The 56816-nt window shown below is 72.8% G+C and carries 50 protein-coding genes, 2 tRNA genes and 4 pseudogenes (1 of these 56 running past the window's edge); 36 read left to right on the top strand and 20 right to left on the bottom strand.

Features of this window, described 5'->3' with window-relative positions:
• Positions 1–128 carry the beginning of a helix-turn-helix domain-containing protein gene (locus ACN28G_RS03675; protein ID WP_421478417.1) on the bottom strand. 754 nt of this gene lie to the left of the window's left edge, so the window shows 128 of its 882 coding nt (coding positions 1–128); it begins with the start codon at positions 126–128; its stop codon lies beyond the left edge, outside the window.
• A 288-nt stretch (positions 129–416) separates the two neighbouring features.
• Between ACN28G_RS03675 and ACN28G_RS03680 the strand changes: the two genes are divergently transcribed.
• The 6 genes and pseudogenes from ACN28G_RS03680 to ACN28G_RS03705 form a co-directional block, all read left to right on the top strand.
• The gene (locus ACN28G_RS03680) at positions 417–743 is read left to right on the top strand and encodes a DivIVA domain-containing protein (RefSeq protein ID WP_421480854.1); all 327 of its coding nucleotides are present in this window, start codon (positions 417–419) and stop codon (positions 741–743) included.
• Positions 740–991, top strand: a complete 252-nt coding sequence (locus ACN28G_RS03685) for a hypothetical protein (protein WP_091435433.1) — start codon at positions 740–742, stop codon at positions 989–991. The genes ACN28G_RS03680 and ACN28G_RS03685 overlap by 4 nt, the downstream gene beginning before the upstream one ends.
• Positions 937–3177, top strand: a complete 2241-nt coding sequence (locus tag ACN28G_RS03690) for a hypothetical protein (protein WP_421478418.1) — start codon at positions 937–939, stop codon at positions 3175–3177. Before ACN28G_RS03685 ends, ACN28G_RS03690 begins: the two co-directional genes overlap by 55 nt.
• Positions 3178–3196: 19 nt before the next feature.
• Positions 3197–4111: a DNA-processing protein DprA gene (locus tag ACN28G_RS03695; RefSeq protein WP_421478419.1), complete on the top strand. Its 915-nt coding sequence runs from the start codon at positions 3197–3199 to the stop codon at positions 4109–4111.
• Positions 4112–4554: 443 nt separating this feature from the next.
• On the top strand, positions 4555–4842 hold the full coding sequence (locus ACN28G_RS03700; RefSeq protein ID WP_421478420.1) for a hypothetical protein: 288 nt from the start codon (positions 4555–4557) through the stop codon (positions 4840–4842).
• A gap of 173 nt (positions 4843–5015) precedes the next feature.
• A pseudogene (locus ACN28G_RS03705) lies at positions 5016–5231 on the top strand (pyridoxal phosphate-dependent aminotransferase); the annotation flags it as partial.
• 8 nt (positions 5232–5239) lie between these two features.
• Here the strand turns inward: ACN28G_RS03705 and ACN28G_RS03710 are convergent.
• From ACN28G_RS03710 to ilvD, 3 genes are all read right to left on the bottom strand, one after another.
• Complete coding sequence (locus tag ACN28G_RS03710; protein ID WP_421478421.1) at positions 5240–6790, bottom strand: ABC transporter substrate-binding protein; 1551 nt, start codon at positions 6788–6790, stop codon at positions 5240–5242.
• Positions 6787–8889, bottom strand: a complete 2103-nt coding sequence (locus tag ACN28G_RS03715) for a hypothetical protein (protein ID WP_421478422.1) — start codon at positions 8887–8889, stop codon at positions 6787–6789. The genes ACN28G_RS03710 and ACN28G_RS03715 overlap by 4 nt, the downstream gene beginning before the upstream one ends.
• A gap of 437 nt (positions 8890–9326) precedes the next feature.
• Positions 9327–11174, bottom strand: a complete 1848-nt coding sequence (gene ilvD / locus ACN28G_RS03720; RefSeq protein WP_091435438.1) for a dihydroxy-acid dehydratase — start codon at positions 11172–11174, stop codon at positions 9327–9329.
• Positions 11175–11284: 110 nt separating this feature from the next.
• Between ilvD and ACN28G_RS03725 the strand changes: the two genes are divergently transcribed.
• The 5 genes from ACN28G_RS03725 to serA all read left to right on the top strand — a co-directional run bounded on the left by ACN28G_RS03725 (position 11285) and on the right by serA (position 19266).
• Positions 11285–13645, top strand: coding sequence for a putative bifunctional diguanylate cyclase/phosphodiesterase (locus ACN28G_RS03725; protein ID WP_421478423.1), 2361 nt, complete (start codon positions 11285–11287; stop codon positions 13643–13645).
• Positions 13646–13827: 182 nt separating this feature from the next.
• Entirely contained in the window at positions 13828–15714 is a 1887-nt protein-coding gene (locus ACN28G_RS03730; RefSeq protein ID WP_091435439.1) for an acetolactate synthase large subunit, read from the top strand.
• A 61-nt stretch (positions 15715–15775) separates the two neighbouring features.
• On the top strand, positions 15776–16291 hold the full coding sequence (ilvN, locus tag ACN28G_RS03735) for an acetolactate synthase small subunit (protein WP_091435440.1): 516 nt from the start codon (positions 15776–15778) through the stop codon (positions 16289–16291).
• A 64-nt stretch (positions 16292–16355) separates the two neighbouring features.
• Entirely contained in the window at positions 16356–17369 is a 1014-nt protein-coding gene (gene ilvC / locus ACN28G_RS03740; RefSeq protein ID WP_091435441.1) for a ketol-acid reductoisomerase, read from the top strand.
• Between the two features lie 298 nt (positions 17370–17667).
• Positions 17668–19266, top strand: coding sequence for a phosphoglycerate dehydrogenase (serA, locus tag ACN28G_RS03745; RefSeq protein WP_091435442.1), 1599 nt, complete (start codon positions 17668–17670; stop codon positions 19264–19266).
• Positions 19267–19345: 79 nt separating this feature from the next.
• On the opposite strand, the gene ACN28G_RS03750 is transcribed toward serA, so the two are convergent.
• Positions 19346–19702, bottom strand: a complete 357-nt coding sequence (locus ACN28G_RS03750) for a hypothetical protein (RefSeq protein ID WP_175440469.1) — start codon at positions 19700–19702, stop codon at positions 19346–19348.
• 298 nt (positions 19703–20000) lie between these two features.
• Positions 20001–20846 (bottom strand): FAD:protein FMN transferase, encoded by an 846-nt coding sequence (locus tag ACN28G_RS03755; protein WP_091435444.1) that lies wholly within the window; start codon positions 20844–20846, stop codon positions 20001–20003.
• A 176-nt stretch (positions 20847–21022) separates the two neighbouring features.
• Between ACN28G_RS03755 and ACN28G_RS03760 the strand changes: the two genes are divergently transcribed.
• Together ACN28G_RS03760 and ACN28G_RS03765 are read left to right on the top strand one after the other, a co-directional pair.
• Complete coding sequence (locus ACN28G_RS03760; protein ID WP_421478424.1) at positions 21023–22054, top strand: 3-isopropylmalate dehydrogenase; 1032 nt, start codon at positions 21023–21025, stop codon at positions 22052–22054.
• Between the two features lie 244 nt (positions 22055–22298).
• Entirely contained in the window at positions 22299–23396 is a 1098-nt protein-coding gene (locus ACN28G_RS03765) for a branched-chain amino acid aminotransferase (protein ID WP_091435446.1), read from the top strand.
• Positions 23397–23513: 117 nt separating this feature from the next.
• On the opposite strand, the gene ACN28G_RS03770 is transcribed toward ACN28G_RS03765, so the two are convergent.
• Both ACN28G_RS03770 and ACN28G_RS03775 read right to left on the bottom strand, forming a co-directional pair.
• Entirely contained in the window at positions 23514–24212 is a 699-nt protein-coding gene (locus tag ACN28G_RS03770; protein WP_091446099.1) for a tyrosine-protein phosphatase, read from the bottom strand.
• A 124-nt stretch (positions 24213–24336) separates the two neighbouring features.
• The gene (locus ACN28G_RS03775) at positions 24337–24759 is read right to left on the bottom strand and encodes a PRC-barrel domain containing protein (RefSeq protein ID WP_421480855.1); all 423 of its coding nucleotides are present in this window, start codon (positions 24757–24759) and stop codon (positions 24337–24339) included.
• A 545-nt stretch (positions 24760–25304) separates the two neighbouring features.
• On the opposite strand from ACN28G_RS03775, the gene cimA reads away from it, so the two are divergent.
• Positions 25305–26888, top strand: coding sequence for a citramalate synthase (gene cimA / locus ACN28G_RS03780; RefSeq protein ID WP_421478425.1), 1584 nt, complete (start codon positions 25305–25307; stop codon positions 26886–26888).
• 94 nt (positions 26889–26982) lie between these two features.
• Here the strand turns inward: cimA and ACN28G_RS03785 are convergent, their stop codons facing one another.
• Complete coding sequence (locus ACN28G_RS03785) at positions 26983–27942, bottom strand: endonuclease/exonuclease/phosphatase family protein (RefSeq protein ID WP_421478426.1); 960 nt, start codon at positions 27940–27942, stop codon at positions 26983–26985.
• A gap of 427 nt (positions 27943–28369) precedes the next feature.
• Here ACN28G_RS03785 and ACN28G_RS03790 point away from each other — a divergent pair, with 427 nt between their 5' ends.
• From ACN28G_RS03790 to arfB, 7 genes and pseudogenes are all read left to right on the top strand, one after another.
• Positions 28370–28903 carry a hypothetical protein gene (locus ACN28G_RS03790; RefSeq protein ID WP_091435449.1) on the top strand — a complete coding sequence of 178 codons (534 nt, stop codon included), beginning with the start codon at positions 28370–28372 and terminating at the stop codon, positions 28901–28903.
• Positions 28904–29140: 237 nt separating this feature from the next.
• Entirely contained in the window at positions 29141–30229 is a 1089-nt protein-coding gene (locus tag ACN28G_RS03795) for an AAA family ATPase (RefSeq protein ID WP_091435450.1), read from the top strand.
• Between the two features lie 53 nt (positions 30230–30282).
• Positions 30283–30798: pseudogene (locus tag ACN28G_RS03800) on the top strand (DUF58 domain-containing protein); the annotation flags it as partial.
• A gap of 105 nt (positions 30799–30903) precedes the next feature.
• Positions 30904–31350, top strand: a pseudogene (locus ACN28G_RS03805) (DUF58 domain-containing protein); the annotation flags it as partial.
• Positions 31347–32306 (top strand): VWA domain-containing protein, encoded by a 960-nt coding sequence (locus ACN28G_RS03810; RefSeq protein ID WP_091435451.1) that lies wholly within the window; start codon positions 31347–31349, stop codon positions 32304–32306. The pseudogene ACN28G_RS03805 and the gene ACN28G_RS03810, both read left to right, overlap by 4 nt.
• A gap of 59 nt (positions 32307–32365) precedes the next feature.
• A complete protein-coding gene (locus ACN28G_RS03815; protein WP_091435452.1) occupies positions 32366–33226 on the top strand; it encodes a S1C family serine protease in 861 nt (286 codons plus the stop codon).
• 124 nt (positions 33227–33350) lie between these two features.
• Positions 33351–33776 carry an alternative ribosome rescue aminoacyl-tRNA hydrolase ArfB gene (gene arfB / locus ACN28G_RS03820; protein ID WP_091435453.1) on the top strand — a complete coding sequence of 142 codons (426 nt, stop codon included), beginning with the start codon at positions 33351–33353 and terminating at the stop codon, positions 33774–33776.
• Between the two features lie 87 nt (positions 33777–33863).
• Here arfB and ACN28G_RS03825 read toward each other — a convergent pair whose 3' ends face one another.
• Positions 33864–34739, bottom strand: coding sequence for a 3-methyladenine DNA glycosylase (locus ACN28G_RS03825; RefSeq protein ID WP_421478427.1), 876 nt, complete (start codon positions 34737–34739; stop codon positions 33864–33866).
• A gap of 66 nt (positions 34740–34805) precedes the next feature.
• Positions 34806–36314 (bottom strand): hypothetical protein, encoded by a 1509-nt coding sequence (locus ACN28G_RS03830; protein ID WP_421478428.1) that lies wholly within the window; start codon positions 36312–36314, stop codon positions 34806–34808.
• A gap of 129 nt (positions 36315–36443) precedes the next feature.
• On the opposite strand from ACN28G_RS03830, the gene ACN28G_RS03835 reads away from it, so the two are divergent.
• The 3 genes from ACN28G_RS03835 to ACN28G_RS03845 all read left to right on the top strand — a co-directional run bounded on the left by ACN28G_RS03835 (position 36444) and on the right by ACN28G_RS03845 (position 37632).
• Positions 36444–37244, top strand: coding sequence for a fumarylacetoacetate hydrolase family protein (locus tag ACN28G_RS03835; RefSeq protein ID WP_091435456.1), 801 nt, complete (start codon positions 36444–36446; stop codon positions 37242–37244).
• 108 nt (positions 37245–37352) lie between these two features.
• Positions 37353–37424, top strand: a tRNA-Gln gene (locus tag ACN28G_RS03840).
• A 135-nt stretch (positions 37425–37559) separates the two neighbouring features.
• A tRNA-Glu gene (locus tag ACN28G_RS03845) sits at positions 37560–37632 on the top strand.
• 236 nt (positions 37633–37868) lie between these two features.
• On the opposite strand, the gene ACN28G_RS03850 is transcribed toward ACN28G_RS03845, so the two are convergent.
• A complete protein-coding gene (locus ACN28G_RS03850; RefSeq protein ID WP_091435457.1) occupies positions 37869–38555 on the bottom strand; it encodes an IclR family transcriptional regulator in 687 nt (228 codons plus the stop codon).
• A 49-nt stretch (positions 38556–38604) separates the two neighbouring features.
• Here ACN28G_RS03850 and leuC point away from each other — a divergent pair, with 49 nt between their 5' ends.
• From leuC to ACN28G_RS03865, 3 genes are all read left to right on the top strand, one after another.
• Complete coding sequence (gene leuC / locus ACN28G_RS03855; protein ID WP_091435458.1) at positions 38605–40047, top strand: 3-isopropylmalate dehydratase large subunit; 1443 nt, start codon at positions 38605–38607, stop codon at positions 40045–40047.
• Positions 40048–40062: 15 nt separating this feature from the next.
• Positions 40063–40650: a 3-isopropylmalate dehydratase small subunit gene (gene leuD / locus ACN28G_RS03860; protein ID WP_091435459.1), complete on the top strand. Its 588-nt coding sequence runs from the start codon at positions 40063–40065 to the stop codon at positions 40648–40650.
• A gap of 172 nt (positions 40651–40822) precedes the next feature.
• Positions 40823–41497 carry an HU family DNA-binding protein gene (locus ACN28G_RS03865; RefSeq protein ID WP_421478429.1) on the top strand — a complete coding sequence of 225 codons (675 nt, stop codon included), beginning with the start codon at positions 40823–40825 and terminating at the stop codon, positions 41495–41497.
• 64 nt (positions 41498–41561) lie between these two features.
• On the opposite strand, the gene ACN28G_RS03870 is transcribed toward ACN28G_RS03865, so the two are convergent.
• From ACN28G_RS03870 to cofC, 4 genes and pseudogenes are all read right to left on the bottom strand, one after another.
• Positions 41562–42446: an NUDIX hydrolase gene (locus ACN28G_RS03870; RefSeq protein ID WP_421478430.1), complete on the bottom strand. Its 885-nt coding sequence runs from the start codon at positions 42444–42446 to the stop codon at positions 41562–41564.
• Positions 42434–43987, bottom strand: coding sequence for a CYTH and CHAD domain-containing protein (locus tag ACN28G_RS03875; RefSeq protein WP_091446108.1), 1554 nt, complete (start codon positions 43985–43987; stop codon positions 42434–42436). The genes ACN28G_RS03870 and ACN28G_RS03875 overlap by 13 nt, the downstream gene beginning before the upstream one ends.
• A 30-nt stretch (positions 43988–44017) precedes the next feature.
• Positions 44018–46213, bottom strand: a complete 2196-nt coding sequence (locus tag ACN28G_RS03880) for an RNA degradosome polyphosphate kinase (RefSeq protein WP_229688090.1) — start codon at positions 46211–46213, stop codon at positions 44018–44020.
• A gap of 568 nt (positions 46214–46781) precedes the next feature.
• Positions 46782–47417 (bottom strand): annotated as a pseudogene (gene cofC / locus ACN28G_RS03885) (2-phospho-L-lactate guanylyltransferase); the annotation flags it as partial.
• Positions 47418–47540: 123 nt separating this feature from the next.
• Between cofC and ACN28G_RS03890 the strand changes: the two are divergent.
• Genes ACN28G_RS03890 through ACN28G_RS03905 form a run of 4 tightly spaced genes read left to right on the top strand, consistent with a single transcriptional unit; the run spans position 47541 to position 51204 of the window.
• A complete protein-coding gene (locus ACN28G_RS03890) occupies positions 47541–48272 on the top strand; it encodes a lysophospholipid acyltransferase family protein (RefSeq protein WP_421478431.1) in 732 nt (243 codons plus the stop codon).
• Positions 48269–49276 (top strand): NAD(P)H-dependent glycerol-3-phosphate dehydrogenase, encoded by a 1008-nt coding sequence (locus ACN28G_RS03895; RefSeq protein ID WP_091435464.1) that lies wholly within the window; start codon positions 48269–48271, stop codon positions 49274–49276. Before ACN28G_RS03890 ends, ACN28G_RS03895 begins: the two co-directional genes overlap by 4 nt.
• A 6-nt stretch (positions 49277–49282) precedes the next feature.
• Positions 49283–50431: a cystathionine gamma-lyase gene (locus ACN28G_RS03900; RefSeq protein WP_091435465.1), complete on the top strand. Its 1149-nt coding sequence runs from the start codon at positions 49283–49285 to the stop codon at positions 50429–50431.
• Entirely contained in the window at positions 50428–51204 is a 777-nt protein-coding gene (locus tag ACN28G_RS03905) for a putative protein N(5)-glutamine methyltransferase (protein ID WP_373868285.1), read from the top strand. The genes ACN28G_RS03900 and ACN28G_RS03905 overlap by 4 nt, the downstream gene beginning before the upstream one ends.
• A gap of 66 nt (positions 51205–51270) precedes the next feature.
• Here the strand turns inward: ACN28G_RS03905 and ACN28G_RS03910 are convergent, their stop codons facing one another.
• Together ACN28G_RS03910 and ACN28G_RS03915 are read right to left on the bottom strand one after the other, a co-directional pair.
• Positions 51271–51477, bottom strand: a complete 207-nt coding sequence (locus ACN28G_RS03910) for a DUF397 domain-containing protein (protein WP_091435467.1) — start codon at positions 51475–51477, stop codon at positions 51271–51273.
• Positions 51474–52325 carry a helix-turn-helix domain-containing protein gene (locus tag ACN28G_RS03915; RefSeq protein ID WP_091435468.1) on the bottom strand — a complete coding sequence of 284 codons (852 nt, stop codon included), beginning with the start codon at positions 52323–52325 and terminating at the stop codon, positions 51474–51476. The genes ACN28G_RS03910 and ACN28G_RS03915 overlap by 4 nt, the downstream gene beginning before the upstream one ends.
• A 226-nt stretch (positions 52326–52551) precedes the next feature.
• Here ACN28G_RS03915 and ACN28G_RS03920 point away from each other — a divergent pair, with 226 nt between their 5' ends.
• The 3 genes from ACN28G_RS03920 (at position 52552) to ACN28G_RS03930 (ending at position 54335) form a co-directional block, all read left to right on the top strand.
• On the top strand, positions 52552–52761 hold the full coding sequence (locus ACN28G_RS03920) for a hypothetical protein (RefSeq protein ID WP_139135622.1): 210 nt from the start codon (positions 52552–52554) through the stop codon (positions 52759–52761).
• Between the two features lie 30 nt (positions 52762–52791).
• Positions 52792–53052, top strand: a complete 261-nt coding sequence (locus tag ACN28G_RS03925; RefSeq protein ID WP_091435469.1) for a hypothetical protein — start codon at positions 52792–52794, stop codon at positions 53050–53052.
• A gap of 176 nt (positions 53053–53228) precedes the next feature.
• Positions 53229–54335, top strand: a complete 1107-nt coding sequence (locus tag ACN28G_RS03930; protein ID WP_091435470.1) for a D-alanine--D-alanine ligase family protein — start codon at positions 53229–53231, stop codon at positions 54333–54335.
• A gap of 141 nt (positions 54336–54476) precedes the next feature.
• On the opposite strand, the gene ACN28G_RS03935 is transcribed toward ACN28G_RS03930, so the two are convergent.
• Entirely contained in the window at positions 54477–55040 is a 564-nt protein-coding gene (locus ACN28G_RS03935) for a DUF3515 domain-containing protein (RefSeq protein ID WP_091435471.1), read from the bottom strand.
• Complete coding sequence (locus ACN28G_RS03940; RefSeq protein WP_091435472.1) at positions 55041–55274, bottom strand: Lrp/AsnC ligand binding domain-containing protein; 234 nt, start codon at positions 55272–55274, stop codon at positions 55041–55043. It abuts the gene before it with no gap.
• Between the two features lie 117 nt (positions 55275–55391).
• On the opposite strand from ACN28G_RS03940, the gene ACN28G_RS03945 reads away from it, so the two are divergent.
• A complete protein-coding gene (locus tag ACN28G_RS03945) occupies positions 55392–56330 on the top strand; it encodes a thiamine-phosphate kinase (protein WP_421478432.1) in 939 nt (312 codons plus the stop codon).
• 18 nt (positions 56331–56348) lie between these two features.
• Positions 56349–56816: a GNAT family N-acetyltransferase gene (locus tag ACN28G_RS03950; RefSeq protein WP_091435474.1), complete on the top strand. Its 468-nt coding sequence runs from the start codon at positions 56349–56351 to the stop codon at positions 56814–56816.

Genomic DNA, 56816 nt, shown 5'->3' on the forward strand with positions numbered 1-56816 from the left:
ACCTTCTGCCGGCTGCACTCCAGCGCGTCGGCCGCCCCGTCCAGGGTCACCCCGGCCTCGGTGCGCAACTGCCGCAGCGCCCGGCCGAGCTGCCGTCGCGGCACCGTCGAGCCCATATCCTCCACCAACGATCACGCCTCCTTCCAAATTTTTAACATCCGGAACAGCTCCTCCGGAATGCCTAACCGTTATCCAGAAATAAGTCAAGAATCGGCACCAAAAATCGTTGCGCCAATGGTGGTCGGGCCGCAGGATGGCTCTAGCGCGGCAGTCTGGGACCTCCCCGGTCCCGGCCGTCGCACCCTTCTCTCGTCGTCCTGACCAGCGGTTCAGGCATCTCCTTACTGATCCTGAAAGGGGTTGGTGGCCTCGTGCGCCCATTTCTTAGGCGGGCAGTGGAAGTTGGCTTCGGTGCAATTTCTGCTCTCTGGGAATCCCACGAGAAATGCGTCCGGCACCGCCACGTAAGGTCAGGTCAGGAAAGACCGTGCGGCACGCCGTACCGGAGTGTTGCGGGTGGGCGGTTGCGGCCCTGGCAGGTGCGCGACCGGCTGTTCACCCCGCGTGGCCGGCACGGGGTGGACGCCGCCGAGGTACGCGCCTTCCTCGACCGGGTGGCCGACGACCTGGCCGCCTGCTACGCCGAGGTGGCCGCCACCCACGAGCGGGCCGACCGGATCCGCGACGCGCTGCGCGAGTGGCAGAGCGAGCAGGCCCGCCGCGCGTTGGCGAGCATCCGGTGAGCGAACGGTTCGTGGCGCACCTGCCGTTCACCGCCGCCGACCTGCCGGCCGCGCGGCAGTTCGCCGGGAGCCTGGCCCGGTCGGTGAACTTCTGGTCCGAGGTGGACGCGGGGGAGACCACGGTCTCCCTGGAGGACGAGCAGTGCGTACATCATCGGGTCTTCTGTGACCTGCCGCTCGGCGGTGGCCGGCGGTGCGCGCGGCGCGTCCAGCACGGCGGGCCCTGCTCGGCGCGGCCGTCGTGGTGAGCGACCGGGCCACCGTCGTGGTCTGCGCGGAGTGCGACGGCAGCGCCGTCCGCGTCGATCCCTGCCGCTGCACCCGCTACGGCGACCGCTTCCTCGCCGCCGACGAGCCGCCGCGAGCCGCCGACGACCCGCCGCGAGCCGCCGACGAGCCGCCTCGAAACACCGACGAGCCGTCGCGAGCCGCCGATGAGCCGGCCCGCGCCAGCGCTCAAGCCGCGTACCGGGATTGTGTGGTGTGTCGGGGGATCGGGCAGGTCGCCGGGGCGTGCCAGCACTGCCGGCGGACCGGGCGGCGGCGGGCCGAGCTGGTGCTGACCGTGGCCAACCTGGACACCGGCGCGGTCGCCTCGCACCGGCTGCGGCCCGGCGGGCTGGCACCCCGACCGGACCGCGCGGCCGGGTGGGTGGTCGACCTGCCCGCCCGGGTACGCGAGCTGGCCGCCACCGTCGGGGTCGCGGTCACCGGCGACGGGCCCGCGCCGGTGGTGCTGCCCCAGCAGTGGCGGCCCGACCTGCCGGCCGAGCAGCGGTACGTCCTGGAGGCGCAGGCCCTCGTCGCCCGCGACCGGGTGCCGTGGTGGGTGCTGACCGGCCGGTCGGACGCCCCGCCCCCGGTCGACCCGGCGGCCCGGCTCGCCGAGCTGTGCGCCGTCGCCAACCTGCTCCTGCTCGACCTGGTGATCGAGGTACGCCGGCAGGCTGGCTGGTCCACCTGGGACATCCGGTACGAGGTGCCCGGCTCACCGGTCGGTACCGGGCTGACCGGGCGCAGCGCCGACGGGCTGCCGGACGCCCTGGCCCGCACCGACGTGCGCCGGGCCCTGGACGGGCTCGCCGCCCGGGGGCGCACCGCGCCGGCGTACCTGCTCCGACCCGAACTGCCCGCCCAGCGTGGCCCGCTGCGCCCGGTCCCCGTCGACCTCGACGAACTGGAACGGCGCCTGCGGGACCCGGCCATCGGCGGCCCGGCCGCGGGCGGCTCGGCCCTTGGCGGCTCGGCCATCGGCGGCTCGGCTGCCGGTGGCGAGCTGCCTGGCGCGCAGGCGATCTGGCGGGACCACCGCTGGTGGCACACGAGTCTGTGCCCGGACGCGCCGGTCGAGGAGCTGACCGAGGACCCGACCGGGCAGGTGATCCGGCGTACCCGGGTGCCGCTACGCCGGGACACGCCGCCGCCCCCACCGGCCTGGCAGGGCGAACCGGTGCCGTGGCGGCCCTGCCCGGACTGCGTACCCGGCACCCGGCTCTGCGCCTGCCTCTGCACCCTCGGCGGACGCCCCGCCGCCCCGGACTGCGCCGCCTGCGCCGGAGCCGGCCGGGCCCCGTCGGTGCTGAGCTGCCACACCTGCGGCGGCACCCACCGGCTGTATCGGACCCTGACCGTCACCCTCACCGACCTGCGGCACCGGGTCATCCACCTGGCCTGGCACGCCGGCACCCCGGAGCCGGCCCCGCTGGTCGCCACCCAACCCGGCGGCCGGCCGGTGGTCCAGCTTCCCGAGCGGTACCGGCTCGCCGCCTGGGCCAGCATCCTCGGCGTACGCCCGGACGACCTGACCGAGGCCGACGGCGGCTTCGAACTCACCCAGGACCTGCGCGACGGGTACGTCACCCTGCCCTCGTCGGTCGCCGACCCGGTCACCGAACACCTCGACGCGGCCGGCCCGGGGCTGCCCGCCGGACGGCTGATCGTGGCCGCCGTCCACCCCACCGTCCCGCCGGTCGCCGAGCTGATCCGGCACGCCGTCGGCCTCGACCTGGCGTGCGTGATCCAGGTCTGGGACCTGCGCGCCAACGCCGGTGACCCGCTGCGGATCCGCGGGCGGCGCTGGTCGGTGGAGCTGCTGCCGACCCCGGTCCGGCCGACCGTCGACGACGTGCCGTACCACCCGAGCGTCGAGGCGGCCGTCGCCTACTGCCTGGAGTACCTCGACACCGCCTACGACCGGGCCGTACCCGTCGACCCGGAACAGCCGCTGCCGGCCCCGGCCTCGGCGGCCCGCCCGCTGCCCGCCGACCCGGTGCCCGCCCTGGAACGCCTCGCCGCCGGCCACCCCGGGCAGGTGCTCACGGTCGCCTTCACCCGCGCCGGCTGCGTCGTGCACCACCACGACGACGACCAGGTACGCCCCCTCGCCCACGCCCCCGACCTGCCCACCCTCCTCACCACCCTCCGGCTGCCCTGAGCTGGGTACGATCAGGGCCATGAACCGGGCAACGGCGGAACGGGCGGCGCTGGTCGCGCTACTGCGACAGTCCGATCTGAGCTGGTCCGACGCCGCCCACGACGTTCAGGAGGCCGGCAGCGCGCTCGGCGTGCTCGGCCGGGTCGTGGGCCGGGCGGACACGCTCTTCCCCGACACCCGGTCCGTCGACGCGCTGGTCGAAGCGGCCGCCGGTGACCTTGCGGCCTGGGAGGCCGGAGGGATCACCGTGCGGGCCTTCTTCGACGACGACCATCCCACCCAGCTTCGCGACGTCCGGGAGATGCCGCCGCTGCTCTTTACCCGAGGAGACCTGCGGCCCGATCTTCGCGCCATCGCCGTGGTCGGCAGCCGCGAGGCCAGCGACCGGGGCCTGGAGATCGCCGGATCGGTGGCGACCTCGCTGGCCCGCCGGGACGTGACGGTGGTCAGCGGCCTGGCCAAGGGCATCGACACAGCCGCCCACGAGGCCGCACTCGCCGCTGGTGGACGTACCGTCGCGGTGATCGGCACCGGTATCCGTCGGCACTACCCGGCCACCAACCGCGCCCTCCAGGAACACATCGCCGAGGTGGGACTGGTGATCAGCCAGTTCTGGCCGGACGCGGCCCCGACCCGGCAGAGCTTCCCGATGCGCAACGCTGTGATGAGCGGTTACGCAGCCGCCACCGTAGTCATCGAGGCCGGTGAACGCAGTGGAGCCCGGGTCCAGGCCCGGTTGGCCCTTCAACACGGCCGTCCGGTGGTGCTGACCGGCCAGGTGATGAGGCACGACTGGGCACGCTCCTTCGCCGACCGGCCCGGGGTCCACGTCGCACGAGGCACGGCGGAGCTGGTGGAAGCGGTCGATGCGATCCTCGACCGGGTCCCGGCCGCCGCCGAACTGGAGGGCTTCCCTGAGTTCGCCAGCCTCTGACCCGTGGTCCAGGATCCAGGCTTACGTCGAGACCCAACGAAACTTCCTGCGCAATCCGATGCCCGCTGAGCAGTGGATCTGCCCGGTCTGTCGGGGTGTGCGTACCTCCGGTTTCGACCTCTGCTATCCCTGTCAGGAGCAGCACACGGACGCCGGGGGCCTGCTGGCCGATGTAGTCCTGCCGATCTCGTACTCACCGCGGTTCGGCCAGCATCACCACCACCTGCGTTCGTACAAGTCCTCCCCGGCGCCTGCTCAGGCGAAGTGGAATCTCCTGGCGTTGCTGTTGCTCTTCCTGCGAGAACACCTCGACAGTGTGGCCGGGAGGCTCGGCGGCATTGCCCACGCACCTCGTCGCTGTGCCCAGCACGCGGGGGAGGCCCGGCCTGCATCCGCTCCAGGAACTGGTCGGAGGGCGTCTTCGACTGCCCTGGCTCGTCGCCGTGCCCAATCGCTACGGGCCCGACGCTCGGCACTTCCAGCGCGACTGGTTCACCGTGCGGCTTCCCGATCGCAGCGGGAAGGTCCGGCCGCTGGTGCTCGATGACACGTGGACCACCGGATCCCGAGCACAGTCGCTCGCACACTCGCTGAAAAGAGCTGGAGCCAGCTCGGTGGAGGTCGTTGTGCTCGGACGGCATGTCAATCCTGATCACGCGGCATCCCGGCCATTGCTGAAGGCGATCGAGGAACCGGTGTTCGACTTTTCGATCTGCGCTGTCGAGCGGTAGGAGCGGACCTGCATGAACGGTGTGCCCCATGGATTCCCGGACGGCGGGAATCCGCTCGGTCAGCTCTCCCTGGACCAGCTCCGGCCACGGACCAGCTTCAAGTGGCGGGAGTACCCCGAGGACGTACTGCCGCTCTTCGTGGCGGAGATGGACGTACCACTGGCCGAGCCGGTCGCGCGGGCGAGGCGACCTACCTCGCCTGGCTGGACTGCCGTGAGCTGGGCCTCGGCGACGACCCGGCCGCCGCCTTCCTCGACCGTGGCCGGGTGGCGCTCAACCCCGGCCCGACCTTCGGCACCGGCGGTGCCGGCCATGTGCGGCTGAACCTCGCCACCGCCCCCGAGATCCTCACCGAGGCGGTACGCCGGATGGCCGCCGCCGTCGGCTGAGCGTCGGCTCAGTCCTCGCCGGTGACGTACGGCCGGGTGGTGGGGGTGGTGGTGGCCGGGATCTCGATGATCGGCACCCACTTGCCCACCGGGTCGGCCAGCCGGTCGGCGGTGAAGCTGAGCGTGCCGCCGGCGCCCGGCACCTCACTGCCGTTGTTGAGGTTGAGCAGTTGACCGCGGACGTTGCCGGCCCGCGGCACCTCGTCCGGGGGTATCTGCCGGGCCACCAGGCGGATCGCCTTGACCGCGGTGGCCATCGCGTCGTGGTGGGTGAGCAGGTACCCGTCGGTCAGCGCGCCCGGTTCGCCGAACTGCTCGCTGCGGAAGGCGGTCAGGAACGGCGGCAGGCCGTCCGGCACCGGGCCGGGTGGCTGACCGACCGAGGTGAACCAGGACGGGTGGACGGAGGCGGAGTTGACGATGGTGATCCGAGCCTCGGTCAGGGTCGGTGCCAGGCCCGCCAGGTCGGCCAGGCCGGTCGCGCCCACCATGATCGAGATGGGGTCCCGGCAGCGGCGACCGGCCAGGGACCGGACGAAGTCGTCCAGGTCCAGCGCGCGGCCGGCGTACAGGATGAGGTTGGGTCGGGGGGTGATGCAGACGCTGTCCCGGATGGTGGCGAAGAGCTGGGTGCGGTTCCTGGTGTCGGCCGCGCCGAAGAACGACTTGGCGTCGACGGTCAGATAGTCGTCGAGCTGCGTCTCGTAGGCCCGGCGCAGGTCCTGGACGTAGAGGTCCGGCTCGGAGTCGTCGTAGACCAGCATGCCGGCCCGCAGGTCCGGGTGTTCGTCGAGGTAGCGGCTCAGGGCGCGTACGTAGTCGGTGTCGCTCGGTGAGGCGCGGACGAAACCCTTGATGTCGCGGAACTCGTCGGTGGTGGCGATCCCGGCGACCATCGGCAGGTCGCTGTCGGAGTCGGAGAGGTGCCGGGCGGCGTCCCGGGTGGCGACGATGCTGGTGCCCATGCCGACGACGGCGACCAGCGGGGTCTCGTCGTCGGCCATCGCCTCCAGCTTCCGGACCACCGGCAGCCACTGCGCCTGCCGGCTGCCCGGGTTGGCCAGCACGAGCTGGATCAGCGGGGACCGGTCGTCGAGGTCCGGCGAGTGGTTGGCCCGCCGCTGCGCCAGGTAGGCGCCCTGGACCGCGTGCCGGACCTGGGCGGCCGTCATGAAGCTCTCCGTCGTGGCGGTCATCGGGGAGAGCAGGGCAACCCGGACGTACCGGTGCTCGTCCGGGTCGGCCCGCCACTGCTCGTGGACCCAGTCGTTCTCCCGGTCGATGGCCTGCTGGACCGAGCGTAGATCGGCGCTGAAGGTCCAGGCGGCGGCGTCGGTGAGCACCCCGACGCACTCACCGTCCACCCTGCTCAGACCGGACCGCAGGTCGCCGCAGGCGGTGACGACCCGGTGCGTCACCAGCACCCCGGCGGCGACCACCGCGACCACCGTCGCCAGCACGGCGGCCGTGCGTAGCACCGTGCATGTCCGGGGCACCCGGGGAGCAAGATAGTTCACCGGTACGTCGGCCACCGGGCTGACGCCGGATCGGCTGTTCACCGCCATAGGTCCGCCAACGCCTTGTGTCGGGTCGCCTCGGCGACCAGCAGGGATCGGTCGTCGGGGAACTGCAGGGCCACCGCCCGGAAGTCCCGCTTGATGTCGTCGTGCAGGTCGGCCCGGTGCCGGCCGGTGAACGGGTCGGCGGCCAACCACAAACCGGCCAGCAGCCGGGTCACCCGACCGAGCCGGCTGTCCGGCTCCGCCCCGGTCGCCCGCGCCAGCCGGTACGCCTCGTCGGCCGGCGGCACCGAGTGCGGCAGGTTCGTCGGGGCCTGCGCCACCGCCCGGAGCGTGGCCAACCAGTCCGCCGCCGGCTCGGTGCTGGTCCGCTCGGCGAGCTGCGCCGCCACCTGGCCGAGCCTGCCCAGGGCCAGCGCATGGTACAGCTCACCCACCCGGTCACCCTGCTCGGCGCACTGGGTCCTGAGCCGGCCGTGTACCTTCGCCCAACCGTGCTGGGCCTGCGGACGCCGGGCGGCCAGCCGGCGCAGCAGCAGCCGGCGCAGCGGCGGTGGGCCGATGTCGGCGTACCGGGTGTCGGCGGGGTGTACGTCGGCGTGCCGGCTGTCGGCGTGCCGGGCGTTGCCGGACCGGCCGTCGGCGTGCCGGGCGTCGGCGTGCCGGACGTTGCCGGGTCGGGCGTTGGTGGGCCGAACATTGGCGTCGCCGTCGGCGTCGTCCGGCCAGAGCTGGGCGAGCAGGGCGCTCAGCTTCCCGGTGTACCCGTCGGGGGTCAGCAGGCCACTACCAACCGCCAGCGTCATGGCCTGTTCGACGGTGCGTGCGGCGGCACAGGTGGTGAGGGTCTCCACGTCGTCGTCGGGGAACGGGTCGCCGTCGTCGAGCCCGAGCAGGTGCCGGCTGATCCGTTCCTCGATGGTGCACTGCACCCGGTCGGTGTCGTCAGGTGGCGGTGGCTCCCGGCGGGCCAGCACCACCCCCAGCTCGTTGCCGCCGGCCGGCCAGGAGGACACCTCGGCGGCACTCGCCAGCAGCAGGCTGACCGCCGCCGGATTGCCCTGGGCGAACTGCTGGACCTGCAACGGCAGCCGACGGTCCAGGCTCGGGTGCGCCGTGCTGACCTGCTGCACCACGTCGGTGTCGGTGAGCCGGGGCAGTGCGTACCGCGCCCACCGGGGCCACTGCCGGGTGCCCGGTCCCGGGCGGCGCAGCAGCAGCGGCTCGTCGGACTCCAGGATGCGCTGCTCGGCGGTGCCGAAATGCTCGCCGAAGGGTTCCCGGGCGGTGGCCACCACGGCCAGCGGGTCACTCTCCCCGGCGGCACGCAGCCGGACCAGCTCGGTCAGGAAGTGCCGGCCGAGACGGGTGTCGGCGTTGTCGAGCAGCACCACGCAGCGCGGCAACCAGGTCCGGCGCCGACGGCGACCGAGACCGGCGACCAGATCGGCGCGGAACGCCGCCCAGAGCAGCTCGTCGCGCTGGCGGGCATTGTTGCCCAGGTTGGGGCGGCGGTGCCACTGGTTCAGCTCGATCAACGTCTCGACCGCCGGGCGACGGTGACTGCCCTGCGTGCCGTACCACTTCTGGGCCCGACCCAACACGAACGGGCTGCTCCACCGCCACGAGGCGAGTCGACTGACTAGGGTGGCGAGGATCCGGGGGACCAGGCTCAGCGGGGCCTGGACGCTGGCGGGCAACCCGGCCGGCAGGTTGCCGGCGCCGTCGCGCAGCGTGGTCACCAGGTTGTCGATGCCCCGGTGGGTACGCAGCAGGGCATTGATCTGCCGGCGGGCCCGCTCTCGGTCGTGCAGGTCCAGGCTGGCGTTCTCCATCACCAGCTTGCCGACGGCCAGCCGGGGGAAGCGCAGGGTGCCGTAGAGCGGGCAGGGTCGGCCGAGGTGGAAGGCGAGCGCATACAACACCTCGGGGGTGCCGGTGCGGCCCGTGGCGGCCAGGTCGACATGCGCGTAGGGCACCCGTCCGTCGAGCAGCCCGGTCAGCGCGGTGAGCAGCGCCGACTTGCCGCCACCCCGGTCGGCCTCGAAGACCAGCACCGGCGGTGCCGGACCGTCGGCCGGACAGGACATCACCTCGCGTACCAGTCCGACGGCGTGCCGCCGGCCGAATATGGTCACGACCCCTCCCCCCGAAGGCCGCCATGGTTGGTGCCACCATGCTCGGTCCACCCGGGGCGGACGTGCAGTCACCTGACGGACACCCGAGCTGACCGTTATCGGACCCGGCCCGGCCCGGGGGCAGCCCTCTGGATCTCGGAAGGAAAGTGCCCCACCGGAGGCCGTTTCCCTCCAAGTCACCCTCTCTGTTGCAGACGCCTCGCAGGCGTCAAGCTCGGTTCCCCCACCACCCCACCCCACCACCCGCCCCCGCCGAAGCGGACCCCGATGTGAATCTTGGACACTTACCGTTCTATTTGGACGGTAAGTGTCCAAGATCTACACCCCGGTCGGGTACGGAGAGAGCAAGGCGCCTCAGCCGCGGAGGAGGGCCGTACAAGGTGTGAGAAGGGGCCCCTTCTCGACGCCAGGCGTTAAGAGGGGGCCCTTCCTTACACCTATTCGGGGACGTGGCGGTAGGCGCCGTCGCTGGCGGAGGTGGCCATCGAGGCGTACGCGCGCAGTGCCGCCGAGACCGGGCGGACCCGGTCGACCGGGGTGTACGGGCGGTCGCGCTTCTCCTGGGCGATGCGGCGGGCCTCCAGCACGTCGGCGGGGACGTTCAGCTCGATCGAGCGGGCCGGGATGTCGATGACGATCTCGTCGCCCGGCTCGACCAGGGCGATCAGTCCACCGGAGGCGGCCTCGGGGGAGGCGTGTCCGATGGAGAGTCCGGAGGTGCCGCCGGAGAACCGGCCGTCGGTGAGCAGCGCGCAGGAGCGGCCCAGACCCCGTCCCTTGAGGAACGAGGTGGGGTAGAGCATCTCCTGCATGCCGGGGCCGCCCTTGGGGCCCTCGTACCGGATCACCACGACGTCGCCGGCGACGATCTCCTTGGCCAGGATGGCGGTGACCGCGTCGTCCTGCGACTCGTACACCTTGGCCGGGCCGCGGAAGGTCAGGCACTCCTCGGGCACGCCGGCGGTCTTGACCACGCAGCCCTGCGGGGCGAGGTTGCCGTGCAGGATGGCCAGCCCGCCGTCGGCGCTGTACGCGTGCTCGCGGTCCCGGATGCAGCCCTCGGCGGCGTCAGTGTCCAGGGTCGACCAGCGGTTGGTGGTGGAGAACGGCTCGGTGGTGCGGACCCCGCCGGGGGCGGCGTGGAACAGCTCGACGGCGGTCTCGGTGGCCGATCCGCCGCGCACGTCCCAGTCGGCGAGCCATCCGTCGAGGGTGGGCGAGTGCACCGCGTGCACGTCCCGGTGCAGCAGGCCGGCCCGGTCCAGCTCACCGAGGATGGCCGGGATGCCGCCGGCCCGGTGCACGTCCTCCATGTGGTACTGCGGGGAGTTCGGGGCGACCTTGGCCAGGCAGGGCACCCGGCGGGAGATCTCGTCGATGTCGGCGACGGAGAAGTCCATCTCCGCCTCCCGGGCGGCGGCGAGCAGGTGCAGGATCGTGTTGGTGGAGCCGCCCATCGCCACGTCCAGGGCGACCGCGTTCTCGAACGCTGCCCGGGAGGCGACCATCCGGGGCAGCACCGAGGCGTCGTCGGAGTCGTACCACCGCTTGGCGATCTCCACGGCGGTCCGGCCGGCCTCGACGAAGAGCGCCCTGCGGGCGGCGTGGGTGGCCAGGGTCGAGCCGTTGCCCGGCAGGGCGAGGCCGATCGCCTCGGTGAGGCAGTTCATCGAGTTGGCGGTGAACATGCCGGAGCAGGAGCCGCAGGTGGGGCAGGCGGAGCGCTCGATCTCGCCGAGCTGGTCGTCGGTGACTGCCTCGTTCGAGGAGGCGATCATGGCATCGATCAGGTCGATCTTGCTGTGCACCACGCCCTCGACGGCCACCGTCTTGCCGGCCTCCATCGGGCCGCCGGAGACGAAGACGGTGGGGATGTTGAGCCGCAGCGCGGCCAGCAGCATGCCCGGGGTGATCTTGTCGCAGTTGGAGATGCAGACCAGGGCGTCGGCGCAGTGCGCGTTGACCATGTACTCCACCGCGTCGGCGATCAGCTCCCGGCTGGGCAGCGAGTAGAGCATGCCGCCGTGGCCCATCGCGATGCCGTCGTCGACGGCGATGGTGTTGAACTCCCGGCCGACCCCGCCCGCCTCGGCCACCGCGTCGGCGACCAGGCCACCCATGTCCTTGAGGTGTACGTGACCGGGGACGAACTGGGTGAAACTGTTGGCGATGGCGACGATCGGCTTGCCGAAGTCGTCGTCGGTCATCCCGGTGGCCCGCCAGAGGGCGCGGGCGCCCGCCATCGTCCGACCGTGCGTGGAGGTCCTCGACCGCAGCTCAGGCATGGCTCCAGTCTGGCACTCCCGACCGGGTACGACCCGGGCGTGTGCCCCGTGTCCCAACAGTTGCGCACCCGGGCCCCCACGAAGGCCGGACATCGGGCACAGTTGTGGTCGTGCCTTTCCCCTCCGACGCCGTCGTGGCGGCGTTGAGCGGGCTCGTCGCCGCCGCCGCGACCGTCCTGCTGACCGTCACCGCCCGACGCCGGACCGGGCGGTGCCGCGCCACCCACCGACTGCTCGCCGGGGCGGGGGCGCTCGCCCTGGTCAGCCTCCTGATCGGGCTGGCCGCCCAGCTCGGTGTGCTGGGTCACCAGAGGGCCGGGTCGGGCGGGCACTTCGGCTGGGCGACGTTGGTCTCGGTCGGCACCACGCTGAGCGGGCTGGCGGTCTGTGTCTGGCTGCTGCGGCTTCCGGGTGCCGCCAGCACCGTGGCGACCACCGTCCGGCTGGCCCTCGACGGGCTGGTGATGGCCAGCGCGCTCTGGTTCGTCGGCTGGGTGCTCTTCTCCGAGCCGACCCGGCTGCTCGGCTCCGCCACGCCGGTCGCCTGCGCGCCGATCCTGCTCGCCACGGTCAGTACGGCCTCGACCGCCGGGCTCGCCCTGATCGTCACGCTGCGGGCCACCCCCCGCCGCCGGCTGGCGGTCTTCGGCCTCGGGACTACCGCGGTGAACCTGGGCGGGCTCGGCGTCGCCGCCGGGCTCTGCCAGGGCGGCACGACGTTGGTTCTGGCCTCCGCCGCGCTGCTCGCGGTGGGGTTGCTGGTCGCCGCCCTGGTCATGTCCGGGCAGGCGCCGCCGGGGCAGGTCGAGATCGACCTGATCCAGCGCGACGGCGAGTACGCCATCGCGCCGATGCTGGCCATGGCCACCTCGGCCATGTACCACCTCAGTCAGGACGGCCGCTTCGACGCGTGGGGCATCGTCGCCGGCAGCGTGGAGGGCTTCGCGCTGGTGGCCCGCCAGCATCTCACCCTGCGTGACCTGCGCGGGTACGCCGGCCGGCTGGCCGAGCGGGAGGCGCACTTCCGTGAGCTGGCGCACACCGACCCGCTGACCGGGCTGGCCAACCGACGGGGGCTGCTGGGGCAGCTGCACGGCTGGGCGGGTCAGGGCCGCCCGCACGTGCTGCTCGGCCTCGACCTGGACGGCTTCAAGATCGTTAACGACATGCGCGGCCACGACGTGGGCGACGCCGTGCTGGCCGAGGTGGGCCGGCGGCTGCGCGACAACCTGCGGCCCGGTGACGTCGCGGCCCGCCTCGGCGGGGACGAGTTCGCCGTGTTGATCGACGGTGGCGCGGTGGAGGCCGACCGGGTGGCCCAGCGCCTGCTGGAGGTGCTCGGGCAGCCCTACGACCAGCCCGACGGGCCGGTCTTCCTCTCGGTCAGCATCGGGGTGGCCGAACCCAGCGGTCAGCCCGACGTGCAACTGTTGCTGCGCCACGCCGACCTCGCGCTGCGCTACGCCAAGCAGCGGGGCAAGAACCGCATCGAGCAGTACGACAGCGCCTACGACCAGCTGCTGCGCCGGCGTACCACGGTCGAGCACGAGCTGCGCGGCGCGATCGAGCGCGACGAGCTGCGGCTGGCCTTCCAGCCGGTCGCCTCGCTGCCCTCGGTGCGTCCGGTCGGCGCCGAGGCGCTGCTGCGCTGGCACCACCCGGAGCTGGGCAACGTACGCCCGGACGAGTTCATCCCGCTGGCCGAGGAGTGCGGGATGATCGCCAAGCTCGGTGCCTGGGTGCTGCACCAGGCCTGCCACCAGCTGTCCCGCTGGCTGGCCGACGGCCACGACGTGTGGGTGTCGGTGAACGTCTCCCCGCGCGAGCTGCACGCCCCGGAGTACGTCGTGCAGGTCGCCGAGGCGCTGCGGGCCCACCGGGTGCCGCCGCAGCGGCTGGTGCTGGAGGTCACCGAGCACGCGGTCGCCACCGACCTCGACGAGCTGATCCGCCGGCTGACCGCGCTGCGCCGCACCGGGGTGCGGATCGCGCTCGACGACTTCGGCGCGGGTTACTCCTCGCTGGGCCAGCTGCGCCGGTTGCCGATCGACATCCTCAAGATCGACCACAGCCTGGTCGCCGAGCACGAGCCGGTACGTCCCGCCGACCGGGAGGGCCCACCCTTCGCCCCCATGGTCGACATCGTGATGCGGCTGGGCCACCAGCTCGGTCTGGAGGTCATCGCCGAAGGCGTGACCAACCCCACGGAATTGGCCGCGGTGGTCGCCGCCGGCTGCCGGTTCGGCCAGGGAGCGCTCTTCGGCTGGGGTGTGCCGGCCGAACACCTGGAGGCGATGTTGGAGGCGGCCACCTCGCCGGGGATGCGCCGCGCGCCCGCCCAGCGCGCCGTCGACACCCGTCCTGAGCAGGAAGAACACGCCGGCGGCGGCGCGCCGGAGCAAGCCACGCCGGAGTCCGTTAACCAACATGTGGGAGCAGTTGACTCAGCGCGTGAGATGCGTCAGGCTTAGCCCCATGTCGTCGAACCGGTCGCTGCGAGTACTTACCTGAGCGCACTCTCCCCCGTCGAGAGTGCGCTGGCCCCGTGCATCTGCACGAGGGCCGTTTTTATTGCCGTCGGAACCCACCCGCGGGCCCGCCCGTGTTGCACTCAAGCAGAGCCTGACCATTCCAGCCGAAGGCCAGAACCGTCATGACGAGACCCACGCCCGAGACCCTCGCCCACTCCGCCAGGCGGGCCCGCGCGGCCGCCGAGCCGGCGAGCGACGCCGACCACACTCCCACCACCCGCGCCACGGTCACCCCGGCCGCTCCCGCGGTACGGGCACCCGAGCCGGCCCAGATCTCCGGTGCCGGTTCGCTGGTGCGGTCCCTGGAGGCCCTCGGGGTCGACGTCGTCTTCGGTATCCCCGGTGGGGCGATCCTGCCGGCCTACGACCCGCTCTACGACTCCACCGTCCGGCACATCCTGGTCCGCCACGAGCAGGGCGCCGGCCACGCCGCCACCGGGTACGCCCAGGCGACCGGCCGGGTCGGCGTCTGCATCGCCACCTCCGGCCCCGGCGCGACCAACCTGGTCACCCCGATCGCCGACGCGTACATGGACTCGGTGCCGATGGTCGCGATCACCGGCCAGGTCGCCCGCCCGATGATCGGCACGGACGCCTTCCAGGAGGCGGACATCCAGGGCATCACCCTGCCGATCACCAAGCACAACTTCCTGGTGCAGACCGCCGAGGAGATCCCGCGCATCCTGGCCGAGGCGTTCCACCTGGCCTCCACCGGTCGGCCTGGCCCGGTGCTCGTCGACATCCCCAAGGACGTCCTGCAGGCCGCGACCACCTTCAGCTGGCCGCCCACCCTGGAGCTGCCCGGCTACCGGCCCACCCTGCACCCGCACGGCAAGCAGATCCGCGAGGCCGCCCGGCTGATGAGCAACGCCCGCCGCCCGGTGCTCTACGTCGGCGGCGGCGTGCTCAAGGCCGGCGCCACCGACGGGCTGCGCAAGCTCGCCGAGCTGACCGGCATCCCGGTGGTCACCACGCTGATGGCGCTTGGCGCGTTCCCCGACTCGCACCCGCAGCACCTGGGCATGCCGGGCATGCACGGCACGGTGGCCGCCGTGTACGGCCTGCAGAAGGCCGACCTGATCGTGGCCCTCGGCGCCCGCTTCGACGACCGGGTCACCGGCAAGCTCGACTCGTTCGCCCCGGACGCCACGGTGGTGCACGCCGACATCGATCCGGCGGAGATCGGCAAGAACCGGCACGCCGACGTGCCGATCGTGGGTGACGCGCGGCACGTGATCGACGAGTTGATCGCGGCGGTCACCGTGGAGCGCGCGGCCGGCCGCGAGGGTGCGCACGCCGACTGGTGGACCCAGCTCGACGACCTGCGTAACCGCTACCCGCTGGGCTACGACGAGCCGTCCGACGGCACCCTCTCCCCGCAGTACGTGATCAAGCGGCTGGGCGAGATCGCCGGCCCGGACACGATCTACGTCGCGGGGGTCGGCCAGCATCAGATGTGGGCCAGCCAGTTCATCTCCTACGAGAAGCCGCAGACCTGGCTCAACTCCGGTGGTCTCGGCACGATGGGGTACGCGGTGCCGGCCGCCATGGGCGCGAAGGTCGGCCGGCCCGACACCGTGGTCTGGGCGGTCGACGGCGACGGGTGCTTCCAGATGACCAACCAGGAGTTGGCCACCTGTGCCCTGGAGGGCATCCCGGTCAAGATCGCCGTGATCAACAACGGTAACCTCGGCATGGTCCGGCAGTGGCAGACGCTGTTCTACGGCGAGCGCTACTCCAACACCGAGCTGGGCACCCACAAGCACCGCATCCCCGACTTCGTCAAGCTCGCCGAGGCGCTCGGCTGTGTCGGTCTGCGCTGTGAGAACGCCGCCGACGTGGACAAGGTGATCGAGGCGGCGATGGCGATCGACGACGCGCCGGTGGTGGTCGACTTCGTGGTCGGCAAGGACGCCATGGTGTGGCCGATGGTCGCGGCCGGCACCAGCAACGACGAGATCATGTTCGCCCGGGGCGTCCGCCCCACCTTCGACGAGGACGATGTCTAGTCATGAACGAACGCACCGAGCGAAGCGAGGGCCGTGAGGGCATGACGAGAGAGGCACAGCCATGACGGTGCACACGCTTTCCGTGTTGGTGGAGAACAAGCCGGGGGTGCTGGCCCGGGTCTCCGGCCTGTTCTCCCGGCGCGGGTTCAACATCGACAGCCTCGCCGTCGGGGAGACCGAGAATCCGGACGTGTCCCGGATCACCATCGTGGTCAACGCCGACCGGTCCCCGCTGGAGCAGGTCACCAAGCAGCTCAACAAGCTGGTCAACGTACTCAAGATCGTCGAACTGGATTCGCAGGTCTCGGTCGCCCGGGAGCTGCTGCTGGTCAAGGTGCGCGCCGACCGTTCGGCGCGGGCCCAGGTGCTGGAGACGGTGAACCTGTTCCGCGCCCGGGTGGTCGACGTCGCCCCGGACACCCTCACCGTCGAGGCGACCGGTACCCCGGACAAGCTGGACGCGCTCCTGCGCGACCTCGAACCCTTCGGCATCAAGGAAATGGTCCAGTCGGGCCTGGTGGCGATCGGGCGCGGCTCGCGTTCGATCACCGCCGGCCCGACGCTGCGGGCCGCCTGACCCCGCTCCAAACCGCACACCGTCCACGACGGGCCGCCCGGGCCGTCGTATCGAAAGGGAAGTCATGAGCGTTGAGGTGTTCTACGACGACGACGCCGACCTCGGCCTGATCCAGGCCAAGAAGGTCGCCGTGATCGGGTACGGCAGCCAGGGCCACGCCCACGCGCTGTCGCTGCGCGACTCCGGTGTCGACGTGGTCATCGGCCTGCCGGCGGGTTCGAAGAGCCGGCCCAAGGCCGAGGAGCAGGGGCTGCGGGTGCTCACGCCGGCCGAGGCGGCGGCCGAGGCCGACGTGATCATGATCCTGGCGCCGGACACCGCGCAGCGGTCGCTCTACACCGACGCGATCGCCCCCAACCTCGCCCCCGGCAAGGCGCTCTTCTTCGGCCACGGCTTCAACATCAGGTACGACCTGATCAAGCCGCCGGCCGACGTGGACGTGGCGATGGTCGCCCCGAAGGGCCCCGGTCACCTGGTCCGCCGGCAGTACGTCGACGGCAAGGGCGTGCCGTGTCTGGTCGCCGTCGAGCAGGACCCGAGCGGCACCGCATTCCAGTTGGCGCTCTCCTACGCCAAGGGGATCGGCGGCACCCGGGCCGGTGCGATCAAGACCACCTTCACCGAGGAGACCGAGACCGACCTCTTCGGTGAGCAGGCGGTGCTCTGCGGTGGCGCGGCGGCGCTGGTGCAGACCGGGTTCGAGGTGCTCACCGAGGCCGGGTACGCCCCGGAGGTGGCGTACTTCGAGTGCCTGCACGAGCTGAAGCTGATCGTCGACCTGATGTACGAGGGCGGCATCGCCCGGATGCGCTACAGCGTCTCGGACACCGCCGAGTACGGCGACCTGTCCCGTGGCCCGCGGGTCATCGACGGCCGGGTCAAGGAGGAGATGCGCAAGATCCTCGGTGAGATCCAGTCCGGCGAGTTCGCCCGCGAGTGGGTTGCCGAGGACGAGGCCGGTCGGCCGAACTTCGCCAAGTGGCGGGCCGAGGGCGCGGTGCACCCGATCGAGGAGACCGGACAGAAGCTGCGCAACATGATGAGCTGGGTGGATCGGCCGATCACCGAGACCGCCTGAGCGACCGGCACGCCCCGACGGCCCGCCCCCGGGTTCTCCCCGACCCGGTGGCGGGCCGTCGCGCGGGAAAAGCACCTCCCCGATCGACGGTAGTAGATCGAATCGGCGTGACTGATCGTGCGTTAGGTCGGGTTTGTGAGGGCACTCACGCCGCTCACTGGGGCATCGCGGCCGGCCTGACCCCTACGATCGGCCCTAGGTGCGTACGCGGCACCACGGCCATGGCCCGGTCGGCGCAGGGCGCATCGCGGCGTCGGCGCAAGCCACTTCACCATGTTTTCGACATCTACGAGGACCGATGAATCCTGTCGTACTGATCGCCGAGGAACTCGCCCCCGCCGCCATCGAGGTGCTCGCCCACGACTTCGACGTCCGTCACGTCGACGGCACCGACCGTCCCGCCCTGCTCTCCGCGCTCGCCGAGGCCGACGCGGTGATCGTGCGCAGCGCCACCCAGATCGACGCCGAGGCGGTCGCCGCCGCGCCGCGCCTGAAGGTCGTCGCCCGCGCCGGCGTCGGCCTGGACAACGTCGAGGTGCCGGCCGCCACCGCCCGGGGCGTGATGGTCGTCAACGCCCCCACCTCGAACATCGTCTCCGCCGCCGAGCAGGCCGTCGCGCTGCTGCTGGCCGTGGCCCGCAACACCGCCAGCGCCAGCGCCGCGCTGAAGGCGGGGGAGTGGAAGCGGTCCAAGTACACCGGCGTCGAGCTGCAGGGCAAGACCGTCGGCGTGGTCGGCCTCGGCCGCATCGGGGTGCTCTTCGCCCAGCGGATCGCCGCCTTCGGCACCCGGCTGATCGCGTACGACCCGTACATCCAGCCGGCCCGCGCCGCCCAGCTCGGCGTGCGCCTGGTCGGCCTGGAGGAGCTGCTGCGGGAGAGCGACTTCATCTCGATCCACCTGCCGAAGACCCCGGAGACCGTCGGGCTCATCGGTGAGAAGGAACTGGCCATCGTCAAGCCCGGCGTGCGCATCGTCAACGCCGCCCGGGGTGGCCTCGTCGACGAGCAGGCGCTCGCCGACGCGATCGCCGAGGGCCGCGTCGGTGGCGCCGGCATCGACGTGTACGCCAAGGAGCCCTGCACCTCCTCGCCGCTGTTCGCCTTCGACAACGTGGTGGCCACCCCGCACCTGGGTGCCTCCACCGCCGAGGCGCAGGACAAGGCCGGTCTGGCCGTGGCCCGCAGCGTCAAGCTCGCGCTGCAGGGCGAGTTCGTGCCGGACGCGGTGAACGTGCAGGCCGGCGGGGTCGTCGCCGAGGACGTACGCCCGCTGCTGCCGCTGGCGGAGAAGCTGGGCCGGGCGTTCACCGCGGTGGCCGGCGGGGTGGCCGCCAGCGTCACCGTCGAGGTGCGTGGCGAGATCGTCAACCACGACGTCGCGGTGCTCAAGCTCGCCGCCACCAAGGGGCTGTTCAGCTCGGTGGTCGAGGAGCAGGTGACCTACGTCAACGCGCCGCACCTGGCCGCCGAGCGTGGCGTCGAGGTGACGCTGACCACCCAGGCCGAGACCACCGACCACCCGAACCTGGTCACCGTCCGGGGCGCCCTGCCCGACGGCCGTACGGTGAGCGTCTCCGGCACGGTGGCCCACACCGGCACCCGGGACCTGCTCAAGCTGACCGAGGTCGACGGCTTCGACGTGGAGATCGCCGCCGAGGGCATCCTGCTCTTCCTGCGGTACGCCGACCGGCCGGGCGTGGTCGGCACCGTCGGCACCCTGCTCGGTGAGGCCGGCATCAACATCGCCGCGATGCAGGTCGCCCGCCGGGAGGCCGGTGGCGAGACGCTGATGACCCTCACCGTCGACCAGGCGCTCGGGGCGGAGCTGCTCACCTCGGCCGCCGACTCGATCGGTGCGACCGCGGCCAGCGCCGCGGACCTGCGCGACGAGTAGGACCTGCGCGACGGGTAACACCCGTCACGGAGAAGGGGCCCCGCCGGACAAGGCGGGGCCCCTTCTCGTGGTGCCGGCGTCAACCGCTGACGTGGCTGGGTGGCGGGTAGACCGAACCGTCCTGGACGTCGAAGAGCATCAGCGCGTGCTCTCCGGCCAGCCGCTCGATGTCCAGGAGCACCTGGTCGGGACAGTTCGGGAAGAGCTTCATCTCGATGTGGTCGTTGGCGGCATGCAGCGGCACCACCTCCCACGGTGTCCCCGGGACCGGCGGGCGGTCCGGATACCTGGCGGTGATCGCCCGGTAGAACCCCACCACCCGGGGGTCGGGGTAGCGCTCGACATGTTGCCCCTGTCGGCACCGTTGCACGGCTCCCCGCACGTCCGCGGGGGTGGCCCCGTCCCACAGGGCCCACACGCTCAGATCGAAACTCACGGCGGACAGCGTGCCATCCGTCGGTCACCGCAGCGCAACGACCCCGTGTACCGGCGGAACGAGTTCCTGTGTCGACGGTCCGCTGTGGAGACCCTTGCGTAGAGTTGCGTCGATTCGCTAGCGTGGCGGTGCGGCTACCGGCCGAGCTCGTGGCGTCGACCCGTCTTCGGGTGACGCGGCCCGACGTCCCGACCGACCGGTCCGCATCCCTCGATTGCGCGAGCCACGCGCACTCGTCGCTGACCGGCCCTCATGGTCGTTGCCGAGACCATGGGGGCCGATCGCGTGCCCGGGGCGGTCAGCGTCGGCGGTGGGTGAAGAGCGCCCGGTACGGCGAGTCGCCGCGGAACCAGGCCAGCCCGGCCGGTCCGGCCGCGTACAGGGCGGTGGCGTAGGCGTCGGCGACGGCGAGGTCCGGGCCGACCACAGTGGCCGCGACGAGCTGGTCGGCCGGCTCGCCGGTGTGCGGGTCCACCACGTGTCCCTGCCGTCCGGTCACCCCGGAGGTGCCGACCGCGCCCGCCGTCATCTCCAGCACCACCGGCGCCCGGCGGTTGTCGGTCGGGTGGTGCACCGCGACCCGCCATGGGCCGCCGTGCGGCGCGTTGCCGCGTACCACCAGGTCCGCGCCGGTGAGCACCGCGTAGTCGGTGATGCCGGCGGCGCGCAACCGGGCGGCGGCCCGTTCCACCGCCCAGCCACCGAGCAGGCCGCCAGGATCGAAACCGCCGGGTACGGCCCAGGCGTCGAACCAGCCGTCGGTGGCCGCGCGCATCGCCGCGCAACGGTCCACCAGGTCGGCAAGCGGCGGGTACGACTCGGGGCTGATCTCTCCCCGGCGCAGCCGGGAGACCAGGCTGTGCTTACGGGCCGGGCCGAAGGTGAGGTCGATCGCCCGCAGCTCGGCCACCGCGTCCCGCAGCGCCTCGCCGACCGCCCGGCGGCCCAGCCGGTGCGGGGCGTTGATCCGCAGGGTGTACTCGGCGGTGGTGGTCCGCACGGTGTGGTTGGCGCAGAGCAGGCCGGCGACGGTGCCGCCCGTGGCGTCCGGACGCGGGTCGCGGGGACCGAGCCGCAGGTCGGGATGGCCCCGGTAGGTCGGCTGGTCCGGCCAGGTGGGGCGCGGTTGGTCGTCGGTCCGCATCACGGTGCTCCCTCGCAGGCGGTGCCTCTGACTCTAGGCAGCGAAGATGACCGCACCATGAATGTGGCCTGGAAAGCTGCTGAGCGTCGAGCTGTCCCACATTACGGAAGACGTGTACCGGGAGGCGGGATGGCGTCGTACCGTGGCCCTGAGTCGACGACGCAGAGGAGCACAGGGTGGCGCGGATCGCGGTGGTGGCCGGAGACGGGATCGGACCCGAGGTGGTCACGGAGGCCCGCAAGGTCATCGACGCCGTGCTTCCCGGGGTCGAGGCCACCGAGTACGACCTCGGCGCGGCCCGGTGGCACCGGACCGGCGAGGTGCTGCCCGACTCGGTGCTGGCCGAGCTGGCCGGGCACGACGCCATCCTGCTCGGCGCGGTCGGCGACCCGACCGTGCCGCCGGGGGTGCTGGAGCGGGGCCTGCTGCTCAAGCTCCGGTTCGACTTCGACCAGTACGTCAACCTCCGCCCGTCGCGGCTCTGGCCCGGCACCACCGGTCCACTGGCCAACGTCAAGCCCGGTGAGGTCGACCTGGTAGTGGTCCGCGAGGGCACCGAGGGGCTCTACGCCGGCGCCGGCGGCACCCTGCACCGGGGCACCCCGGCCGAGGTGGCCACCGAGGAGAGCCTGAACACCCGGCACGGCGTCGAGCGGGTGATCCGCGACGCGTTCACCCGGGCCACCCGGCGGGAGCGGCGCAAGGTCACCCTGGTGCACAAGACCAACGTGCTTACCCACGCCGGTTCGCTCTGGGCCCGCGCCTTCGAGGCGGTCGCCGCCGAGCACCCCGACGTCACCACCGAGTACCAGCACGTCGACGCGGCGGCGATGTTCCTGGTCACCCAGCCCCAGCGGTACGACGTGGTGGTCACCGACAATCTCTTCGGCGACATCCTCACCGACATCGCCGCCGCCGTCACCGGCGGAATCGGCCTGGCCGCCAGCGGCAGCATCAACCCCGACGGGGCGTACCCGTCGATGTTCGAGCCGGTACACGGCTCGGCGCCGGACATCGCCGGCAAGGGCGTGGCCGACCCGGTGGCCGCGGTGCTCTCCGCCGCGCTCCTGCTCGACCAGCTCGGCCACCCCGACGCCGCCGCCCGGGTCACCGCCGCGGTCGCCACCGAGCTGGCCGGCCGGACCCCGGGGGTGCCGCTGCGCACCGCCGAGGTGGGCGACCGCCTCGCCGGGTACGCCGTAGCCTGAGCCGGCCGGCGGTCCGTCAGGGACCGCCGGGGCCGGCCTTGACCGGCGTCGACCGCGACGCCCCGCCGGGCTGGTCGCCGAGTAGACCGCGGGCCGCGACAGCCGCCCCGGTTTCCGGCCGATCGGCGCAGACCACTTCTCCCCGATCGGCGCTTTCCGCTGCCCGACCGTGCGGGGTACGTTTCACATCACACAGCGTCGGCGTGCCCCTCGGCATGCCGTTCACACCAGGGAGGTCAGCGCGATGAGCGGTGGTGACCAGCTCGACTTCGAGATCCGTCCGAACCCCGCGCCGGTATCCGCCGCCGACCGGGCCGCCCTGCTGGCCAACCCCGGATTCGGCCGGGTCTTCACCGACCACATGGTCACCGTCCGCTACGCCGACGGCAAGGGCTGGTACGACGCCCGGGTCGAGGCGCGGGCGCCGATCCCGATGGACCCGGCCAGCGCGGTGCTGCACTACGCGCAGGAGATCTTCGAGGGGATGAAGGCGTACCGGGCGGTCGACGGTGGGGTGACCCTGTTCCGGCCGGAGGCCAACGCGGCCCGGCTGGCCGCCTCCGCCCGCCGGATGGCCATGCCGGAGCTGCCGGCGCAGGCGTTCCTCGACTCGCTGCACCGGCTCGTCGAGATCGACCGGGAGTGGATTCCCGACGGCGAGGACGGCAGCCTCTACCTGCGGCCGTTCATGTTCGCCAGCGAGGTCTTCCTCGGGGTCCGGCCGGCCAACGAGTACCTCTACTGCGTGATCGCCTCCCCGGTGGGGGCGTACTTCTCCGGTGGGGTGAAGCCGGTGACGGTCTGGGTCTCCCCGGACTACACCCGGGCCGCCCCGGGCGGCACCGGCGCGGCCAAGTGCGGCGGCAACTACGCGGCGTCCCTGGTCGCCCAGGCCGAGGCGATCGAGGCCGGCTGCGACCAGGTGGTCTTCCTGGACGCGGTGGAGCGCCGGTTCGTCGACGAGCTGGGCGGGATGAACGTCTTCTTCGTCTACTCCGACAACACCGTGGTCACCCCGCCGCTGAACGGCTCGATCCTGCCCGGCATCACCCGGGAGTCGGTGCTGACGCTGGCCGCCGAGGCCGGGCACCGGGTCGAGGAGCGGCCGGTCAGCTTCGCCGACTGGCAGGCCGACGCGGCCAGCGGCCGGCTGCGGGAGGTCTTCGCCTGCGGCACCGCCGCGGTGATCACCCCGATCGGGGAGGTCCGCTTCCCCGACGGCCAGTTCGCCATCGGCGGCGGGGGAGCCGGCGAGGTGACCATGGCACTGCGGCAGCAGCTGGTCGACCTGCAACGCGGCAAGGTCGCCGACCCGCACGGCTGGGTGCACCGCCTCCTCTGACCGGGTGTAAGGAAGGGCCCCCGCTTAACGCCTACAGTAGAGCGGGGCGCCCTTCTCACCGGGCCGGCACCGTTGGCCGGCATCGTGGGCCGGCATCGTGGGCGGGCGCGTGGCGGCCTACTCCAGCAGGTGCTCGCGTAGGGCGGCGAGCTGGTCGTCGGTGACGCCGGCGGAGCGCAGGTAGCCCTCTGCCGAGCCGTAACCGGCGCGCAGCTCGTCCAGGAAGAGTCGCATCGTCTCGGCCGGCGAGGCCAACCAGGCCGGCGGCAGCTCGCCCCGCTCCGGCATCGTCGCGGCCGCCCAGGCGGCGAACTTCCGGGCCGCCTCGGCGGTCAGGGCGTAGTCCTCGGCGATGTCCTCGTCGCTGACCCCGAGCACCGAGAGGGTAAGCGCGCAGACGATCCCGGTGCGGTCCTTGCCGGCGACGCAGTGCACCACCACCGGGGCCTCGGCGTTCTCGGCGATCAGCCCGACCGCCGAGGCGAGGCCGACGGTGCCGGTCTGGGCCAGGTCGGCGTACCGGTCGGCGAGGTAACGGGCCAGGTCGGTGCCGGGCTGGTACGGCCGCTGGTCCCACTCCGCGTGCTCGGGGTGGACGTGCCGCCAGGTCAGGCCGGTGAAGTCCGGTACCCGGCCGTCCCGAGTGACCTCGTACGGCCGGCGCAGGTCGATGACGGTCCGTACGCCGAGGGCGGCGAACGCCTCCCGGTCGGTGTCGTCGATGCGGTGCAGGGAGTCGGAGCGGTAGAGCCGCCCCCACCGTACGGCGCGCCCGTCGTGGCCGCGGTAGCCACCGACGTCGCGGAAGTTGAACATGGCGGAGAAGGGCAGTCGACGGTTGGCGTTGGTGTCCACTCCGAAGACGGTAACGGCCGGTGGAGCACTGCTCCACCGGCCGTCGGGGTTACCGCCCGACCGTCAGCCCGGTCGGGTCACGTCGTCAGGCCCGACCCGCGCCGTTCGGCGGCAGGGCGGAGAGCCGCTCACCGTAGTAGCCACCGAGCTGGTCCCGGTACGACGGGTCGGAGTGGCTGTTCTCGTCGTACTCGGGGGCGGCCTTGATCTGGTCCTTCTCCCGGTCGACCCAGACCTTCTTGTCGTCGTGGTCGACCCGCTCGACGGTGCCGGCCGGCAGCATCACCTTCTTGCCGAAGATCCACGGACCGGTGTCGACCACCAGGTAGCTGTCGTCGACGGTGTTGCTCGCCTTGTCGACCTTGCCGATGCTGCCGTCGGTGGCCTCGATCTTGTAGCCGGTGAGGTCGGCGTCGGCCACCCCGGAGTCGTCCCGGTAGCGCCACGGGTCGAAGGTGCCGCCGGGCGCGCCGCCGGCCACCGTGCCCTGGGCGGTGTCGCCGGCCAGGGTGCCCTCGGTCGTGCCGCCGGCCACGGTGCCGGGCGTGGTGTCGCCGGCCAGGGTGCTCGGTGCCGGGGTGCCGGCCGGGTCACTCAGGCCCGGCGCGCCGGCCGAGGTGCCCGGGGTGCCGGCTGAGGTGCCCGGGGTGCTGCCGGGAAGGGTGCTCTGGGTGGTGTCGAGCGCCGGGTCCGGCGTGGCGCTGGTGCTCTGCGGGTCGAGCCTGTCCATGGGGAACTCCTGCCCCGGCCGTGGTGGGCCGTCTCGGAGGGAACGATTCGCTGTCCCGGAAACTCCTACCCGGGACAATCGGTGTTCACACCGCCGAAACCTGAGGAAAACACCAGGTAGGGCACGACTGGCGGCGTGACCTGCACGTCGGCGTCCCGGCATGTGGATTCTGCCTCCCAAACTCGCCCGGGAGTGGCAGAGTACCGATCGTGACCAGGTACGTCCTGATTATTCGTAGCTAGCGCGCCGGCCTTCTCCCGCCAGCGCGCAGACCTCCCGCATCCGCGGGGGGTCTTTTTGTTGGTCGACGAAAGGACCCCCCGATGACCTTCCAGGTGTACGACACGACGTTGCGCGACGGTGCCCAGCGCGAGGGCCTGACGTACTCGGTGGTCGACAAGCTCGCTGTGGCGCGCCTGCTCGACGAGTTCGGCGTGGGCTTCATCGAGGGCGGGTGGCCGGGCGCGGTGCCCAAGGACACCGAGTTCTTCCGCCGGGCGCGTACCGAACTCGACCTGCGGCACGCGGTGCTGGTCGCCTTCGGGGCCACCCGCAAGGCGGGCGTCGCGGTCGGCGACGACCCGCAGGTGCGCGGTCTACTCGACGCCGAGACCCCGGCCGTCGCGCTGGTCGCCAAGGCCGACATCCGGCACGTCGAGCGGGCGCTGCGTACCACCGGCGCGGAGAACCTGGCGATGGTCCAGGACACCGTGCGGCACCTGGTCGCCCAGGGGCGGCGGGTCTTCGTCGACGGCGAGCACTTCTTCGACGGGTACCGGCACGACCCGGCGTACACCGCCTCGGTGGTCGAGGCGGCGCTGGCCGCCGGCGCCGAACGGTTCGTGCTCTGCGACACCAACGGCGGGATGCTGCCCTCCCAGGTCACCGCGGCCATCGCCGACCTGACCGCGCGGACCGGCGTCGCCCCCGACCTGCTCGGCATGCACGCGCAGAACGACACCGCCTGCGCGGTGGCCAACACCGTCGCCGCCGTCGAGGCCGGGGTCCAGCACGTGCAGGGCACCGCCAACGGGTACGGCGAGCGACCCGGCAACGCCGACATCTTCGCCGTCGTGGCCAACCTCCAACTCAAGCTCGGGCTGCCCGTCCTACCGGAGGGCTGCCTGGAACAGATGGTGCGCGTCTCGCACGCCATCGCCGAGATCGCCAACATCGCCCCCGACACCCACCAGGCGTACGCCGGGGCCGCCGCCTTCGCCCACAAGGCGGGGCTGCACGCGAGTGCGATCAAAGTGGATCCGCTGCTCTACAACCACGTGGACCCGGCGGTCGTCGGGAACGACATGCGGATCCTGGTCACCGAGATGGCCGGCCGGGCCAGCATCGAGCTCAAGAGTCGTGAACTCGGTCTGGACCTGGCCGGCCATCCGGAGGCGTTGTCCCGGGTGACCAAGCGGGTCAAGGAGCTGGAGGCCGGCGGGTGGTCGTTCGAGGCCGCCGACGCCTCCTTCGAACTGCTGGTCCGCTCGGAGCTGCCGGACGCCGCGCCGCCCCGACCGTTCGCCCTGGAGTCGTACCGGGTGCTGGTCGAGCACCGCGAGGACGGCGCGGTGGTCTCCGAGGCCACCGTCAAGATCCGGGTACGCGGCGAGCGGCTGATCGCCACCGCCGAGGGCAACGGCCCGGTCAACGCCCTGGACGAGGCGCTGCGGGTCGGGTTGGCCCGCCACTACCCGGAGCTGCGCACGTTCGAGCTGGCCGACTACAAGGTGCGGATCCTGGAGGGCAGCAGCGGAACCGGCGCGGTGACCCGGGTACTGGTGGAGACCGCCGACGGGGCGGGCCGGGACTGGACCACCGTCGGCGTGCACCCCAACGTCGTCGAGGCGAGCTGGCACGCCCTGGTCGACGCCCTCACCTTCGGCCTCGCCCGGGTAAAGGTGTAAGGAAGGGCCCCTTTCTAACGCATTCGGTAGAGCAGGGTTCCCCTCTCACCACCCCGACGCGCGACGCAAGTGCGGCAAACGTGTGCGGCCGGTCTCAGCCGGCGGGGAGGCGGAGCTCGGCCAGGACGGCCCGGTGGTCGCTGCCGCCGACCGCGTGCACCTCGACGGAGCGGACCGCGATCCGCCGGTCGACCAGTACGTGGTCGATGACCACCGGGGGGATCAGGTCGCCGTCGTACGGGCCCCAGGTGCCGACCAGCCCCGCGCCCACGGCGTCGGCGGCGTCGGCGTACCCGGTGTCGAGCAGCGCCCGTAGCGGTGCGTGGTCGAGCGTGGCGTTGAAGTCCCCGGCCAGGATCTGCAGCATCCCGTCCGGGGTGGCCGGTGGCTGGGCCGCCAGGTCGGCGCGCCACGGGCCGACCTGGTCGATCGCGTACGGGGCGGACGGGTGTGCGGACTCGACGCGTACCGGGGGAGCACCGGGCAGGGTGACCGTGCCGTAGGCCTGGCTGAAGCCCCAGCCGCCCCGGTTGTGCCGGATGCCGCCGTCGGTGACGGGCAGGCGGGCGTAGAGCGCCGAGCCGACCGTGCCCACCTGGGGGTTGCTCTGCCGGTGCGGCAGCAGCCCGGCCAGTCCCCGCCGGTCGAGCTCGGCCGCCAGGTCCGGGGTGAACTCCTGCATGACGAGGATGTCGACCTCGTCGGCGCGGACCAGGTCGACCAGTCGTTGCGCGTCGCCCGCGCCGGCCAGCACGTTGGCGGTGAGGATCCGCAGTGTCGGCCCGGTGGTGGCCGGCTGCGCCGTGCCGACCGCCCGGGGCGCGACCAGCGCGGTCACCGCCAGCGCGGTCACCGCCGCGACGACCGCCGGCCCGCGCCGCCGTAGCGCGAGGGCGAGCAGCAACGGCACCACCGACCAGAGGACCAGGTACGGCGTGAAGGCGACCAGTTGTACCAGCGGCCCGCGTTCGGCCCCGAGCAGCCGTACCACTGTCCAGCCGACCCCGGGCGCGACGATCGCCCAGCAGGCCGCCGTGGCCGCGGTGAACACCACGACTGATCGACGCCGTGGCGTGCCGGCGGGGACGGCGCCGGGGGCTGTGGGGACGGCGCCGGGTTCGGATTCGGTACGGCTGGGCACGCGGCCACGTTACCGGATCTCGATCGGCTTTTGGTGAATGGTGAAGCGTTCGTGTTTCGCAATTTAGGCCAGCCCTGACAATGATGCGACATGCGGTGATCGACTATTGACTGTCCGGTTTTCGTGGTGCTAGTTTCCACCTGGTTGAGGCGCCAAAACTTCACGTCATATCCCCTGGTCAGCCTGGTTATTGATCTAGGAAATCCAGTCTGTCGTGCTCGGTTGGCCATGCTGTGGGCGGCGGTAGACGCTCGCCCTCGACGCAATTTACTGCAATTATCCGACCCGCCTAAGGTGGATCGGTCGTATCACCATCGGTCAATCAAGGGAGAAATCTGTCATGGCCAAGCTCTTCTCACGTAGGTCGGTGGCGGTGGCGGTCGGCGTCCTCGCGCTGACCCTCGCCGGTGGTGGCATCGCCGCCGCCGCCCAGCCGACCACGGCGACCAAGACCGCGATCGACTCCGCGCAACCCGGCCTGCGGGCGGCCGCCAACGGCGGTCAGCCCCAGGTGACACCCGAGGAGGTACGCCAGGCGAAGGCGGCGCTGAAGAAGTCGGTAGGCACCAACTACGTCAACGGCTCGACCTCGTTCGCCGTGGTCGGTGCCGCCGGCAACCTCATCCGGGGCAACGACGCGGTCTCGGCCACCAAGTACGGCCCGGGGCAGTACCAGGTCCTGTTCAACCGGAACCTGACCCGGGGCGCGTACGTGGCCACCATCGGCACCGACACCGACTGCTGCATCCCGCCGGCCGGGGAGATCTCGGTCGCACCGCGCCTGATCACGCCGAACGCCGTGTTCGTGCAGACCTACGACTCGTCCGGCGTGCCGTCGGACCGGCCGTTCCACCTGGCGGTCTTCACCCGCTGACCGGACCGGTTCGCGGGTTCCCGCCCATCGGTTCCACCGCAGCGGTCTCCGTCCGCTGAGATCCACCGCTCGACCCCTGCCGGCCACCCGCGAGATGGGTGGCCGGCACCGGGGCGTCGGGGGTACGTGTCCGGCTTGTCCAGGTGCGAGGGTGAGCGTGCCGGTCAGGGCCGGTAACCGACCTGTCGGCGCGGGAATCCGACGTTTGCCGGGGCTCCGCCACGGGAAGCAAGCACCGTGACGGACATCTCGGACACCCTGGTCAGCGTGCCCACCCCGGTCGATCCGCACGCGAGCGGTACCGACCTGGAACAGACCCTCTTCGAGGTCAAGCGAGTGATCGTCGGGCAGGACCGGCTCGTCGACCGGCTGCTCACCGCGCTCGTCGCCGACGGCCACTGCCTGCTGGAGGGCGTGCCCGGCGTGGCCAAGACGCTCGCCGTGCAGACCCTGGCCACCGCGGTCGGCGGCACGTTCTCCCGGATCCAGTTCACACCCGACCTGGTCCCCTCGGACATCGTCGGCACCCGCATCTACCGGTCGTCGTCGGAGACCTTCGACGTGGAACTCGGCCCGGTGATGGCCAACCTGGTACTCGCCGACGAGATCAACCGCGCCCCGGCGAAGGTGCAGTCGGCACTGCTGGAGGCGATGGCCGAACACCAGGTGTCGATCGGCGGCCGGACCTTCGAGGTGCCCGAGCCGTTCCTGGTGCTGGCCACCCAGAACCCGATCGAGTCGGAGGGCGTCTACCAGTTGCCGGAGGCGCAACGCGACCGGTTCCTGATGAAGATCGTCGTGGACTACCCCAGCGCCGCCGACGAACTGGCCATCCTCTACCGGATGAGCACCCACCGGCCGAAGGCCCGGCAGGTGCTCGACCCGTACCGGCTGCGCGAGTGGCAACGCCGGGCCGGCCAGGTCTTCGTCCACCACGCCCTGGCCGAGTACGTCGTCCGGCTCATCCTGGCCACCCGCGACCCGGCCCGGTTCGGGGCGCCCGAGGTCGCGCCGCTGCTGGCCTACGGCGCCAGCCCCCGCGCCACCCTGGGGCTGGTCTCCGCCGCCCGGGCCCAGGCGCTGCTGCGCGGACGGGAGTACGTGCTGCCCGAGGACGTCCGCGAACTGGCGGTGGACGTGCTGGCCCACCGGTTGGTCCTCACCTTCGACGCGGTGGCCGACGGGATCTCCGCCGAGAGCGTGGTCCGTCGCCTGCTGTCCGCGGTACCCCCACCCCGCATCGCTCCCGGCCGCCACGAACAACCCACCGGGTACGTCGCCGACTCCCCGGCCAGCGGCTCCGGCGACCTGGCCAGCACCACATGAGCGAGCGCACCGAGCGGAGCGAGGGCCGCGAGGGCATGCCCGGCCTGCACCACATGAGCGAGCGCGGTACGCGTACCCGCTGGTCGGTCCCGGCCGATCCCGGGTTGGCCGAACTCAGCGCCGAGCAGCGGCTGCGTCGACTGGAACTGGTGGTGACCCGTCGGCTGAACGGCCTGCTGCACGGCCAGTACCGGGGACTGCTCCCCGGTCCGGGCAGCGAGCCCACCGGCAGCCGCGAGTACCGGCCAGGGGAGGACGAGGTACGCCGGATGGACTGGGCGGTGACCGCCCGGACCGGCCTCCCGCACGTACGCGAGGTCGACGCCGACCGGGAGCTGACCACCTGGGTGGTGGTGGATGCCAGCCCCAGCATGGAGTTCGGCACCGCCGAACTGGACAAGCGGGAGCTGACGGTGGCCGCCGTCGCGGCGGTCGGGTTCCTCACCGCCGGCACCGGCAACCGGTTGGGCGCCCAGGTGCTCGGTCCGTCGACGGTGCGCCACGTGCCGGCCCGCTCCGGTCGTACCCATCTGCTCGGTCTGTTGCGCATGCTGCTGACCGCCCCGCGCGCCACGACGGCAGGTGTGAGAAGGGTTCCCCGCTATACCGAATCCGTTAAGCAGGGGCCCTTCCTTACCGGAGGGGTGGTGGGGGGTGGGGCGACGCTGGTTGAGGCGTTGGGTGCCGCCCACCGGGTCGCCCACCGGCGTGGCCTGCTGGTCGTGGTCTCGGACTTCCTCGACGGCCTGCCCGACGATCCTGGACAGCCGTCGCCCTGGGAGGTGGTGCTGCGCCGGCTCGCCGTCCGGCACCAGGTGCTCGCCGTGGAGGTGACCGACCCACGGGAGTTGGAACTGCCCGACGTCGGTGTGGTCACCCTGGTCGACCCGGAGACCGGCCGTCGCCGCGAGGTCTGCACCAGCGACCGCCGGTTGCGCGAACGGTACGCGGTGGCCGCCGCGAACCAACGCGACCAGGTACGCCAGGCGCTGCGCCGGTGCGGGGCGGCACACCTGTCGTTGCGCACCGACCGGGACTGGACGGCCGACATCGTGCGGCACGTGCACGCCCAACGTCAGTTGGCGACCGCACCCGCCGCCGCCCGGGGAGGTGTGGCGTGAGCTGGCAGTCACCCGTCCGACTCTGGTTGCTGCTCGGCGTGCTGGCGCTGGCCGTCGGCTACCTGCTCGTGCAGCGCCGGCACAGCCGGTACGCCGTCCGTTTCACCAACCTGCGGTTGCTGGACCGGGTCGCACCGGAGCGGCCCGCCTGGCGTCGACACGTACCGGCGGGGTTGTTCCTGGTGATGTTGGGGTTGCTGGTGATGGGCTTCGCCCGACCCGCGGCCGAGGTGCGGGTGCCCCGGGAACGCGCCACGGTCGTGGTGGCGGTGGACGTCTCCACCTCCATGCTGGCCACCGACGTCGGACCGGACCGGCTCAGCGCGGCCAAGTCGGCGGCCCGGGAATTCGTCGACGGCCTGCCCGACGAGTTCAACGTGGGCCTGGTCGCCTTCGCCGGCAGCGCCGCCGTGATGGTGCCGCCGGACACCGACCGGGAGGCCCTGCACGGCGGCATCGACCGGCTGGCCGAGGGGAGCACCGGGGTCCAGGGCACCGCGATCGGCGAGGCGATCAGCACCTCGCTCGGCGCGATCCGGGCGCTGGACAGTGAGGCGGCGACGAAGCCCCCACCGGCGCGGATCATCCTGCTCTCCGACGGGGCGAACACCTCCGGGATGGACCCGATGGAGGCGGCGGCCGAGGCCGTCGCGGTCGAGGTGCCGGTGCACGCCATCTCCTTCGGCACCCCGGCCGGCTTCGTCGACCGGGGCGGCCGACCGATCCAGGTCCCGGTGGACGGGCAGACCCTGCGGGCGGTGGCCCAGGAGACCGGGGGCGGCTTCCACGAGGCCGCCAGCAGCGCGGAGCTACGGGCGGTCTACGAGGACATCGGCACGTCCGTCGGGTACCGCCTGCAACAACAGGACATCTCGGCCCGGTTCATCGGGTTCGGGCTGGTGTTCGCGATGGCCGCGGCGGCCGGATCGATGCGCTGGTTCTCCCGCCTGCCCTGACCCGGCCCGACCCCCTGAGCGCCCCGGCACTCTGAGCCCCGGCAGTGAGGAGCGACAAAATGGCAGCACAGACCGGACTCGGTGAGCCCCGGGGACCGTGGTTCGTCTCGCCGGACCTGCATCCGGACCCGGCCGGTGGCTGGGCCGTGCCCGGTACGGGGTCGGCCTACCGGCGGCACCGCCGACCCGGCCGGCTGCTGGCCGGGCTGACGGTGGTGGCGCTCTCCACCCTCTCCGGCGCGCTGGCCGGTGGCTGGGTGGCCAGCCAGGACGGCGCGCCCCAACCGGCGGCCTCGGCGGCGGCGGTGCCGGCGGAGTTGGTGAGCGCCGCCGAGAAGACCGTGCCCGGGGTGGTGTCCGTGCTGGTCGGTGGTGCGGGCGGGCGGTCCGCCACCGGCAGCGGCTTCGCCATCGACGACCAGCAGCACATCATCACCAACGACCACATCCTGGCCAAGGGCGACGGCCGGCAGGTGACCGTCGAGGCCCCCAACGGCCGGCGGTTCCCGGCCGAGGTGGTCGGCCGGGAACCCGGCAGCGACCTGGCGGTCCTGCGGGTCCCCCCGGCCGCCGGTCTGGCCCCGCTGCCGCTGGCCAAACCGGGCGGTACCCGGGTGGGCGAGCCGGTGTTGGCGGTCGGCTCACCGCTCGGCCTCTCCGGCACGGTCACCGCCGGCATCGTCAGCGCGCTGGACCGGCAGGTCCGGCTGGGTACCTCCCGGCACTCGGCGGTGCAGACCGACGCCTCCATCAACCCCGGCAACTCCGGCGGCCCCCTGGTCAACGCCCGGGGCGAGGTGGTCGGGGTGAACACCGCGATCGCCACCATCGACGGCAACGGTTCGATCGGGATCGGCTTCGCCATCCCGATCGAACAGGTGCAGCAGACCGCCGACACGATCATCGGCAAGGGCGGCTGAGCGTGGGACCTGCGGGACGTCTCCGCGCACCTGTCGGTCGGGGATCCACGGGACGGCGGTCCGACGGCGGTCCCGTCCCGGATATCGAGTCGATCAAGAGCGGCCGGGGGCCTAACCTCAGGGGGTGGACGACGGACTGCGGGTGACCGACCGGCTGAGCGTTCCCGAGGCCGAGCTCCGGGAACGCTTCTCCCGCTCGTCCGGGCCGGGCGGGCAGGGCGTGAACACCACCGACTCGCGGGTCGAGCTCAGCTTCGACCTGGCCGGCTCGCCGAGCGTGCCGGAGTTCCTGCGTACCCGGGCCCTGGAGCGACTCGCCGGCAAGCTGGTCGACGGGGTGCTCACGGTGACCGCCAGCGAACACCGGGCGCAACTGGCCAACCGCGAGGCCGCCCGGGAGCGGATGGCCGCGTTGCTACGCGCGGCCGTCGCCCCACCGCCACCGCCGCGCCGCCCGACCCGCCCCTCGCGCGGCGCGAAGGAACGCCGACTGGCCGACAAGAAGCGCCAGTCCCAGCGCAAACGCGACCGCCGCGCCGACGACGACTGAGTAAGGAAGGGCCCCTGCTTAACGGATCCGGTATAGCGGGGAACCCCTCTCACCGCTGCCGCAGGTGGTGACGCCGGCGGCGCCGAGCTAACGGTCGGGGTCGAGCACGGTGTCGCAGACCTCGATCAACCGGCTACGTAGGCGGCCCGCGCGCGCGGCGAACTGGCGTTGCCGGGCGACGTACTCGGCCTTGCCCTCCGGTGTCTCGATGGCCACCGCCGGTTGGCCGTACGACGAGAAGTCGTACGGGGACGCCCGCATGTCGAGCAGCCGGATGTCGCGGGCCAACTCGAAGCAGTCCAGCGCCAGCTCCCCGGCAACCGTGGGGCCCAGCTTGGTCGCCCACTTGTGGCAGTCCATCGAGGCGTGCAGGCAGCCCGGCTGGTCCAGCTCCACCTGGCTCTCCCGGGTGGGTTGGAGCAGGTTGCGGCCGACCGCGTCGGGGGTGAAGAACCGGAATGCGTCAAAGTGCGTGCAGCGGATCTGGTGGGACTCGACCACCGTGTCGGTGCCCTCCTGCCCGAGTCGCAGCGGGAGCGGATGCCGATGTTCACGTTGGCGGTACACCATCGCCCACTCGTGCAGACCGAAGCAGCCGGTGAAGGCCGGTCGGGACGAGATGGCGGACAACAGTCGACGGATGAAGCGCACCGAATCGGCCCGGTCGGCGAGGAACGCCGCGACGTCGAGGCGCACGGTCCCGTGCGGGTCCGTGGCGTACCACCGCCACTGCCGGTGCGGGGCGGCGCCGTGCGGTCCCGGTTCCAGACCGACGCCCACGCCGGGATGCCAGCGGCGCAGCACGGCGGGCCGGGTGCCGTAGTAGTCGTACAGAAAGTCGTCGATCGCGTGGCGTTCCCCGGTGGCCCGGCGGGCCCGGTGTCCGGCGGTCAGGGCGTCGGCGCGCTCCTCGTGCGCCCGGGAGAGGGCGGCCCAGGCGGTGGGAGCGAGGGCGGCGGTCACGGTGACCAGCCTACGACCGCCGCCGGCGCCGGTGGTTCAGGGCACGTCGACCCGCACCCCGGTGGTTCAGGGCACGTCGACCCGCACCCCGGCGGAGAAGACGCCGCTGCGCAGCTCCAGGTGGGTGGGTGGCTCCCGGCCGGCGACGCTGAACACCAGCGGCAGCACCACCCGGCTGCCGGCGGCGACCGGCGCGGCGAAGACGTCCCGTCCCTGGTTGGCAGCCTGGGTCGCCAGCAGGTCGGCGCTGGCCCAGGTCCCGCCGGGCAGGTACGCCCGCTGTAGTTGCCCGTGCCAGACCTGCTGCTCCGGCGTGAGGTTGCGCACACCGACGGTGGCCTGGCAGCGCCGGCCGGCGGCGGTGGCCGTGGCACAACTGATCCGGTACACGGTGAACTCGAAGGCCACCTCCCGCAACGGCACGCCGAGGGTGCCGGCGGCGCTCTTGCCCACCCAGGCCCCACTGGTGGGCTGCTGGTCGGTGTCGATCGAGGCGGCCTGTCGGGTGCCGGTCCACCCGGCCACGCCCACCACCCCGGCCAGGACCACCGCGGCCAGCCCCACGGTCAACCAGACCGGCGGGGTACGGCGCCGGACCGCCGCGCGGGGCTCCCCGGGCAACGGGTACACGGTCCCGCCACCGACCGGTGCCGGACGGAGCCTCGATGCGCCGTGCGGGCCCGATGCGCCATATGGGGCGGCTGTGTCATCCGGGCCCGGTGTGCCATGCGGGGCGGGTGTGCCCGTCGGGTCCGGTCCACGGGCGGCGGGCGGTGGTGTCGAGGCGGCGGCGTAGGCCCGGAGCCGGCGGCGGCGTTGCCACCACCACAGGCCGACCCCGGCTCCGGCGAGGGCCAGCACCGCGGCCAGCGCGCCGAGCAGGACCGGGACCCGCCGCCACGGCGGCACCGCCTCGGACCCGGTGGCCCCGGCCGCGGCGCCGTTCCAGGTCGCCGTCGCGCAGTCGTACGGTTGGTTGCCGTTGAGGGCGTAGGCGCAGGTCGGCGCGGTCAGCGGCCGGTCCGGTCCGGTGGTGCGCAGCGCGGTGTGCAGGGTGGTAGTGCCGCGCGGTGGCAGGGTGAGCCGCCAGGTGACCTCGGCGGGCCGGCCGTCGGCGGGGACGGCCTGGCCGCCGCCGGTGACCGTGGTGGCCGTGGATCCCGAGGGAAGCTCCTGGCGCACCATGGTCGTCACCGGCGTGCTGCCGCCGTTGCGTACCTGGATCCGGTAGGCCGGGGCGGGGGTGCCCGCCGGGGCCATCGCCACGGTCACCGCCGTGGCCGGCGTCCGCAGCGGTGCGCGGGTCGGTGTCGGTACCGCCGGCGGCGCCGACGGCATCGCCGGAGCGGCTGTCGGTGCTGCCGCCAAGGCTGCCGGAGCGGCTGGTCCTGCCGCCAGGGCCGCCGGAGCGGCTGGTGGTGCCGCTACCGGTGCTGCCGCAGCGGCTGCTGGTGTCGCCGGGGGCGCCGTTGCCGGCGGCGGTGCCGCCAGCGGTAGTGCCGGTACGGCGGCGAGGATGCCGAGGCAGTGCGCGAGCACCGCGATGGCGCTGTGGTGTCGTCTCGAAGCAGGCATACCTTCGAACCTCCGACGCCGACGCTAGGGGCGCGTCGGCGTCGTGCGGGTACGAAATGGTGAACCCGACCCCGGTGACCAGCGGCTGGCGTACAGTGCGCCGCCGGTGCGGGAGGCTAGATTGGCCGGGTGCGTATCGCTCGTTTTGCTCATGCCAAGGGAATGTCGTTCGGTGCCGTCGAGGGCGAGCCGGAGGCCGGCCCGGAGGGCCTGACCGTCGCCGAGATCGAGGGCCACCCGTTCGGGAAGCTGACGTTCAGCGGGGCGCGTTGGGCCCTGTCGGACGTCCGGCTGCTCTCGCCGATCCTGCCCAGCAAGGTGGTGTGTGTCGGTCGCAACTACGCCGAACACGCCGCCGAGCTGGGCAACGAGGTGCCGAAGGAACCGTTGCTGTTCCTCAAGCCGTCCACGTCGGTGATCGGTCCCCGGGACGCCATCCGACTGCCGGTCTTCACCAGGCAGGTCGAACACGAGGCGGAGTTGGCGGTGGTGATCGGCGCGCCGGGGGCCCGCCGGGCCGACCGGGCCGCCGCCGAGCGGGCCATCTTCGGCTACACCTGCGCCAATGACGTGACCGCGCGGGATCTGCAGCGCTCCGACGGCCAGTGGACCCGGGCCAAGGGCTTCGACTCGTTCTGCCCGATCGGGCCGTGGATCAGCACCGGACTGGACGTGCGGGACCTCGAGGTCCGCTGCGAGGTGGGTCGTGATCCGGAGGAGATGGAGGTACGCCAGCTCGGTCGTACCCGGGACATGGTCTTCGACGTGCCGGCCCTGGTGTCATACATCTCCCACGTGATGACCCTGCTGCCGGGGGACGTGGTGCTGACCGGCACGCCGGCGGGGGTTAGTCCGCTCACGGACGGGGATACGGTCACCGTGCGCATCGAGGGCATCGGGGAGCTGACCAACCCGGTGGTCCCGGTGTGACACCGCTCGGGTTGGCCGAAATCGCAGTTCAGAGGCGGTTTGGGTAACCCGATTTGGCCGGTGGGGCGCCAGGGGGTAAAGTTTCCCCCCGGTGCCGCAAGGTGCCGATGGGGTATGGGGTAATTGGCAGCCCGACTGATTCTGGTTCAGTTAGTCTAGGTTCGAGTCCTGGTACCCCAGCAACCGACGTCCCCAGTGGGCGTCGGTCGCTGGCTTGTGGTGGAGGTCCGCTCCAGTCCCCCGCGAGGGGGGCGAGAAAAGATCTCTGATAGAGTACAGCGGCACCGCCCGGAAGGGCGGTGAACGGAAGGTTCTGGCCCCGTCGTCTAGCGGCCCAGGACGCCGCCCTCTCAAGGCGGTAGCGCCGGTTCGAATCCGGTCGGGGCTACAGCACCAGCGGCCCGTCTCACCCCGGTGAGGCGGGCCGCTTCCGTTTCTCTCCGTGGCGACAGCGGGGCCGTACCCCCGGGGGAGCGCGTCCGTTTCTCCGCGCCCTGTCCTGGTCACCCGTTGCTCGGTGCCCGTCGTCCGCTGCGCCGCCCCGCAGGCACGGCCCCGGGGCCGGGTGCCCCGGGGCCGTGTCCCTTTCCGGGTACGTGTGTGTCTTGAGCGCGGGCGGGAGCGTCAGAGCCCGGAGAGGCGTTGGCCGGCCCGGACCACGGCCATGGCGTGGCGTTCACCGGGGCGGCGGCCGAGGCGTTCGATCGGGCCGGAGATGCTGACCGAGGCGATCACCCGGCCGGTGCGGTCCCGGATCGGGGCTGAGACGCTCGCCACCCCGGGCTCGCGTTCGGCGATGCTCTGGGCCCAGCCCCGGCGGCGTACCTCGGCCAGGGTGCGGCCGGTGAACTTCGACCGGGGCAGCAGCGGCATCACCGCCTCGGGCGGTTCCCAGGCGAGCAGGATCTGCGCCGCCGAGCCGGCGGTCATCGGCAGCACCGAGCCGACCGGGACGGTGTCGCGCAGCCCGCTGGCCCGCTCCGCGGCGGCCACACAGATCCGTTCGTCGGCCCGGCGTAGGTAGAGTTGGGCGCTCTCGCCCGTGGCGTCCCGCAGCGCGGCCAGCAGTGGCTCCGCCGCGGTGAGCAGGACGTCGGGGGCGGCGTTGGCCAGTTCGCCGAGTCGGGGGCCGGGGCGCCACCGCCCCTGGGTGTCCCGGACGAGCATCCGGTGGATCTCCAGCGCCTGTGCCAACCGGTGCGCGGTGGCCCGGGGCAGCTTGGTGCGTTCAACGAGTTCGGCCAGGCTGGCGCCGTCGACACAGGCGGCCAGGATGACCACCGCCTTGTCGAGAACGCCGACACCGCTCATACTGTGTCCCACAAGCCGAAATTTACCTCCCAGAATTTAGGATGTCCAGATGGTGGGAGACACTCGACCGAGGACCCTGGCCGAGAAGGTCTGGGATGCACACGTCGTCCGGTCCGCCGAGGGCGAGCCGGACCTGCTCTACATCGACCTGCACCTGCTCCACGAGGTGACCAGCCCGCAGGCCTTCGACGGGCTGCGGATGGCCGGCCGCCGGGTCCGCCGGACCGACCTCACCCTCGCCACCGAGGACCACAACACCCCGACCGGGTACGACGACCCGGCGTTCCGGTCCCGTCGCGGCGACCTGCTCACGATCGCGGACCCCACCTCCCGCACCCAGATCGAGACGCTGCGCCGCAACTGTGCCGAGTTCGGTGTGAAGATCCACCCGCTGGGCGACGAGAACCAGGGCATCGTGCACGTCATCGGCCCGCAGCTGGGCCTCACCCAGCCGGGCATGACGATCGTCTGTGGCGACTCGCACACCGCCACCCACGGCGCGTTCGGCGCGCTGGCCTTCGGCATCGGCACCAGCGAGGTGGAGCACGTGCTGGCCACCCAGACCCTGCCGCAGGCCCGGCCGAAGACGATGGCGGTCAACGTCGTCGGGCAGCTCGGCCCCGGCGTCACCGCCAAGGACCTGGTGCTGGCGCTGATCACGCAGGTGGGCACCGGCGGCGGTCGCGGCCACATCGTGGAGTACCGGGGTGAGGCGATCCGGGCGCTCTCCATGGAGGGCCGGATGACCATCGCCAACATGTCCATCGAGTGGGGCGCCAAGGCCGGCATGATCGCGCCGGACGAGACCACCTTCCGGTACCTGGAGGGGCGGCCGAACGCGCCGCAGGGGGCCGACTGGGACGCGGCGCTGGCGTACTGGCGGACCCTGCCCACCGACGACGGCGCGGCCTTCGACGCGGAGGTGACCCTGGACGCGGGCCGGATCACCCCGTTCGTCACCTGGGGCACCAACCCGGGGCAGGGCGCGCCGCTGGGCAGCACCGTGCCGGCACCCGAGGCGTTCGACAACGCCGCCGAGCAGGCCGCCGCCCGCCGCGCGTTGGAGTACATGGACCTCACCCCCGGCACCCCGCTGCGGGACCTCGCCGTGGACGTCGTCTTCGTCGGCTCCTGCACCAACGGCCGGCTGGAGGACCTGCGCGCCGCCGCCGACGTGCTGCGCGGCCACCGGGTCGCCGACGGGGTACGCATGCTCGTCGTACCCGGTTCCGCCGTGGTCCGCCTGGCGGCCGAGGCGGAGGGGCTGGACAAGGTCTTCACCGACGCCGGTGCCGAGTGGCGCTTCGCCGGCTGTTCGATGTGCCTGGGGATGAACCCCGACACGCTGAAGCCGGGCGAGCGTTCCGCCTCGACCTCCAACCGAAACTTCGAGGGCCGCCAGGGCCGGGGCGGTCGTACCCACCTGGTGTCGCCGCCGGTGGCCGCCGCCACCGCCGTGGTGGGCCGGCTGGCCGCCCCCGCCGACCTGTAGAAGGGCAGTCAGCAGATGGAGAGGTTCACCACCCACACCGGCACCGCCGTGCCGCTGCGGCGCTCCAACGTGGATACCGATCAGATCATCCCCGCCGTGTACCTCAAGCGGGTGACCCGAACGGGCTTCGCGGACGGTCTGTTCAACGCGTGGCGGGAGGACCCGGCATTCGTGCTGAACGATTCGGCGTATTCCGGTGCGTCGATTCTGGTCACCGGTCCCGAGTTCGGCACCGGATCCTCTCGCGAACACGCCGTGTGGGCGTTGCGCGACTGGGGGTTCCGGGCGGTCGTCTCACCCCGCTTCGGCGACATCTTCCGGGGCAACGCCCTCAAGGAGGGACTGCTCCCGGTCGAGCTGGAATTGACCGCGATCGAGCAGATCTGGGCCCTGGTCGAGGCCGACCCGACCGCCGAGCTGACCGTCGACCTGGCCGCCCGTGAGGTCCGGGTCGCCGACGCCAGCTGGTCGTTCCCGCTTGACGACTTCAGCCGTTGGCGGCTGATGGAGGGCTTGGATGACATTGGACTCACCCTCCGCCACGAGGCGGCGATCGGTGAGTTCGAGGGCACTCGGCCGGCGTTCCTGCCCGCCGTGGCATAGCCGGACGCCCGACCGTACGGCACTTTCCGCCCCCCGCCGGGTTGCCCGGCGGGGGGAATCCGTTGCGACACAAGGGCTTTTTTCCCCCGAATGTTTGTGTCCTGCCTGCACAGGGCATACCGTGCGCGCAGAATGGCTCGCGTCGAGTCAGTTGCACAATCGGGAGGAAGTCGTGAACAAGGCCGAGCTCATCGAGGCGCTCGCCGCTCGTCTGGGGGACCGGAAAACGGCGACGGCGGCGCTCGACGCGGTCCTCGCTGAGGTCCAGGCGGCGGTCACCAAGGGCGAGAAGGTGGCGATCACCGGATTCGGAGCGTTCGAGAAGCGTGTCCGGGGGCCGCGAACAGCGCGCAACCCGCGTACCGGCGAGGCGGTGAAGGTCAAGAAGACATCCGTCCCGACCTTCCGGCCGGGTGCCGGTTTCAAGGAGATGGTGGCCAGCGGCAAGGCGCCGAAGGCCACGGCGGCGGCGAAGAAGACCACGACCGCCGCCAAGGCCACCGCCACCAAGGCCACCACGGCCAAGGCGACCGGCACCAAGGCGACCGGCACCAAGGCCACCGGCACCAAGGCCACCACGGCCAAGGCGACCGGTGCCAAGGCGACGGCGGCCGGGGCTCGCAAGACCGCCACCGCGGCGGCCAAGAAGACGACCGCGGCGAAGGCGGCCAAGAGCACCGCCACCAAGAAGGCGACCGCCACGAAGAAGGCGACGCCGGCGAAGAAGAGCGCCACGGCCAAGTCCACCGCGGCGAAGAAGACCACGGCGGCGGCCAGCAGGAGCGCGGCGGCGAAGAAGGCGCCCGCGAAGAAGTCTCCGGCGAAGAAGGCAGCGACCAAGCGCTGACCCGCTCGTCCCCGAAGGGCGTCCACCCGTCAGGTGGACGCCCTTCGGCGTCCCGGGTGGGGTGTCAGAGGCGGTCGGTGGCAACGAGGCCGCCGGCGGTGAAGGCGAGCAGCCAGCCACCGGCCTTCGGGGTGGTGAATTCGCCGGTCGAGCCGGCCGAGCCGGTCAGTTGGGCCAGGGCACCCGGGATGACCTTGCCCTGACTGCAGACCGCCACCGGTTGGCCGCCGGTGGCGAACTCGGCCAGCCGGGCGGCGGCGGCCAGGGCGCGCTCCTCCGGCTGCTGACCGCCGACGGGCTCGTCGAAGTCACCGGCCACCTCGATCGGCAGATCGAGCAGGGCGGCCGCCGGGTCCAGGGTCTGCACGCAGCGGCGGACCGAGGCGGAGAGCAACCGTACCGGGCCGGTAAGGGCCACCAGGGGGGCCAGCGCGCGGGCCTGCGCCCGGCCGGTGGCGTCCAGCGGTCGGGCGGTGTCCGGCCCCGACCAGGTGGCCCGCTTGCCGGCCCGGGCATGCCGGAGCAGCAGCACCGTGCCGGTCACCGCCGGCAGCGCCGCGAAGGCACCGAGCACCTCGGCGTCGTGCGGGTAGCTGACCAGGCGTACCGCCTCGTCCACGTCGAGCCAGCGGACGTCGTCGACCTCGGTGTCCGGCTGGAAACCACCGGTGCCGACGGCCCGCATCGACCAGTAGTCGACCACCTTCGGGCGGCCCTCGCTGACATAGCGCACCGCCGGCAGGCGTACCTGCGGCACCGCCCGGACGTCGCTCTCCTCGGCCACCTCGCGGACCGCGGCCCGCAACGGGTGCTCACCCGGCTCCAGCTTGCCCTTGGGCAGGGTCCAGTCGCCGTAGCGGGGACGGTGCACCAGACAGACCTCGGTGCCGCCGTCGGTCGGCCGCCACACCACGCCGCCGGCGGCGCGTACCTCGTTCAGCGCAGCCATCGGGTCCACCGGTCCCGCTCGGCCCGCTGCCAGAGCTGCGGGAAGTCGGCGCGTACCCGGCGGACCACTACGCGTTCGCGCTCCGCCAGCCGGCCGGCGGTGAGTGCGAGATGCGGGTCGTCCGGCCGGTCCGCCACCACGGCCGTCCAGGTGTCCGCGGCCACCGCGGCGTCCTGGTGTTCACCGAGCAGCCGTTGCGCGTCGGCCAGCGCACCGGCCAGTTTGCCGGCCTTCCCGCCGACGGCCGGGGCGACTGCCTGTACCGCGTACCGGGCTCGTTTGGCCTGTTTGCGGACGGTGTGCCACTGCTCGTCGGTGCCGAGCGGGTCGAGCCCGGAGACGCCCGCGCCGCCCTTGCGGCCGGTCAGCTTCCGCCAGGGCCGCCGGACCAGACGGGGCAGCACCCGCGCGGCCGGCTCGGCGGCCCGGGGGGTCAGCCGGGGGGCGCGGGCGGCCAGCACCAGCGCGTCGGTAAGCGCCACGTAGCGGGGTGAGCGCAGCGCGGCGTCCACCGCCGCCAGGGCCGCCTCCTGCCGGTCGGCCAGGACGGCGTCGAGCCGGTCCACCGTCGCCGGGTCCAGCGGGCTCAACGGGTCGGCGGCGGCGGTACGGCGCAGCCGCCCCCGCAGCACCTCGGCGTCGCGGGCCGCGCCGAGCACCCCGGCCAACCAGCTCAGCTCCGCGCGCAGCGGATCCGCCCAATCCGGCACCAGCAGCGGGGCGAAGGTCCGCAGGTCGCTGCGCAGCCGTCGGCAGCCGACCCGCATCTGCTGCAGGGCGGTGCGGTGGCCGGGCACCGGTGCGCGCAGCCGGACCAGCGGGTCGTGTCGCAGGAGCCGGTCGACACCGCGCCGGACCGCCTCGGTGACGACGTCACCGGCGGTCGGATCGGCCGGCAGGCCGGTCGGTGCGACCAGGTCCGGCTCGCCGCCGACCGTTCCGACGTGCGTCGGCACCACCAGGTCGAGCGCCCGCCGGTGCTTCGGCACGAAATCCCCGCCGTCGGCGCCGGCCCCGGTCAGCAGCGCCCCGATCCGGTCCAGCAGTTCGCTGTCGCCGGCGGCACGTTCCACCTCCAACTCCCGGAAGGCGCCGGCCGGCTGGTCGGCCGGGTCGAGCACCGTGACCCGGTCGTCGGCGATCTCGGCCAGCAGCGTGCCGGCGGCGTCGTGGACCGCCGACCGGCGCCGCCGGGTGCGCAGCACCGCCACCGGAGCGAGGTCGGCGCCCCGGGTGAAGGCGGTGACCAGTTCGGCCAGCTCACGGGGGACGCCCGAGCCCCGCCGGCCCGGCCGGGAGACCTCGTGCCGCACGCCGGTGGCACCGGTCGGCAGCTTGACGGTCCACGGCTCGCGTTCGCCCCGGCGGTGCCGCAGCGACACTCCGGCCCGGGTCAGCCGCAGATCGGCGGTGTCGAAGTAGGTCGCGACCAACCGGACCGGTCGCTGCGCGGTGATCCGACCGTCGGCCGGCACGGCCGGGGACAGGTCCGGCACGACGAAGTCGTCAGGCACCTGGTACTTGCGTTCTTCTTCCAGCATGGTGATCTCCACCCTAAGCCCGGACCCCGGTCACCCGGGGGTCCCGCCCACCCGCCGCAGCAGCAACTCCTGCAGGTGCCGCAGTGGCGTCTCCGGTGAGCCGGTACGCCGGCTCCAGCTCGCGTCGGCGGCCAACTCGAACGCCTCCACCTCCGGGCCCATCGCGCAGGTCAGCACGTGGTCCAGCTCGGCGCGGGCCACCGGGTCGCTCACCTGCACCAGCGCCTCCACCCGGCGGTCCAGGTTGCGGTGCATCAGGTCGGCCGAGCCCAACCAGAACTCGGCGTCACCGTTGTTGCCGAACCGGAAGATCCGGGAGTGCTCAAGGAACCGGCCGAGGATCGAGCGGACCCGGATGTTCTCCGACAGCCCCGGCACTCCCGGGCGCAGCGTGCACATGCCCCGGATCAGCAGGTCGACGTGCACCCCGGCCTGGGAGGCCCGGTAGAGCGCGTCCACGATCTCCTCGTCGACAAGCGAGTTCACCTTGAACTGCACAAGCCCCGGCATGCCGAGCCGGACGTGCCCGATCTCCCGCTCGATCCGCTCGACCAGCCCGCGCCGGATGCCCTGCGGGGCCACCAGCAACCGCCGGAACGCGGTCTGCCGGCTGTACCCGGTCAACACGTTGAACAGGTCGGTCAGGTCCGCCCCGATCTCCGGGTCGGCGGTGAGCAGCCCGAAGTCCTCGTACAGTCGGGCGGTCTTGGGGTGGTAGTTGCCGGTGCCGATGTGGCAGTACCGGCGGATCTGGTTGCCCTCCTGGCGGACCACCAGCGCGGTCTTGCAGTGCGTCTTCAGCCCGACCAGGCCGTAGACCACGTGGCAGCCGGCCCGTTCCAGGGTGCGGGCCCAGCCGATGTTGGCCACCTCGTCGAAGCGCGCCTTCAGCTCCACCAGCACCACCACCTGCTTGCCGGCGGCGGCGGCGTCGACAAGCGCGTCGACGATCGGGGAGTCCCCGCTGGTGCGGTAGAGGGTCTGCTTGATGGCCAGCACGTTCGGGTCGGCGGCGGCCTGCTCGACGAAGCGCTGCACGCTGGTGGCGAAGGAGTGGTACGGGTGGTGCACCAGGATGTCGCCGTCGCGCAGGGTGGCGAAGACGCTGCGCGGCACCTCACCCTCGACGAGCCGGGGATGGGTGGCCGGCACGAACGGCGGGTCCTTCAGGTCGGGGCGGTCGGCCTCGCCGTAGACCTGCCAGAGCGCGGAGAGGTCCAGCAGACCCCGGACCCGCAGCACATCCTGCGCGTCCATGTCCAGCTCCCGGACCAGCAGCTCCAGCATGTGGTCGGAGATGGAGGCGGCCACCTCCAGGCGTACCGGTGGGCCGAAGCGGCGGCGGGCCAGTTCCCGCTCCAGGGCCTGCAGCAGATCCTCGTCGCGGTCCTCGTCCACCTCCACCTCGGCGTTGCGGGTCACCCGGAACAGGTGGCACTCCACCACCTGCATGCCGGAGAAGAGCTGCCCGAGGTGGACCGAGATGACGTCCTCGACCGGCACGAACCGGACCCCGGGCCGGTCCCGGTCGACCCGGACGAACCGGGGTACGTTGTTCGGCACCTTGACCCGGGCGAACAGCTCCGAGCCGCCGTCGGGGTCGCGGACCGCCACCGCCAGGTTCAGCGACCGCCCCGAGATGTACGGGAAGGGGTGTGCCGGGTCGACGGCGAGTGGGGTGAGCACCGGGAAGATGTGCTCCCGGAACCAGGTCCGCAGCCGTTCCCGCTCGGCGTCGTCGAGGTCACCCCAGCGCAGCACCCGGATGTCCTCGGCGGCCAGCTTCGGCAGTACGTCGTCGACGAGGCAGCTGGCCTGCCGGGCCGCCAGGGCGGCGGTCTTCTCGGCGATCAGCTCCAGTTGGGTGCGCAACGGCAGCCGGTCGCCGCCACGCACCGGCAGGCCGGCGGAGAGGCGGCGCTTGAGGCCGGCGATGCGCACCATGAAGAACTCGTCCAGGTTGCTGGCGAAGATGGCCAGGAACTTCGCCCGTTCCAGCAGGGGGGTGCGCTGGTCCTCGGCGAGCGCCAGCACCCGGGCGTTGAAGTCGAGCCAGGACAGCTCCCGGTTGAGGAACCGCTCCTCGGGCAGCCGCTGGCCGGTCGGCGCCGGACCGGTCGGCGGTGGCTGCTCGCCGTAGGGCCCCTCGTCCAGCACCTCGGCCAGGCCGGCCGAGGCGGCGGCGGCGTCCAGCCCGACCCGGGCCGGCCGGTCCCGGGTGGCCACCGGTCGCGCCGGATCCGCGGGTGCCGGATCTACGGGCGCCGGATCCGCCGGTGCCGGCGACGGGGACGGTGGGTCGGCGTCGCCGGAGGGCGACGGTGGGCCGGCGGCGGCGGGTGACCGGGCCGGGTCCGCCGACGGCAAGGCGGGGCGGAACCGGCCGTCGGCCCCTCGGGTGCGCCTGCCGGCACGGGCGGGGGTGGACCCACGGGGACCGGCCGGGCCGGTGGGGTCCTCGGGGTCGGTGGGGGCTTCGGGGCGGCTCAGCGGCCGGGCGGGGTGCTCGCGAGGGGTGCTCACCTGCCCATAATCACCTGATCCGGGTTAACGGAAAATGAACTCGGGCGGATCACGCCATGGTCGGCAGGGTCACCCGGACCACCTCGCCGGTGGGGTCGGTCTCCACCCGCAGCCGCTGGCCCAGCCGCAGCAGCCGCAGGCCGGAGGCGTCGAAGGCGCGGGCCGGGAAGGGCAACTCGGTGCCGTCGTCCAGCAGCAGCACACCGCTGCGCGTCGTCGCGTCGAAGGTGGCCACCGTGCCCTGCATGGCGTCACCGTACACGCCCCGGACGATCGCCGCCGTGCTCGCGCCGAGCCCCAGCGCCACCGCGGCGGCCAGGTCGGTCGGGGTGTCCACGTCGCGGCGCAGGGTCGGCCAGTCGCCGGTGAGCGGCACCGCGCCGCTGACCGCGTGTGCGGCGGCCGAACCGCCGCCGAAGCGGGGGTCCAGGGGCACCCCGGCCGGCGCGGTGAGCAGCACGGTGCCGTCGCCGGGGGCGTCGGCGACGAACCGGCGTACGCCCGGGGGGTCGTCGTGCGCGGCGGTCAGCGCCGCCGCCAGTTCGGCCGGGCGCAGCGCCGGCAGGTCCGCGGTGATCCCGGCCACCGGCCCGACGGCGGTGGCCGCACCGTGCCGCAGGGCCGCGTTGAGCCCGGCGTCCGGACTGTCCGGTACGACCCGCACCCGGGCCGGCCGCCGGCCACCGGCTGGGCCCTCCTGGCGGGTCAGGGCCGCCGTCACCCGGGCGTCGTCGGTCACCACGACCACCTCGGTCACCGCGACGCAGGCGGCCACCGCGCGTACCGTGTCGGTCGCCAGTGCCAACGCCAGGGTGGCGTGGGGTACGGCCGGCACGGCACCCCGCAGGCGGCTCTTGGCCACGGCGAGGCGCTTCACCGGCACCACCACGGTCCAGGTCTGAGGCACGGTCCAATCCTGCCAGCCGGGCGGCGGTACCCTCACTGGCCGTACCGGGGGCGAGCAGGCATGATTTCCGCGGCGGGTGTCACCACCGGTAGCGGGCTTGGTGGCGGGTGACGAGGAGGCAGGGTGGGGCGGCGGAGGCTGGGGTTCTGGCAATGGTTCGCCGTGGGGTTGGTCAAGCCGGTCATGACGGTCTGGACCCGCCGTACCTGGCGGGGCATGGAGCACCTCCGGCACGACGGCGGGGTGATCATCGTGCCGAACCACATCTCACACGCCGACCCGTTGGTCTCGGCGCACTTCATCTACGACGCCGGACGGTGGCCCCGGTTCCTCGGCAAGGCCAGCGTCTTCCGGGTGCCGGTGATCGGCTGGTTGCTGCACCGGTGCCGACAGATCCCGGTGGAGCGGGGCACCGCCCACGCGGGCAGGTCGCTGGAGGCGCTGGTCGCCGCCCTCGACGAGGGTGGCGCGGTGGTGATCTACCCGGAGGGCACCACCACCCGGCATCCCGACCTGTGGCCGATGCGCGGCAAGACCGGTGCCGCCCGCCTGGCGCTGGCCACCGGGGCCCCGGTGGTCCCGATGGCGATGTGGGGCCCGCAGCGGCTCTTCGACCCGCGTACCAAGCGGTTCGACCCGCGTCCCCGGATCCCGGTCACCGTGTTGGCCGGCCCCCCGGTCGACCTGGGCCGGTGGCAGGGTGCCAGCCCCGACCACCGCACCCTGGAGGAGATGACCGACGAGATCATGCTGCGCCTGCGGGACCTGCTCGCCGAGATCCGGGGCGGCACCGCACCACCGCTGTTCCCACGGCCGGCGGGTGGCCCCGCGGGCGAGTCGGGGGCGGCGGCGTGAGCGGGCACGTGGCGGTGCTGGGGGCGGGATCCTGGGGCACCGCCTTCGCCAAGATCCTGGCCGACGCCGGTCGGGAGGTGACCATCTGGGCCCGCCGGCGACCGGTCGCCGAGACGATCCGGTTGCACCGGCACAACCCGGACTACCTGCCCGCCGTACGGCTGCCCGACCGGGTGACGGCGACCGGTGAGGCCGCCGAGGCGATCTCCGGTGCCGAGCTGGTGGTGCTGGCGGTGCCCTCGCAGACCCTGCGCGGCAACCTCGCCGAGTGGTCCTCGCACCTGCATCCGGACGCCACCCTGGTCTCCCTGATGAAGGGGATCGAGCTGGGCACCACCAAGCGGATGAGCGAGGTGATCGTGGAGACCACCGGGGTCCTGCCGCACCGGGTGGTGGTGGTCTCCGGCCCCAACGTCGCGCCGGAGATCGCCGCCGAGCAGCCGGCCGCCACCGTCGTCGCCGGCACCGACAGCGCCCGGGCGGCGCTGGTGCAGTCGTCGATCCGGACGGCGTACTTCCGCCCGTACACCAATGACGACGTGATCGGCTGCGAGCTGGGCGGCGCGGTGAAGAACGTGATCGCCCTGTCGTACGGCATCGCCGTGGCGATGGGCTTCGGGGACAACACCCGGGCGATGTTGATGACCCGGGGACTGGCCGAGACCGCCCGCCTCGGCGTGGCGCTGGGCGCCGACCCGATCACCTTCGCCGGCCTGGCCGGGATGGGGGACCTGGTCGCCAGCTGCTCGTCGCCGCTGGCCCGGAACCGGACCTTCGGCGAGCACCTCGGCCGGGGTGCCACCCTGGAGGAGGCCCGGGTGGCCACCCGGCAGACCGCCGAGGGGGTCAAGAGCGCCCTGGCGGTACGGGACCTGGCCCGGGCGCACGGCGTGGAGATGCCGATCACCGAGCAGGTCGAGCGGATCTGCCACGAGGGGCTGGACCCGCGGATCGCGGTCAAGCTGCTGATGAGCCGGACCGCCAAACCCGAGTCGTACGAGTGAGGCACCGTGACTGAGCAGGAGTTCCAGGACGGCACCCGGTGCGTACGCGCCGGCCTGCCCGAGCCGGCGCCGGGCGATCCGTTCCTGCCCGGTCCGGTCCTCGCCGCGCCGTACCACCTCGACCCGTGGCAGGGCCCGGCCGGCAGCCCCAACGGGTACGGCCGGCCGGACAACCCGACCCGGCGGCTGCTGGAGGCGGCCATCGGTGAGCTGGAGGGCGGTGACTGCCGGGTCTTCGCCAGTGGTCAGGCGGCCATCACCGGGGTGCTGCTGGCCCTGCTGCGGCCCGGGGACACGGTCCTGCTCCCCGCCGACGGGTACTTCCCGGTCCGGGCGTTCGCCGCCGACACCCTGCAGACCCTCGGGGTACGGGTCCGGTACGCGCCGACCGCCGGGCCGTACCCGTCGTTCGAGGGGGTCCGGCTGGTGCTGCTGGAGTCGCCGGCGAACCCCGGCCTGGACGTGGCCGACGTGCCGGCGCTGGCCGAGCGGGCGCACGCCGCCGGTGCCCTGCTGGCGGTGGACAACACCACCGCGACCCCGCTCGGGCAGCGGCCGTTGGACCTCGGCGCGGATCTGGTGGTGGCCTCCGGCACCAAGGCCCTCACCGGCCACTCGGACCTGCTGCTGGGCTACGCGGCCAGCCGCCAGGAGCGGCTGCTCGACCCGGTCACCGCCTGGCGGACCACCAGCGGGGCCGTGCCGGGGGCCTTCGACGCCTGGCTGGCCCACCGGTCGCTGGCCACCCTGGACCTGCGCCTGGCCCGGCAGTCGGCCAACGCCGAGGCCCTGGCGGGGGCCCTGGCCGACCGGGCCGACGTGGCCGGGCTGCGTTGGCCGGGGTTGCCCACCGACCCGGCGTACCCGGTGGCCGCGCGGCTGTTGCACCGGATGCCGGGGGTGCTCTCGTTCGACCTCGGCGACGCCGACCGGGTGGCCCGGTTCATTGAGGCCGCGCGGTTGGTCGCGGCGGCCACCTCCTTCGGCGGCCTGCACACCACCGCCGACCGCCGGGCGCAGTGGGGCGACGACACGGCACCGGGCTTCGTCCGGCTCTCCTGCGGGGTCGAGGACACCGTCGACCTGGTGGCCGACGTGACAGCCGCCCTGGACCGGGTGGCCGACGTGACGGCCGCCCGGGACGCCACTTGTTGAGCGGGTCCCGCGCCGACCTGGTGCGCCGGCTGCGCGCCGCCGGCTGTGTCTACGCCGAGGACGAGGCCGACCTGCTGCTCGCCGCGGCCGACTCGCCGGCGGCGTTGGCCGTGCTGGCCGGGCGCCGGATCGCCGGGGAGCCGCTGGAACAGGTGCTCGGCTGGGCGGAGTTCGCCGGCCTGCGGGTGGCGGTGACGGCGGGGGTCTTCGTGCCCCGGGCCCGTACCGCCCTGGTGGTCGAGGCGGCCGTGGCGGCGACCGGGCCGGCACCGGCGGTGGTGGACCTCTGTTGTGGCTCCGGCGCGGCCGCCCTGGTGCTGGCGCACCGGTTGACCCCCCGGTGGCTGGCCGCCGCCGACCTGGATCCGAACGCCGTGGAGTGTGCCCGACGCAACCTGGCGCACCTGGGCGTGCCGGTCTTCCAGGGTGACCTGTTCGGGCCGTTGCCGACGCGGTGGCGGGGCCGGTTGGACCTGGTGGTGGCCAACGCCCCGTACGTGCCGACCGCGGCGGTGGCCACCATGCCCGCCGAGGCCCGCCTGCACGAGGCCCGGTTGGCGCTCGACGGTGGCCGGGACGGGCTGTCGGTGCTGCGCCGGGTCGCGGCGGAGTCGGCGCGGTGGCTGGCTCCCGGTGGCCACCTGGCGGTCGAGGTCGCCGCCGACCAGGCCGGCACGCTGGCCGCCGCGATGCGCGGGTACGGGCTGCGGCCTCGGGTGGTGCACGACGACGACCTGGACGCCACCGCGATCGTGGCCCGCCGCACCGACTGACCCGGCCGGGTGACCGCCGCCAGGTCCGGGGCGTCGTTGCCGCGACGGCCCCGGACCGGGCCACGCTCAGGGGCGGCTGGTGGGCACGGCGGTGGTGAAGGCGGTCCAGGTGGCCGGGGTGAAGTGCAGCTGCGGGCCACCCGGGTCCTTCGAGTCGCGCACCGCGACCACCCCGGGGATGCTCGCGAACTCCACACAGGCGCCCTCGTCGCCGCTGTGGCTGCTCTTGCGCCAACCGGCGCGGGCCAGCGCCGCGTTGATCGTCGGGGTCATGTCAGGTATCCCTTCAGGATCTTGCCGAGCTCGTCCCGGCTCTCTGCCGGACTCAGCGCGACGGTCCGCAGATGTTCCATGATCTTGGTGCAGGTGCGCAGGTCACCGGGGCGGTCGAGGACCATCTGACCGGCGACGGTCTCCACCGAGGCGATGATCGGGTCCGCCGGGTCGGCGAACTCCAGGATGTGCAGGGAACCCCGGGTGCCCCGGTGGTAACCCGCCTTGAGTGGGATCACCTGCACGGTGATGTTCGGTAGCTCGGCGAGCTTGATCAGGCGTTGGAGCTGCGCCTCCATCACCGTGGGTCCGCCGACCGGGCGCAGCAGGGCGCCCTCGTCGATGATGGCGTCCATGATCGGCGGGTCGGTGCCGGTGAGCCGCTCCTGCCGCTCCATCCGCAGGTGCACCCGGCGTTCGACGTCGTCGTCGCTGAGGGTGTGCGGGCCGCCGCGCATCACCGCGCGGACGTAGTCGGCGGTCTGCAACAGGCCCGGTACGACCGACGGTTCGAAGTTGGCGATCGCGGTCGCCTCGGCCTCCAGCGCGATGAAGTCGATGGTGCGTTGGTCCAGCAGGTGGGAGTAGGACACCCACCAGCCGGGCTTGCGGGCGTCCTTGGCCAGTGCGACGGCGGCGCTGACCTCGTCGGCCGCCACCCCGTAGAGCGTGAGCAGCGCACGCACGGTCGCCGGGGTGACCAGGGTCTGGGCGTTCTCGTACCGGGACAGGGTGCTGCGGGTGCTGTTGATCTCGTCCGCGGCGGCCTCCAGCGTCAGGCCGGCAGCTTCCCGGTGTTGCCGCAGGGCGATGCCCAGTCGCCGTGCTCGGGCGGTCTTCGGAGCCATGCATCGATGGTCGCACACGGGTCCGGGAAAGTGTGCATGAGAGAATAGCGATGAGAGTTGCATTCATCCCTGTAGAGATGTCAACCTGTGGTGGCGTCCTCACCGCCGGTTGTCGTGGCGACGGTGGTGGTGAGTGACCGGAGGGGATGGGGCGCGTGGCGATCGGGTTTTCTCCCCCGTACCCGATCGCCGCGTGCCGCCCGTAACGGCCACCGGAAGGAGTCCGATGACGGCAGCCGGCTGTTGGCCCCGCGTCTCGCGGTGCCGCTGGTGCGCCCGCCCGGTGCTGCGCGACAACGGCGGCGCCTGGATCCACGCCGATCTCGCCTACCTCTGCCGCGACGCCGCAGGTGGTCTCAGCTACGTCTGCCGGGACTCCGGTGGGGGGATCGCGGCGACCACCGCCGAGCCGGAGGGGATCCCTCATGGCTCCTGATCGGAGGCGGTCGTCCGGAGGTGGGCGGCGATGACCCGGTTCCTCGTGGTGCTCACCGACGTGCGTCCGTTGGACGGTGCCGTGCGCAACGAGCGGCTCGCCCCGGAACGCCGCCGCCAGGTGGTGGGGGCCAGCAACCGGGAGGCGGCCGACCGGATCGCCGGGGCCTTCATGGCCCTGGGCATGGTGCGGGCCGGCAGGCAGCGGGTCAAGGTGCTCGCCGTCGGTCGGCGCTTCGCCGGTGAGGTCACCCGGGTGCTGCGGGAGGCGCCGGCCGGCCGGGCCGGCTGACCACGACCACCATGCGGTGATTACGCTCGGTATAGGCACCGTTGACCGATTGCTCAGTCGTGCCGCGTGTCCCCGGGTATCGGCATCGGCCGTTCACCACGCACAGTAAGGTCAACCGGGTGAGCGCCGTCGGCGTCACAGCGAGTTTCGCAGTCGGGACCGAAGAGGTGACCCCAGTGACCACCCCAGGCAAGACCCGCGTGGCGATCGTCTTCGGCGGCCGTAGCCCGGAGCACGGCATTTCCTGCGTCAGCGCCGGCAGTGTGCTCGCCGCCCTGGACCCGGACGAGTTCGACGTGGTGCCGGTCGGCATCACCCGGGCCGGGCAGTGGGTGCTGACCGACGGCGACGCCGCCGCGCTGGCGATCCGGGCCCGTCAGCTGCCGGAGATCACCGCCGCCTCCGGCGCCGACCTGGTGCTGCGCGCCGACCCCACCGGCAACGGGCTGCTGGTCTTCGAGCCGGACCAGGGCCCCCGCGCCCTGGCCGACGTGGACGTGGTCTTCCCCGTGCTGCACGGCGCGTACGGCGAGGACGGCACGATCCAGGGCATGCTGGAGATGGCCGGCATCCCGTACGTGGGGGCGAACGTCTTCGCCTCCGCCGCCGCCATGGACAAGGAGTTCACCAAGAAGCTCTGCGCGGTCGAGGGCATCCCGGTCGGGCCGTACGTGGTGCTGCGCAACGGGATGGAGATCACCGAGGAGGACAAGCAACGCCTCGGGCTGCCGGTCTTCGTCAAGCCGTCCCGGGCCGGTTCCTCCTTCGGCATCAGCAAGGTCGACGACTGGGCGAAGCTGGACGAGGCCGTGGCCGCCGCCCGGCAGATCGACCCGAAGGTGCTGGTCGAGGCGGCCATCGTCGGCCGGGAGATCGAGTGCGGGGTGCTGGAGGGTGAGGCCGGCGGCGCCCCCGAGGCGTCGGTCCTGGCCGAGGTGCGGGTCGTCGGCGGGCACGACTTCTACGACTTCGAGGCCAAGTACATCGACGCCGACGAGGCCTGCGAGTACGACATCCCGGCCGGCCTGCCCGACCCGGTCACCCGCCGGGTACGGGAGTACGCCACCCGGGCCTTCACCGCGCTGGACTGCGCCGGCCTGGCCCGCGCCGACTTCTTCGTCACCCCGGACGGCGACATCTACCTCAACGAGGTCAACACGATGCCCGGGTTCACCCCGTCGTCGATGTTCCCGCGGATGTGGGCGGCCTCCGGTCTGGAGTACCCGAAGCTGGTCGACCGGCTGATCCGGACCGCCCTGCGGCGCGGCACCGGCCTGCACTGAGCCGCCCGGCGGGGCGGCACCGGCCTGCACCGAGCCGCCCGGCGGGGGTGACGTCGGCCTGCACCGAGCCGCCCGGCGGGGGTGACGTCGGCCTGCACCGAGCCTTGACCGCTGCCGCCGCCCACCGGCGGCGGCAGCGGGTCAGCGGTCGCAGCCGGCGGGCGGGGTGCCGCCGGAGGGCACCGAGGCGACGATCGTGTTGGCGATCGGGGCGACCCGCTGCAACGCCGGACCGTACGCCTCCGGCACGGTCACCCGGACCGGCACCTCCCGGTCGACGGTGGTCAGCACCGTCGCGCCGGTCCCCTCGGTCGGGTGCCAGCAGACGTTGTTGACCTTCCACACCTCGTCGGTGGGCTGGTAGTCGGCGACCGGGCCGCCGCAGACCACGGTCAGTGGCGGATCGCCGTACGCGGCGTTCTGCTCCGGGCCGGCGGTGACCGGCCGCTGGGGGAGGTCACCCACGGCCGCCGGGAGCTGGGAGAGCAGGGCCCGGCACACCGTGGCCGGGCGTTCGGCCAGCGGCGGGGCGGCCAGCTCGACCGGGGCCGTCGACTGCGGCTGGGCGGCGGTGGTCGAGGCGGTGGGGGAGTCGGGGGTGTCGCCGGGGGCGAGCCGGGCGACGGCCAGCCCCGCCACCACCAGGGTGACCGGGAGCGCGACGGCGGTGGCCAGCAGGGCGGCGTTACGGGTGGTCCGGTCCACTTACAGCCGTACCACCGAGCAGGTCAGCGTGCGGGTGATGCCGGGCACCAGCTGCACGTTGCTGACGATCAGTTTGCCCAGCTCGTCGACGGTGTTGGCCTCGGTCAGCACCACCACGTCGTACGGCCCGGTGACGGCGTCGACCCGGACCACCCCGGGAAGGTCCGCGATGAGACCGGCCACGTCCCGTGCCCGGCCGACCTCTGTCTGGATGAGGATGTACGCCTGAACCACGACTCGACCTCCGTCCTCGCCGCGCGGGGCGGCCCGAAGGGTGAAACTACCCTACGGACCAGGGGAGATCCCTATCGGTGGTCGAGGAGAAGCATTGAGCGAGCGGAGCGGGACGGCGTGAGTGTCGCGGATGTCGGCGAGTTCGGGTTGATCGACCGGGTCACCGCCCGGCTGGGACAGGGCTCGGCCTGCCTGCTCGGGCCGGGTGACGACGCGGCGGTGGTGAGCGCCCCGGACGCCCGGGTGGTGGCCTCGACCGACGTGCTGGTCGAGGGGCGGCACTTCCGGCGGGACTGGTCCAGCGCACTGGACGTCGGGCACCGGGCGGCGGCGGCGAACCTGGCCGACGTGGCGGCGATGGGTGCCGTGCCCACCGCCCTGCTGGTCGCCCTCTGTCTGCCCGCCCAGGTGTCGCCCGACTGGGCGGAGCAGCTCGCCGACGGGCTCGGCGCGGAGGCCGCCAAGGTCGGCGCGAGCGTGGTAGGTGGGGACATGTCGGCCAGTCCGACGTTGACCGTGGCGGTCACCGCCCTCGGTGACCTCGGTGGCCGGGCCCCGGTGGTGCGCTCCGGTGCCCGCCCCGGTGACGTGGTCGCCCTGGCCGGCCGGACCGGGTACGCGGCGGCCGGCTACACCGTGCTGTCCCGGGGCTTCCGGACACCGAAGCTGCTGGTCGAGGCGTACCGGCGACCCGAGGTGCCGTACTCGGCCGGTCCGCACGCCGCCCGGCTCGGGGCCACCGCCATGATCGACGTCTCGGACGGGTTGCTGGCCGATCTGGGCCACGTGGCCAAGGCCAGCGGGGTCCGCGTCGACGTGCACCGGGCCGCCTTCGAGGTGCCCCGCCAGATGCGGGACGCCGCCCAGGCGCTCGGCGTCGACTCGTACACCTGGTTGTTGGCCGGGGGAGACGACCACGCCCTGGCGGCCACCTTCCCGCCGGCGGTGGTATTGCCCGCACCCTGGCGCCCGATCGGCCGGGTCTCGGCGGGCGCCGGGGTGACCGTCGACGGCGCCCGGTACGAGGGGCCGGCCGGCTGGGACCACTTCCGGTGATGGTCGTACCCTTCAACCGTGAGTGAGATCGAACTCCGTGCGCTGCCCTTCGACGCGCCGGTCTCCCGGGCGTTGATCCGGGACGCGCTGGCCGACCTGGGGCAACGCTACGGCGGCAGCGGCGACGAGACCCCGGTGGACGCGGCCGAGTTCGTCCCGCCGCACGGGGCGTTCCTGGTCGCCTACCTCGGCGGGGAGGCGGTCGGCTGTGGCGGCTGGCGCAGTCATGGCACCGCCGGTGACACCGCCGAGCTGAAGCGGATGTACACCGCGGCGGCGGCCCGGGGGCGCGGGGTGGCCCGCGCGGTGCTCGCCGCGGTGGAGCGCTCCGCGCGTGAGCACGGCCGCAAGCGGCTCATCCTGGAGTGCGGCGACCGGCAGCCCGAGGCGATCGCCATGTACTCGTCGGCCGGGTACGAGCGGATCCCGAACTTCGGCTTCTACCGGGACGAGCCGGGCTGCGTCTCCTTCGGCCGCACCCTCTGA

Source organism: Micromonospora sp. WMMA1923 (assembly GCF_049179195.1).
Classification (GTDB): Bacteria; Actinomycetota; Actinomycetes; order Mycobacteriales; family Micromonosporaceae; genus Micromonospora; species Micromonospora yangpuensis.

What these genes read in the sequence shown, in the direction of transcription:
- ACN28G_RS03695 (WP_421478419.1), top strand. Translation starts at nt 3,197, where the DNA reads ATGAACCGGGCAACGGCGGAACGGGCGGCGCTGGTCGCGCTACTGCGA.
- ACN28G_RS03875 (WP_091446108.1), bottom strand. Translation starts at nt 43,987, where the DNA reads ATGCTGGAAGAAGAACGCAAGTACCAGGTGCCTGACGACTTCGTCGTG.
- ACN28G_RS03790 (WP_091435449.1), top strand. Translation starts at nt 28,370, where the DNA reads ATGGCCAAGCTCTTCTCACGTAGGTCGGTGGCGGTGGCGGTCGGCGTC.
- ACN28G_RS03920 (WP_139135622.1), top strand. Translation starts at nt 52,552, where the DNA reads ATGACGGCAGCCGGCTGTTGGCCCCGCGTCTCGCGGTGCCGCTGGTGC.
- ilvD (WP_091435438.1), bottom strand. Translation starts at nt 11,174, where the DNA reads ATGCCTGAGCTGCGGTCGAGGACCTCCACGCACGGTCGGACGATGGCG.
- leuD (WP_091435459.1), top strand. Translation starts at nt 40,063, where the DNA reads ATGGAGAGGTTCACCACCCACACCGGCACCGCCGTGCCGCTGCGGCGC.
- ACN28G_RS03730 (WP_091435439.1), top strand. Translation starts at nt 13,828, where the DNA reads ATGACGAGACCCACGCCCGAGACCCTCGCCCACTCCGCCAGGCGGGCC.
- ACN28G_RS03915 (WP_091435468.1), bottom strand. Translation starts at nt 52,325, where the DNA reads ATGGCTCCGAAGACCGCCCGAGCACGGCGACTGGGCATCGCCCTGCGG.
- cimA (WP_421478425.1), top strand. Translation starts at nt 25,305, where the DNA reads ATGACCTTCCAGGTGTACGACACGACGTTGCGCGACGGTGCCCAGCGC.
- ilvN (WP_091435440.1), top strand. Translation starts at nt 15,776, where the DNA reads ATGACGGTGCACACGCTTTCCGTGTTGGTGGAGAACAAGCCGGGGGTG.
- ACN28G_RS03815 (WP_091435452.1), top strand. Translation starts at nt 32,366, where the DNA reads ATGGCAGCACAGACCGGACTCGGTGAGCCCCGGGGACCGTGGTTCGTC.
- ACN28G_RS03755 (WP_091435444.1), bottom strand. Translation starts at nt 20,846, where the DNA reads ATGCGGACCGACGACCAACCGCGCCCCACCTGGCCGGACCAGCCGACC.
- ACN28G_RS03925 (WP_091435469.1), top strand. Translation starts at nt 52,792, where the DNA reads ATGACCCGGTTCCTCGTGGTGCTCACCGACGTGCGTCCGTTGGACGGT.
- ACN28G_RS03830 (WP_421478428.1), bottom strand. Translation starts at nt 36,314, where the DNA reads ATGCCTGCTTCGAGACGACACCACAGCGCCATCGCGGTGCTCGCGCAC.
- ilvC (WP_091435441.1), top strand. Translation starts at nt 16,356, where the DNA reads ATGAGCGTTGAGGTGTTCTACGACGACGACGCCGACCTCGGCCTGATC.
- ACN28G_RS03870 (WP_421478430.1), bottom strand. Translation starts at nt 42,446, where the DNA reads ATGGCTGCGCTGAACGAGGTACGCGCCGCCGGCGGCGTGGTGTGGCGG.
- ACN28G_RS03765 (WP_091435446.1), top strand. Translation starts at nt 22,299, where the DNA reads ATGAGCGGTGGTGACCAGCTCGACTTCGAGATCCGTCCGAACCCCGCG.
- serA (WP_091435442.1), top strand. Translation starts at nt 17,668, where the DNA reads ATGAATCCTGTCGTACTGATCGCCGAGGAACTCGCCCCCGCCGCCATC.
- leuC (WP_091435458.1), top strand. Translation starts at nt 38,605, where the DNA reads ATGGTGGGAGACACTCGACCGAGGACCCTGGCCGAGAAGGTCTGGGAT.
- ACN28G_RS03770 (WP_091446099.1), bottom strand. Translation starts at nt 24,212, where the DNA reads ATGTTCAACTTCCGCGACGTCGGTGGCTACCGCGGCCACGACGGGCGC.
- ACN28G_RS03910 (WP_091435467.1), bottom strand. Translation starts at nt 51,477, where the DNA reads ATGACCCCGACGATCAACGCGGCGCTGGCCCGCGCCGGTTGGCGCAAG.
- ACN28G_RS03850 (WP_091435457.1), bottom strand. Translation starts at nt 38,555, where the DNA reads ATGAGCGGTGTCGGCGTTCTCGACAAGGCGGTGGTCATCCTGGCCGCC.